The 56,391-nt window shown below is 67.9% G+C and carries 48 protein-coding genes, 1 tRNA gene, 1 rRNA gene and 2 riboswitches (1 of these 52 only partly in view); of the genes, 25 read left to right on the top strand and 25 right to left on the bottom strand.

What is annotated here, in order from left to right:
• Positions 1-166: the 3' end of a MarR family winged helix-turn-helix transcriptional regulator gene (locus AC1DBD_RS00250; protein WP_476981153.1), read on the top strand. Its footprint begins 308 nt before the window's first position; the window shows 166 of its 474 coding nt (coding positions 309-474); its start codon lies beyond the left edge, outside the window; the stop codon is at positions 164-166.
• Between the two features lie 60 nt (positions 167-226).
• Here AC1DBD_RS00250 and AC1DBD_RS00245 read toward each other — a convergent pair whose 3' ends face one another.
• Positions 227-1,255 carry a S1C family serine protease gene (locus tag AC1DBD_RS00245; protein ID WP_441416590.1) on the bottom strand — a complete coding sequence of 343 codons (1,029 nt, stop codon included), beginning with the start codon at positions 1,253-1,255 and terminating at the stop codon, positions 227-229.
• A 191-nt stretch (positions 1,256-1,446) separates the two neighbouring features.
• Between AC1DBD_RS00245 and AC1DBD_RS00240 the strand changes: the two genes are divergently transcribed.
• Together AC1DBD_RS00240 and pabB are read left to right on the top strand one after the other, a co-directional pair.
• Positions 1,447-2,034 carry a low molecular weight protein-tyrosine-phosphatase gene (locus AC1DBD_RS00240; protein WP_476981152.1) on the top strand — a complete coding sequence of 196 codons (588 nt, stop codon included), beginning with the start codon at positions 1,447-1,449 and terminating at the stop codon, positions 2,032-2,034.
• Positions 2,031-4,118, top strand: coding sequence for an aminodeoxychorismate synthase component I (gene pabB, locus AC1DBD_RS00235; protein WP_476981151.1), 2,088 nt, complete (start codon positions 2,031-2,033; stop codon positions 4,116-4,118). The genes AC1DBD_RS00240 and pabB overlap by 4 nt, the downstream gene beginning before the upstream one ends.
• A gap of 21 nt (positions 4,119-4,139) precedes the next feature.
• Here the strand turns inward: pabB and cls are convergent, their stop codons facing one another.
• Positions 4,140-5,615: a cardiolipin synthase gene (gene cls, locus AC1DBD_RS00230; protein WP_441416587.1), complete on the bottom strand. Its 1,476-nt coding sequence runs from the start codon at positions 5,613-5,615 to the stop codon at positions 4,140-4,142.
• Positions 5,616-5,708: 93 nt separating this feature from the next.
• Here cls and AC1DBD_RS00225 point away from each other — a divergent pair, with 93 nt between their 5' ends.
• The 4 genes from AC1DBD_RS00225 to AC1DBD_RS00210 all read left to right on the top strand — a co-directional run bounded on the left by AC1DBD_RS00225 (position 5,709) and on the right by AC1DBD_RS00210 (position 8,902).
• On the top strand, positions 5,709-6,686 hold the full coding sequence (locus AC1DBD_RS00225) for an aminodeoxychorismate lyase (protein WP_476891894.1): 978 nt from the start codon (positions 5,709-5,711) through the stop codon (positions 6,684-6,686).
• A gap of 121 nt (positions 6,687-6,807) precedes the next feature.
• Positions 6,808-6,922: riboswitch (SAM riboswitch) on the top strand.
• A 14-nt stretch (positions 6,923-6,936) separates the two neighbouring features.
• Positions 6,937-7,254 (top strand): DUF1737 domain-containing protein, encoded by a 318-nt coding sequence (locus AC1DBD_RS00220; RefSeq protein WP_476981150.1) that lies wholly within the window; start codon positions 6,937-6,939, stop codon positions 7,252-7,254.
• Positions 7,251-7,697 (top strand): rhodanese-like domain-containing protein, encoded by a 447-nt coding sequence (locus tag AC1DBD_RS00215; protein WP_476891893.1) that lies wholly within the window; start codon positions 7,251-7,253, stop codon positions 7,695-7,697. The genes AC1DBD_RS00220 and AC1DBD_RS00215 overlap by 4 nt, the downstream gene beginning before the upstream one ends.
• Positions 7,694-8,902, top strand: a complete 1,209-nt coding sequence (locus AC1DBD_RS00210) for an O-succinylhomoserine sulfhydrylase (protein WP_476891892.1) — start codon at positions 7,694-7,696, stop codon at positions 8,900-8,902. The genes AC1DBD_RS00215 and AC1DBD_RS00210 overlap by 4 nt, the downstream gene beginning before the upstream one ends.
• Here the strand turns inward: AC1DBD_RS00210 and AC1DBD_RS00205 are convergent.
• From AC1DBD_RS00205 to AC1DBD_RS00185, 5 genes are all read right to left on the bottom strand, one after another.
• Positions 8,899-10,107, bottom strand: a complete 1,209-nt coding sequence (locus AC1DBD_RS00205; protein ID WP_476981149.1) for a glutamate--cysteine ligase 2 — start codon at positions 10,105-10,107, stop codon at positions 8,899-8,901. The genes AC1DBD_RS00210 and AC1DBD_RS00205 overlap by 4 nt on opposite strands.
• Before the next feature lie 61 nt (positions 10,108-10,168).
• On the bottom strand, positions 10,169-11,692 hold the full coding sequence (locus tag AC1DBD_RS00200; RefSeq protein WP_441416581.1) for a UDP-N-acetylglucosamine 1-carboxyvinyltransferase: 1,524 nt from the start codon (positions 11,690-11,692) through the stop codon (positions 10,169-10,171).
• A 96-nt stretch (positions 11,693-11,788) separates the two neighbouring features.
• Positions 11,789-12,592, bottom strand: a complete 804-nt coding sequence (locus AC1DBD_RS00195) for an energy-coupling factor transporter transmembrane component T family protein (RefSeq protein WP_476981148.1) — start codon at positions 12,590-12,592, stop codon at positions 11,789-11,791.
• Positions 12,589-14,220, bottom strand: a complete 1,632-nt coding sequence (locus tag AC1DBD_RS00190; RefSeq protein ID WP_476981147.1) for an ABC transporter ATP-binding protein — start codon at positions 14,218-14,220, stop codon at positions 12,589-12,591. The genes AC1DBD_RS00195 and AC1DBD_RS00190 overlap by 4 nt, the downstream gene beginning before the upstream one ends.
• 13 nt (positions 14,221-14,233) lie before the next feature.
• Positions 14,234-14,866 (bottom strand): ECF transporter S component, encoded by a 633-nt coding sequence (locus AC1DBD_RS00185; RefSeq protein ID WP_441416578.1) that lies wholly within the window; start codon positions 14,864-14,866, stop codon positions 14,234-14,236.
• 69 nt (positions 14,867-14,935) lie between these two features.
• A riboswitch (TPP riboswitch) is annotated at positions 14,936-15,079 on the bottom strand.
• Between the two features lie 146 nt (positions 15,080-15,225).
• Here AC1DBD_RS00185 and AC1DBD_RS00180 point away from each other — a divergent pair.
• Positions 15,226-15,771: a heme-degrading domain-containing protein gene (locus AC1DBD_RS00180; RefSeq protein WP_476981146.1), complete on the top strand. Its 546-nt coding sequence runs from the start codon at positions 15,226-15,228 to the stop codon at positions 15,769-15,771.
• Between the two features lie 36 nt (positions 15,772-15,807).
• The gene (locus AC1DBD_RS00175) at positions 15,808-16,071 is read left to right on the top strand and encodes a DUF4235 domain-containing protein (RefSeq protein WP_441416576.1); all 264 of its coding nucleotides are present in this window, start codon (positions 15,808-15,810) and stop codon (positions 16,069-16,071) included.
• Between the two features lie 21 nt (positions 16,072-16,092).
• On the opposite strand, the gene mnhG is transcribed toward AC1DBD_RS00175, so the two are convergent.
• Genes mnhG through AC1DBD_RS00145 form a run of 6 tightly spaced genes read right to left on the bottom strand, consistent with a single transcriptional unit; the run spans position 16,093 to position 22,488 of the window.
• Entirely contained in the window at positions 16,093-16,491 is a 399-nt protein-coding gene (mnhG, locus tag AC1DBD_RS00170) for a monovalent cation/H(+) antiporter subunit G (protein WP_441416575.1), read from the bottom strand.
• Positions 16,481-16,759 (bottom strand): MrpF/PhaF family protein, encoded by a 279-nt coding sequence (locus tag AC1DBD_RS00165; protein WP_175322314.1) that lies wholly within the window; start codon positions 16,757-16,759, stop codon positions 16,481-16,483. The genes mnhG and AC1DBD_RS00165 overlap by 11 nt, the downstream gene beginning before the upstream one ends.
• Positions 16,756-17,301 (bottom strand): Na+/H+ antiporter subunit E, encoded by a 546-nt coding sequence (locus AC1DBD_RS00160; RefSeq protein WP_441416574.1) that lies wholly within the window; start codon positions 17,299-17,301, stop codon positions 16,756-16,758. The genes AC1DBD_RS00165 and AC1DBD_RS00160 overlap by 4 nt, the downstream gene beginning before the upstream one ends.
• A complete protein-coding gene (locus AC1DBD_RS00155) occupies positions 17,298-18,911 on the bottom strand; it encodes a Na+/H+ antiporter subunit D (RefSeq protein ID WP_476891887.1) in 1,614 nt (537 codons plus the stop codon). Before AC1DBD_RS00155 ends, AC1DBD_RS00160 begins: the two co-directional genes overlap by 4 nt.
• Entirely contained in the window at positions 18,908-19,474 is a 567-nt protein-coding gene (locus AC1DBD_RS00150; RefSeq protein ID WP_476909211.1) for a Na(+)/H(+) antiporter subunit C, read from the bottom strand. The genes AC1DBD_RS00155 and AC1DBD_RS00150 overlap by 4 nt, the downstream gene beginning before the upstream one ends.
• A complete protein-coding gene (locus tag AC1DBD_RS00145; RefSeq protein ID WP_476981145.1) occupies positions 19,471-22,488 on the bottom strand; it encodes a Na+/H+ antiporter subunit A in 3,018 nt (1,005 codons plus the stop codon). The genes AC1DBD_RS00150 and AC1DBD_RS00145 overlap by 4 nt, the downstream gene beginning before the upstream one ends.
• A gap of 231 nt (positions 22,489-22,719) precedes the next feature.
• Between AC1DBD_RS00145 and AC1DBD_RS00140 the strand changes: the two genes are divergently transcribed.
• From AC1DBD_RS00140 to AC1DBD_RS00130, 3 genes are read left to right on the top strand one after another with little or no spacing between them, the layout of a single operon-like run.
• A complete protein-coding gene (locus AC1DBD_RS00140) occupies positions 22,720-24,120 on the top strand; it encodes an MFS transporter (protein WP_441416570.1) in 1,401 nt (466 codons plus the stop codon).
• Positions 24,121-24,159: 39 nt separating this feature from the next.
• The gene (locus AC1DBD_RS00135; protein WP_441416569.1) at positions 24,160-24,642 is read left to right on the top strand and encodes a cation:proton antiporter regulatory subunit; all 483 of its coding nucleotides are present in this window, start codon (positions 24,160-24,162) and stop codon (positions 24,640-24,642) included.
• Positions 24,643-24,647: 5 nt separating this feature from the next.
• Positions 24,648-25,844 (top strand): cation:proton antiporter, encoded by a 1,197-nt coding sequence (locus AC1DBD_RS00130; RefSeq protein WP_476909208.1) that lies wholly within the window; start codon positions 24,648-24,650, stop codon positions 25,842-25,844.
• A gap of 16 nt (positions 25,845-25,860) precedes the next feature.
• On the opposite strand, the gene dcd is transcribed toward AC1DBD_RS00130, so the two are convergent.
• From dcd to AC1DBD_RS00115, 3 genes are all read right to left on the bottom strand, one after another.
• The gene (dcd, locus tag AC1DBD_RS00125) at positions 25,861-26,436 is read right to left on the bottom strand and encodes a dCTP deaminase (protein ID WP_441416567.1); all 576 of its coding nucleotides are present in this window, start codon (positions 26,434-26,436) and stop codon (positions 25,861-25,863) included.
• Positions 26,437-26,502: 66 nt separating this feature from the next.
• Complete coding sequence (locus tag AC1DBD_RS00120; RefSeq protein ID WP_441416566.1) at positions 26,503-26,946, bottom strand: SRPBCC family protein; 444 nt, start codon at positions 26,944-26,946, stop codon at positions 26,503-26,505.
• A gap of 203 nt (positions 26,947-27,149) precedes the next feature.
• Positions 27,150-28,727, bottom strand: coding sequence for a sugar transferase (locus AC1DBD_RS00115; protein ID WP_476909207.1), 1,578 nt, complete (start codon positions 28,725-28,727; stop codon positions 27,150-27,152).
• A gap of 498 nt (positions 28,728-29,225) precedes the next feature.
• Between AC1DBD_RS00115 and AC1DBD_RS00110 the strand changes: the two genes are divergently transcribed.
• The 3 genes from AC1DBD_RS00110 (at position 29,226) to AC1DBD_RS00100 (ending at position 30,711) form a co-directional block, all read left to right on the top strand.
• Positions 29,226-29,299 (top strand) — tRNA-Gly (locus tag AC1DBD_RS00110).
• A 105-nt stretch (positions 29,300-29,404) separates the two neighbouring features.
• The gene (locus tag AC1DBD_RS00105) at positions 29,405-29,554 is read left to right on the top strand and encodes a hypothetical protein (protein WP_441416564.1); all 150 of its coding nucleotides are present in this window, start codon (positions 29,405-29,407) and stop codon (positions 29,552-29,554) included.
• A complete protein-coding gene (locus AC1DBD_RS00100) occupies positions 29,551-30,711 on the top strand; it encodes a N(5)-(carboxyethyl)ornithine synthase (RefSeq protein ID WP_476981144.1) in 1,161 nt (386 codons plus the stop codon). The genes AC1DBD_RS00105 and AC1DBD_RS00100 overlap by 4 nt, the downstream gene beginning before the upstream one ends.
• A 110-nt stretch (positions 30,712-30,821) precedes the next feature.
• Here AC1DBD_RS00100 and AC1DBD_RS00095 read toward each other — a convergent pair whose 3' ends face one another.
• Positions 30,822-32,186: an MFS transporter gene (locus AC1DBD_RS00095; RefSeq protein WP_441416562.1), complete on the bottom strand. Its 1,365-nt coding sequence runs from the start codon at positions 32,184-32,186 to the stop codon at positions 30,822-30,824.
• 160 nt (positions 32,187-32,346) lie between these two features.
• Here AC1DBD_RS00095 and AC1DBD_RS00090 point away from each other — a divergent pair, with 160 nt between their 5' ends.
• Both AC1DBD_RS00090 and AC1DBD_RS00085 read left to right on the top strand, forming a co-directional pair.
• Positions 32,347-33,201: a LysR substrate-binding domain-containing protein gene (locus tag AC1DBD_RS00090; RefSeq protein WP_441416561.1), complete on the top strand. Its 855-nt coding sequence runs from the start codon at positions 32,347-32,349 to the stop codon at positions 33,199-33,201.
• A 218-nt stretch (positions 33,202-33,419) separates the two neighbouring features.
• Positions 33,420-33,776 carry a hypothetical protein gene (locus tag AC1DBD_RS00085; RefSeq protein WP_441416560.1) on the top strand — a complete coding sequence of 119 codons (357 nt, stop codon included), beginning with the start codon at positions 33,420-33,422 and terminating at the stop codon, positions 33,774-33,776.
• Between the two features lie 157 nt (positions 33,777-33,933).
• On the opposite strand, the gene AC1DBD_RS00080 is transcribed toward AC1DBD_RS00085, so the two are convergent.
• Entirely contained in the window at positions 33,934-37,494 is a 3,561-nt protein-coding gene (locus AC1DBD_RS00080; RefSeq protein WP_476981143.1) for a bifunctional proline dehydrogenase/L-glutamate gamma-semialdehyde dehydrogenase, read from the bottom strand.
• Between the two features lie 250 nt (positions 37,495-37,744).
• Positions 37,745-39,208 (bottom strand): amino acid permease, encoded by a 1,464-nt coding sequence (locus tag AC1DBD_RS00075; RefSeq protein WP_441417821.1) that lies wholly within the window; start codon positions 39,206-39,208, stop codon positions 37,745-37,747.
• 142 nt (positions 39,209-39,350) lie between these two features.
• On the opposite strand from AC1DBD_RS00075, the gene AC1DBD_RS00070 reads away from it, so the two are divergent.
• From AC1DBD_RS00070 to AC1DBD_RS00060, 3 genes are all read left to right on the top strand, one after another.
• Complete coding sequence (locus tag AC1DBD_RS00070; protein ID WP_441416558.1) at positions 39,351-40,259, top strand: LysR substrate-binding domain-containing protein; 909 nt, start codon at positions 39,351-39,353, stop codon at positions 40,257-40,259.
• Positions 40,260-40,329: 70 nt separating this feature from the next.
• Positions 40,330-40,758, top strand: coding sequence for an aspartate 1-decarboxylase (gene panD / locus AC1DBD_RS00065; protein WP_476916903.1), 429 nt, complete (start codon positions 40,330-40,332; stop codon positions 40,756-40,758).
• 160 nt (positions 40,759-40,918) lie between these two features.
• Positions 40,919-41,845, top strand: coding sequence for an AEC family transporter (locus AC1DBD_RS00060; protein ID WP_476925534.1), 927 nt, complete (start codon positions 40,919-40,921; stop codon positions 41,843-41,845).
• 48 nt (positions 41,846-41,893) lie between these two features.
• Here the strand turns inward: AC1DBD_RS00060 and AC1DBD_RS00055 are convergent, their stop codons facing one another.
• Positions 41,894-44,050, bottom strand: coding sequence for a discoidin domain-containing protein (locus AC1DBD_RS00055; RefSeq protein WP_476925535.1), 2,157 nt, complete (start codon positions 44,048-44,050; stop codon positions 41,894-41,896).
• Between the two features lie 374 nt (positions 44,051-44,424).
• On the opposite strand from AC1DBD_RS00055, the gene AC1DBD_RS00050 reads away from it, so the two are divergent.
• A complete protein-coding gene (locus AC1DBD_RS00050; RefSeq protein ID WP_476981142.1) occupies positions 44,425-45,525 on the top strand; it encodes a GmrSD restriction endonuclease domain-containing protein in 1,101 nt (366 codons plus the stop codon).
• Positions 45,526-45,597: 72 nt separating this feature from the next.
• Here AC1DBD_RS00050 and AC1DBD_RS00045 read toward each other — a convergent pair whose 3' ends face one another.
• The gene (locus tag AC1DBD_RS00045) at positions 45,598-46,587 is read right to left on the bottom strand and encodes an LLM class flavin-dependent oxidoreductase (RefSeq protein ID WP_476925537.1); all 990 of its coding nucleotides are present in this window, start codon (positions 46,585-46,587) and stop codon (positions 45,598-45,600) included.
• Between the two features lie 178 nt (positions 46,588-46,765).
• Between AC1DBD_RS00045 and AC1DBD_RS00040 the strand changes: the two genes are divergently transcribed.
• From AC1DBD_RS00040 to AC1DBD_RS00025, 4 genes are all read left to right on the top strand, one after another.
• On the top strand, positions 46,766-47,635 hold the full coding sequence (locus AC1DBD_RS00040) for an aldo/keto reductase (RefSeq protein WP_476891884.1): 870 nt from the start codon (positions 46,766-46,768) through the stop codon (positions 47,633-47,635).
• A 60-nt stretch (positions 47,636-47,695) separates the two neighbouring features.
• Positions 47,696-48,397, top strand: a complete 702-nt coding sequence (locus AC1DBD_RS00035; RefSeq protein ID WP_441416551.1) for a type 1 glutamine amidotransferase domain-containing protein — start codon at positions 47,696-47,698, stop codon at positions 48,395-48,397.
• Between the two features lie 75 nt (positions 48,398-48,472).
• A complete protein-coding gene (locus AC1DBD_RS00030; RefSeq protein WP_476981141.1) occupies positions 48,473-50,173 on the top strand; it encodes a helicase HerA-like domain-containing protein in 1,701 nt (566 codons plus the stop codon).
• 120 nt (positions 50,174-50,293) lie between these two features.
• Positions 50,294-51,286: a hypothetical protein gene (locus AC1DBD_RS00025; protein WP_441416549.1), complete on the top strand. Its 993-nt coding sequence runs from the start codon at positions 50,294-50,296 to the stop codon at positions 51,284-51,286.
• A gap of 123 nt (positions 51,287-51,409) precedes the next feature.
• Here the strand turns inward: AC1DBD_RS00025 and AC1DBD_RS00020 are convergent, their stop codons facing one another.
• The 4 genes from AC1DBD_RS00020 to rrf form a co-directional block, all read right to left on the bottom strand.
• Positions 51,410-53,374: an NHL domain-containing thioredoxin family protein gene (locus AC1DBD_RS00020; RefSeq protein ID WP_476891882.1), complete on the bottom strand. Its 1,965-nt coding sequence runs from the start codon at positions 53,372-53,374 to the stop codon at positions 51,410-51,412.
• On the bottom strand, positions 53,374-55,527 hold the full coding sequence (locus AC1DBD_RS00015; RefSeq protein WP_476981140.1) for a bifunctional copper resistance protein CopD/cytochrome c oxidase assembly protein: 2,154 nt from the start codon (positions 55,525-55,527) through the stop codon (positions 53,374-53,376). Before AC1DBD_RS00015 ends, AC1DBD_RS00020 begins: the two co-directional genes overlap by 1 nt.
• 110 nt (positions 55,528-55,637) lie before the next feature.
• Complete coding sequence (locus AC1DBD_RS00010; protein ID WP_011776355.1) at positions 55,638-55,925, bottom strand: HU family DNA-binding protein; 288 nt, start codon at positions 55,923-55,925, stop codon at positions 55,638-55,640.
• A 318-nt stretch (positions 55,926-56,243) separates the two neighbouring features.
• Positions 56,244-56,360, bottom strand: a 5S ribosomal RNA gene (gene rrf, locus AC1DBD_RS00005).
• Positions 56,361-56,391: the final 31 nt, after the last annotated feature.

Here is a 56,391-nt window from a genome sequence, read left to right as displayed (position 1 = left end):
GGACCGCCGGGCCAAAATTGTTTCCGCCACGGCGGAGGGATCCGCCGTCTTCCGGCAGGCCGAGGCAGCCGCACGGGCGGCCGAATTCGAGGCCCTCGCCGGTCTCAGCCACGCCGAGGTCGTCGAGCTGAAGGGCCTGCTCCGGAAGGCGCTCTGGAACGAATAACTCTGAGTCCGCGCCCCACCCGCCCGCAGGGGCGAGCCGCCCCGGTACCCGCGGGCGGGATCAGCCGCCCGCGCGAAGGCCCGGCAGCAGCGCCCTGACCGTGTCCGCCGCGATCGCGAAGCTGATCCCGTTCGCAGCGGTCCGCGAGGTCGACGTGGCCACCATGGTGTTGATGCCGACCACGCGGCCCCCGGCGTCAAGCAAGGGGCCGCCGGAGTCGCCCGAGCTGATCGACGCATCCGTCTGCAGCAGATTCACCAGCCGGGACTTCCTGCCGAAGCCGGCCTCGGCCGCGGTGGTCCGCCCGGTGGCCGAGATGATGCCGGTGGTGACGCTGGGTCCCCCGTCCAACCCCAAGGCGTAGCCGATGGCAACGACGGCGTCCCCGGGCGCCGCAGACCCCGAGTCACCCAGCTCCAGCACCGGCAGGTTCTTCACGCCCTCAACCCTCAACAGCGCCAGGTCGTGATCGCTGTCCGCGGCAACGATGCGGGCGGCGCGCGTGCTCGAGTCGTGGAAGGTCACGGTCACGCCTGAGGCTCCGCCGGCCACGCCCCTGACCACATGGGCGTTGGTCAGGATTTCCCCCGAGCTGCCGATTACTATCCCCGTCCCCTCGGCCGTCGCCCGGCCGCCTTGATCCAGGAACGGGTTGGACTGCGTGGTGGTGGCCTTCACGGCGACCACCGCGGGCAGGGCGGCCGCGAGCAGTGCCTTGATATCGGCGGGATGGTCGGACACCCCGCCGCCGGTGACGTACTGCTTGACCACGGTTTCGGCTCCCCAGCCACTGGCGCGGGCAACAAGCAGGGCCGAACCGGCTCCGGCGAGCGCGGCGACCAGGAGGATGCCCAGCAACTGCAACAGGCCCAGCGAGAACCGGTTGGCCCGGCCGCCGGATGCTTTTGTCCCTGTCCGCGCGGCGGCCGCCTCTGCAGATGGCGCAGGCCTGGCTGGCCCGGCCGTACCGCCCGTCCCGTCCGACCCGTCCCTCCCGTCCGAGGCGGCCTCCGGCGCAGCCCCGTACGGCGCGTCCCCGTCCGCGGCTCCGAACCCAGGCGTTTGGACCGGGGAATCCTGATCCGTCATGGGACACAGTCTGGGAGCGGCACCGACGGCGGTCCAGAGCATTAAGGCCCGCCGGGACCGCCAAGGGCGGCGGCCCCGCCAACAGCGGCGGCCCGGCACACTTGACGCGAACGGAAAGCCGTATGACAGGACTTGTAATATTGCTCGGGTTCCGGCTAGCCAAGAGGCCTCGGCATCCGCCATGCTTAGTCATGACCTCAATGTTGAGCCAGTACCGGATCATCACGGTCTGCACCGGAAACATCTGCCGGTCCCCGATGGCCGAACTGATGCTGGCGGAGGCCGCGGCCGCTGCCGGGCTTACCGGCGTCGACGTCGATTCTGCCGGCATCACCTCCTACGAGGCGGGCCGCCCGATCGATCCCCGGGCCGCCCGCAAACTGGCAGCCCACAACATCCCTTCCGAGCTGCATGTCGCGCGCGAGTGGCGCAGCGAGTGGTTCCACTCGCGCGAGCTGATCCTGGCCCTTGATGTGGACCATTACGGCTGGCTGCGCCAGGCCGCGCCGGATCAGGCCTCGCTGGCGAAGATCCGAATGTTGCGCAGCTTCGACCCCGCGGTCGCCGACAGGGATCCGCTGGATCAAGGCATCGAAGACCCCTGGTTTGGCGGGCACACCGACTTCGACAACACCTGGGAGCTGATCCACGCCGCCGTCCCCGGCATCCTCAAGCACGTCCGCGCCGCCCAGCTGCAGGCCCGGGCAGGGCAGCCGAAGCAGCAAGAAGACCAGCCGCACCGGGACGACGCGGGGCACCGGGTACGCTCTAGTTCATGAGCCGCGCACCCGTCATCATCGCCATCGACGGGCGCTCCGGCGCAGGAAAGACCACCCTCGCGATCGAACTCGCGGCCCGGCTCCGGGAGCACCATAAGGTCTCGCTCTTCCACTTGGAGGACATCTACCCGGGCTGGAACGGCCTGGCCGCCGGCATCGAACGCTATGCCGCCACCGTGCTTGCCCCGCTGCGCCGCGGCGAACCGGCCCGTTGGGTCAGCTGGGACTGGGAACAGCACTACGACGGCGCGACCCGCCTCACCCAGCCGGCCGAAATCGTCCTGGTCGAGGGTGTGGGCGCTGCCGCCGCGGCCGCCATGCCGTTCCTCGACGCCGTCGTCTGGGCCGATTCCCCCGAGCAGGAGCGCCGCACCCGGGCCCTTGGCCGCGACGGCGCGAGCTATGAACCCTACTGGGAGCAATGGGCCGGGCAGGAAGACGAATGGCTGGCCGCCGACGATGTGCCCTCCCGCGCCGACGTGCGGGTGCTCAACCGCGCCGACGGTGCTGCGCCGAGCGAGGTGCTGCAGGCCCTCCAGTACCTCCCAGCCCTGGCCCCGGTGCTGCTTCCCGAGCTGTCGGCCCGCCGCGGACTCCAGCTGACCGCCGAGCGGATCGATGCCGCGCCGGACCCCGCCCGGCTCTTCGAAACGCTCTACGGCCGTTCGCCGAATGCGGTCTGGCTCGACTCCTCCCTGCCCCCGGACGGCCGGGACGGCGAGGACGGCCCGGACGGCCGGGCCTGGGCCCGGGAGGCCGCCGAACGCAGCCGCTTCAGCATCCTGGCGGACGACGGGGGCAGCTACGGCCAGTCGGTCCGGCACCGCTCCGGCCGGACCCGGGTGCGTGTCGGCAACGCCACCGTGCAGACCGAGGGAGGGTTCTTCCGCTGGCTCGACGGGGTCTGGGGGCGCCGGGCCCTGCGCGCTCCGGAGGGCTACCCGTGCGAGTTCACCCTCGGCTGGCTCGGCTACCTCGGTTATGAACTCAAGCGTGAGACGGGCGGCAGCGACGTCGAAGCCGACACCCCGGATGCCAGCCTGATCTTCGCCGGCCGCGCCGTGGTGCTGGACCACCGGGAACGCACGGTGTGGCTGCTCGCCCTCGACGCCCCGGACGCCGGCGATTGGTTGGCCGCGGCACGCGCGGCCATCGCGGCGGCGGCCACGGACCTGGAGCCTCCCGGCGGCACGCCCGGCGGCGCCGCCGGGAACACCCCGGCCGCGGAGTTCAGCGCCCGGGACACCGAAGCCGCGTACAAGGCCAAGATCGCCGCGGCACAGCACGAAATTACCGAGGGCAACAGCTACGAGGTCTGCCTGACGACGGCGCTGACGGCCACCGCGGCCGCCGGGGAGCTCGATCCGTGGCAGGCATACCTGGCGCTGCGCCGTCGCAACCCGGCACCGTTCGCGAGCTACCTGCGCCTGGCCGGCCTCACCGTCGCCAGCACCTCCCCGGAGCGCTTCCTGCGGATCGCCGCCGACGGCGCGATGCGCGCCGAGCCGATCAAGGGCACCCGGCGCCGGGCTTCCGACGCCGCCCGCGACGAGTTGCTGCGCCGCGAGCTGGAAACTTCACCCAAGGACCGGGCCGAGAACATCATGATCGTGGACCTGCTCCGCAACGACCTGAGCCACTTCGCGGTGCCCGGTTCCGTATCGGTCAGCAGGCTGTGCGCGATCGAAAGCTACGCCACCGTCCACCAGATGGTCAGCACCATCGATGCGCGTCTCCGGCCGGGCATGCCGCGGGCCGAGGCCGTGGCGGCCTGCTTCCCGGCCGGCTCCATGACCGGTGCCCCCAAGGTCAGCACCATGGCCATCCTGGACCGGCTTGAGGCGGCACCGCGGGGCGTCTATTCCGGGGCGATCGGCTACTTCTCGCTCAGCGGGGCCACCGACCTCGCGGTGGCGATCCGGACCCTGGTGGTGGCTGCGGGCGCGGACCGGGGAACCACACTCAGCCTCGGCGTCGGCGGCGCTATCACCGCGGATTCCTCACCCCAGGAGGAGTACGAGGAGATCCGGACCAAGGCCTTCGGCGTGCTCTCGGCGCTCGGCGCGGAGTTCCCGGCGGGCTAGTCCACGCGTGAGCCGGCCTGGCTACTGCAGGGTCGACGTGAGCCGGGCGACGTTGTCCACGTATTTGACCCCCATGGGCCGCTTCATCCAGTCCTCGAGCGTCAACTCCCGCGATATGCCGCGGTACGTGTCCTCGACGGCGCTGATCCGCTGCACGATGTCCTCGCCCAGGAGCATCACCGAGACCTCGAGGTTCAGCGAGAAGGAGCGCATGTCCATGTTGCTCGAACCCAGCACGGCAACCTCGTTGTCGATCGTGAAGTGCTTGGCGTGCAGCACGAACGGGGCCTTGTAGAGGTAAATCCGCACCCCGGCCTCCAGCAGCGCCTCGTAGTAGGACTGCTGGGCGTGGTGGACCAGGAACTGGTCGCCCTTTTCCGAGACGAAGAGTTCGACGTCGACGCCGCGCTGCGCCGCCGTCGTCACCGCGTAGAGCAGCGAGTCGTCCGGGACGAAGTACGGGCTGCAAATGGAGATCGTGCGCTGCGCCGAGTAGATCAGCGTGTTGAACAGGCGCAGGTTGTTTTCGGTGATGAAGCCGGGACCGCTGGGCACCACCTGGGCGGTGATGTTGCCGGCGTGCAGTTCGGGCCGGTGGGCGAGCTGGTGCTCCAGGGATTCGTCGGTCTCACTGAGCCAGTCGGTGGCGAAGACCACGTTGAGGGTGGTGACGATCGGCCCGCGCAGGCAGGCCATCAGCTCGACCCATTCCCGGCCGATCTTGCGGTGCCGCGGGTTGTTGTAGGACGGTTCGATCAGGTTCTGCGACCCGGTGAAGGCGACCTCGCCGTCGATCACCATGATCTTGCGGTGGTTGCGCAGGTCCGGGCGGCGCCACTGGCCGTGCACGGGCCGCAGCGGCAGCATGGGCCGCCAGCGGATCTTGCTGGCCTTGAGCCGGGCGATGAGCTTGCTGTACCCCTTGATCCGCAGGGTGCCCAAGTGGTCGAACAGGAGGCGGACTTCGACGCCGCGCTCGGCGGCCTCTTCCATCGCCGTCAGCAGGTCATCCGTGATGTGGTCCGAGCTGAGGATGTAGAACTCGGCGTTGATAAAGGACTCGGCTTCGCGCACGGCCGCCGCCATCGCCTTGATCGAATCCGGGTAGCCGGGCAGGAGCTCCACGTGGTTGCCGTCCACCATGGGCAGGGAACCGAGCGTCTTGTTCAGCTCCGCTGCGGAGGACACCCATTCCGGGCCCTCGTACTTGCTTTCCACCATGGCCAGTTCCGACGTGCCGGCCCGCACCCGGGTGTTCACCGCGTCCTGCTGCGCCCGGCGCTTGCGGGAGAGCCGGAAGTTGCCGAAGAGCAGGAAGAGGACCACGCCCACGGCCGGAACGAAAAAGATGATCAGGAGCCAAGCCATGGCCGTGGTGGGGCGGCGGTTGCCCGGGATGATGCCGAGGGCAACGACCCGGATACCGAGGTCGATGACGGTCAGGATCAGGATCACCCAGGACGGAAGTGACCCCGCCAGCGAAAATGGCCACAGCACAGGCAAACCCCTCAAGCTCCAGACCCGCGGAACAGTTCCGGAACGGGCAACCCGCACAGCTTATCCCGACCCGGGCCGCACTAAGCTGAAGGCATGACTACCCCCGCCTCTGTTCCGGCCCGCGCGACAGTGCTGGTGTTCCTCGATCCCGCGTTTGAGAAGGGCCGCGTCGCCGACTCGTCCAAGCCGCAGCTGATGGCCACCGACCAGGGTGCCACCCGCGGCGACGGCGTTTTCGAGTCGCTGCTGGTGGTGGGGGGACGCCCGCGCAAGCTGCAGGCCCACCTGACCCGGCTGGCCGGCTCGGCGCGCGCGCTGGAGTTGGACATCCCGGCGGAGGACGCCTGGCGGCGCGCGATCGAGACCGCGGTCAGCGAATACCGCGGCCGGGCCGCCACGGCGGTCGGAGCCGCCGGCGACGGGGCCGGCGGAGCGGACGAGGTCGTGGTGAAGCTGCTCGCCAGCCGCGGCGTGGAGGGCGCGGCCACGCCGACGTGCTGGGTGCAGGCCTCGCCGCCGCCGGAAGCCGGCCGCCGGCAGCGCGAGACCGGCATCGACGTCATCCTGCTGGACCGCGGCTACGACAGCGAGGTGGGCGAACGCGCCCCGTGGCTGCTGCTGGGCGCCAAGACCCTGTCCTACGCGGTCAACATGGCGGCGCTCCGGTACGCCCACCACCAGGGCGCGGACGACGTCATCTTCACCTCCGCCGACGGCCGGGTCCTGGAGGGCCCGACGTCGACCGTGCTGCTGGCGCACCTGGAGACCAGCGACGACGGCGCGGGCGGCGTCCGCACCGTGCGCCGGCTGATCACCCCGCAGCTGGACAGCGGAATCCTCCCGGGCACCTCGCAGGGCGCCCTGTTCACCGCGGCCAAGGCCGCCGGGTGGGAGCTCGGCTACGGCCCGCTGGTACCTGCCGATCTGTACGACGCCGACGCCGTCTGGCTCATCTCAAGCATCCGGCTCCTCGCCCCGGTGAACCACATCGACGGCAAGGAGATCGGCACCCCCGAACTGCGGCGGCAGCTCACGGCCGAGCTCAACGAACTGTTCGCCACGATCGAGTAGGATCCGGCCGGTCCCGGGTGATGCTGCTCCGCCCCCGGAAAGGTGCCATGCCAGCGTCCGCGTGACTTAACATGACGACGCCGCCGGTGCCGCCGGCGTCGTAAGTGCTACGTTTTTGGGGAGTAATGAGACCCGGCGCCAAGCCCTGACTGGCCGGTCGGCAACCCTCCCTTTCGCGGCGGGGTGCCTCAGGTGAATACTCGGCATATCGACCATTCGAGCTGCAAGCGTGAAAGTAAGGAGATCCGTCGTGCCCGACGCATCCGCACCCGCTGTGCCCGCCACAGCCCCAGCCCAATCCCCCGCCGCACCCGGACCCGCCGAGGAAAGACTGGCGTACCGGCTGTTCACCGGGCCCGATGACCGCAGCTTCTGCGAGCGCGTTTCGGCCGCCCTGGCCGAGTGCTACGTCCTGCACGGCAGCCCCTCCGCCACCTTCAACGGCAGCACCGTGATCGTGGCCCAGGCCGTCGTGCTGCCGGCCGCGATCGCGAGCGCCGACGCCGCCGTCGCCAACGCGGTGGATGAGCTCGACGGCGCCGAGTTCACCGGCGAGGGCCACGCATGAGTTACGCCGGAGACCTGAGCCCGCAGGAAGCCTGGGCCAAGGTCGGGGCGGGCGCCATCCTGGTGGACGTCCGCACCGAGGCGGAATGGTCGCAGATCGGCGTCCCGGTCACCGGGGCCGGCACCGAAGACCGGCAGGATCCGCTGTTCGTCCAGTGGACCCTGGCCGGCGGAGCCCCCAACCCGCACTTCCTGGAGCAACTGCAGCGGCAACTCCAGCGGCAACTGCGGCAGCACGCGCCTGGCGCCACGGCGGCCGAGCTCATCTTCCTGTGCCGTTCCGGCGCCCGCTCGGTCGCCGCCGCGAACGCCGCCACGGCGGCCGGCTTCACCGCCTACAACGTCCTCGAGGGCTTCGAAGGCGAACCGGGCCCGACCGGCGCCCGGACCGTGAACGGCTGGAAGAACCACGGCCTGCCGACCAACCTGGAAAGCACTAAGTGAGCTTCAATCCCGATGCCCAGGGCTGGAGCCCGGACACCCAGGCCGTCCGCGGCGGACTCGACCGCACCGGGTTCCAGGAAACCACCGAACCGATCTTCCTGAACTCGGGCTTCGTCTACGAATCCGCCGCCGCGGCTGAGCGCGCCTTCACCGGCGAGGACGAACGGTTTGTCTATTCCCGCTACGGCAACCCCTCGGTGGCCACCTTCCAGGAACGCCTCCGGCTGTTGGAGGGAACCGAGGCGTGCTTTGCGACGGCGTCGGGCATGTCTGCGGTGTTCACCGCTCTCGGGGCATTGCTAGGGGCCGGCGACCGCGTGGTCGCCGCCCGCTCGCTCTTCGGATCCTGCTTCGTCATCCTCAATGAGATCCTGCCGCGCTGGGGCGTGGAGACAGTCTTCGTGGACGGCCCGGACCTCGAGCAGTGGCGGTCGGCGCTGGCCGTGCCGACGACGGCCGTGTTCTTCGAATCTCCCTCGAACCCCATGCAGGAAATTGTGGACATCGCCGCCGTGAGCGAACTGGCGCACGCCGCCGGTGCGACCGTGGTGGTGGACAACGTCTTCGCCACTCCCCTGCTGCAGCGGTGCGGGGAGCTGGGCGCGGACGTGGTCGTGTACTCCGGCACCAAGCACATCGATGGCCAGGGCCGGGTGCTCGGCGGCGCGATCCTGGGCACCCGGGAATTCATCGAGGGCCCGGTCAAGCAGCTCATGCGCCACACCGGCCCGGCATTGTCCGCCTTCAACGCCTGGGTGCTGAGCAAGGGACTGGAGACGATGGCCCTGCGGGTGAACCACTCGTCCGCCTCGGCGCTTCGGCTGGCCGAATGGCTGGAGGCCCAGCCCGCGGTCAGCTGGGTTAAGTACCCGCTGCTGCCGTCCCACCCGCAGTACGAGCTGGCCGCCAGGCAGATGAAAGCCGGCGGCACGGTGTTGACGCTGGAGCTTTCGCCCTCGCCCGGCCGCTCCGCCAAGGAAGCCGCGTTCGCGCTGCTGGACGCGTTGCGGATCATCGATATTTCCAACAACCTCGGTGATTCAAAGTCCCTGATCACGCATCCGGCCACCACCACGCACCGCGCCATGGGCCCGGAGGGGCGCGCGGCTATCGGGCTGAGCGACGGCGTCGTGCGGCTCTCGGTGGGGCTGGAAGACGTCGAGGACCTGATCCGCGACCTCGGGCAGGCGCTCAAGCAGGTCTAGCCCCGGCGCACCCGCGAAAGCACGGGGGCCGGTTCTGACATTCCCTCGGCGTCCGCACCGTGCATCGTGACCCGCACGGCATGGGCGACGACGGCGGCCAGGCCGGCGTCGTCGGAGGGGGTGTCCAGCCCCGGAGCGCAGAGCGCCTGGCGCTGCAACTGCGAGCCCGTGCCGTGCGCCAGGACGCGGTCCACGCCGCGGCGCACCAGGTCCAGCTCCCCTTGCTCCGCCAGGACGGGGGCCACGAAGTCGACCAGGGCGTGCGCCACCTCGCCGGCGGGAGCGGGACGGAAGCTGCCGAAGTCCAGCAGCTCGCCGCGCAGCCCGCAGTTGCTGGCCTGCCACGCGGCCATTTTTAGCAGGACCGTCGGCACCGGGGCCGGATCCACGCCGTCGCGCCACTCCCGGCTGGCGGACTCCACGAGGGCGCGCACCAGCACCGCGATCAGCGCCGCGTCCTCCGCCCGCAGGCAGACATCCGCGACCCGGACCTCCACAGTGGGGTGGTGGCGGGCCAGCCGGGCATCGAAGTAGATCATCCCTTCGTCGAACAGCACCCCGCTTTCCAGCAGCCTCGTGACCACCCGCCGGTAGACCGGAAGGCTCCCGAAGATCATGGAGGGCCCCGCCGCCGGCCAGCGGTTCCAGGCCTGGGTGCGGTAGCTTTCGAAGCCGGTCTCCGTCCCGTTCCAAAAGGGTGAGTTGGCGCTGAGCGCGATCAGCACCGCCAGTTTGTCCCGGATCCGGTCGAGGACGGCGACGCCCTCCTCGGGGGACTCGATGAAGGTATGGACGTGGAAGCCGCACGTCAGCTGCTCCTGCACCGTAAGGCCGAAGCGCTTCTGCATGGTGGCGTACCGCGGGTTGGGCGTCGTGTGGGTGGCAGCTGCCAGCGGCGATGTGGCCAGCGCTGCCACCCGGGCTCCGTGCATCCGGGCTACGCGGCCCGCGAAAGCCCGGGACTGCCTGATTTGCTGGAGCAGCGCGCCGTGGTCAAGGCAGGGCACGGTCTGGGTCTCGATCTGCTCCAGCTTGAGCTCGAAACTGAAGCCCGAGTCATCGTGGTTCGGATCCGCGGCAGACGCCGCGGCCGCTGCCGCGGTGGCGGGTTTCAGTCCGCGCAACAGTGCGTCGGCCAGTGCCAGCGGGACCCCGGTAACGGGATCCACGATCAGCAGTTCCTCCTCTACGCCAAAGGTGCGCATGCAACCATTGTGCGTCAGCACCCGCCCCGGCGCGCTACCCCAAAATCGCCGCTCAGACGATTCAGTCCTGGAAATACTCGATCTTGGCGCCGATGGTGTTAAGCCGCTCGGCCAGGTCCTCGTAGCCGCGTTCGATCACGTAAATGTTGCGCAGCTCTGACACGCCCCGCGCGGCGAGCATGGCCAGCAGCAGGCAGGCAGCCGGGCGCAGGGCCGGCGGGCAGCCGACTTCCGCGGCCCGCCACTTGGTGGGCCCGTTGACGTAGATCCGGTGCGGATCCAGCAGCTGGACCTGGGCGCCCAGCTTGTTCAGCTCGGTCAGGTAGATGGCCCGGTTCTCGTAGACCCAGTCATGGATCATCGTCTGGCCGTGGGCGTTGGCGGCGATGACGGCGAAGAACGGCAGGTTGTCGATGTTCAGGCCGGGGAACGGCATCGGGTGGATCTTGTCCGTTGGCGCCCGCAGCTCGGAGGGTTTGGTGGTGACGTCCACCAGCCGGGTGCGGCCGTTGCGGGCAAGATACTCCGCGGATACCTCCAGCCGCTGGCCCATCTGCTCGAGGGTCGCCAGTTCGATCTCCATGAACTCGATCGGGACGCGGCGGATCGTGACTTCGGAGTTGGTCACGATGCCGGCGGTGATCAGGCTCATCGCCTCGATCGGGTCCTCGGACGGGAAATACTCGATGTCGGCGTCGATCGACGGGCGGCCGACGATCTTCAGCGTCGTGGTTCCCACGCCGTCGATCTCCACGCCCAGCATCTGCAGGTAGAAGCAGAGGTCCTGGACCATGTAGTTTGGGCTGGCGTTGCGAATGATGGTGGTGCCGCGGCGGTGGGCGGCGGCCATGATGGCGTTTTCGGTCACGGTGTCGCCGCGCTCGCTCAGGACGAAGGAACGGTCGTGGCCGTCTGCGGGCGGTGCCTGCACGCTGTAGAAGCCGGACTTCGCCTCGACGCTGAGGCCGAACTGGCGCAGGGCCTGCATGTGCGGCTCCACGGTGCGGGTGCCAAGGTCGCAGCCACCGGCGTAGGGCAGCCGGTATTCGCTGGACTCATCGAGCAACGGGCCGAGGAGCATGATGACGCTGCGGGTGCGGCGGGCGGCCTCGACGTCCATCGAGTCGAGGTCCAGCACGGCCGGTCGGCGGATCTGCAGGTCGTTCGCGTCGAGCCAGGTGCACTCGACGCCGATGCTGGTCAGGACCTCCACGATCCGGTTGACCTCTTCGATCCGGGCCAGCCGCCGCAGGACGGTGGTGCCGCGGTTGATGAGACTCGCGCACAGCAGCGCGACGCCGGCGTTCTTGCTGCTGTTGACGTCCACGGCGCCGGAGAGCGTGCGGCCGCCCTCCACCCGCAGGTGGGTCATCTGCGGCCGGCCGACCTTGACGATGGCGCGGCCGAAAATGGATTCGAGCCGCTCAATCATTTTCAGGCTCAGGTTCTGCTTGCCCTGCTCCATCCGGGCGATGGCGCTCTGGCTGGTTCCCAGCTCGGCCGCGAGCTGTCCCTGGGTCCAGCCCTTCTCGCCGCGGGCGTCCCGGAGTACGGCGCCGACATATTCAGCAGTCTGTTGAGTCATATGCAATAAATATCACGGATGAGCTATTTTGACGGGCCAAATCCCCAGAACTGCAATAAAGCTCACAGAATATCCATCTCGTGCGATATGTAGCGGTTACTGCTGGCCGAGGAACACCATGTTCCACGTCCCGGCAGCGACGGCTGCGGCCACGGCGGCACCTGAGATCAGCAGGCCCCCGAGAACCACCCACGCGTCCAGCCGGCTGAACGTCGCCTTCCGCGCCCAGGTCCGCTGCGCGCCGCCAAAGCCCCGCGCTTCCATGGTCACCGCGAGCCGGGAGGCACGGCGGACGGCCTGGACCATCAGCCCGAAGCTCTGCCCCAGCGTGGCCTTGAGCCGCTGCGCCGGGTTTCCGTGTGAGCCGACACCGCGGGCTCGCCGGGCCATGCCGATGGTCTGCCATTCCTCGGCCATGAGCCCCACCAGCCGCATCGCGGCCAGGGTGCCCAGCACGAAGCGGTGCGGCAGCTTCGCCTGCTGCGCCAGGGCGTCGGCCAGGTCCGTCGGGTCCGTGCAGCTCATCAGCAGCACCGCCGGCAGCGCGATCGCGAGGCCGCGCAGCAGGAAGCCCAGCCCGAGCTGCAGCGAGCCCTCGCTGATGGACCACATGCCGACGTCGAGCAGTATCCTGCCGTGGTCCGGGGCCAGGATCGCGGTGCTCCAGCCGCCCACGGCGGCCGCGAGGATCAGCGGCCAGCCGCGCTGCCAGAGCAGGGCCAGAGTCAGGCCCGCCAGCGGGAACAGCAGCAGTTCGAAGCCGAGCGCCACGGACGCGGACACCCAGTCGATGGACAGCGCCAGCACGACCGTGATGAGCACGACGCCGGAGAACTTTGCCAGCGGGTTGGCGCGGGTCAGCAGTGCGTGGTTTCCGCGCAGGGTCAGGGTGTCCCTCATGGCGCCGCCACCCCCGGATTCGTCCTGCCGGGCAGTCCCGGCGCGCCCGGCTGCGGTGCGCCGAGCTTCAGCTCGGTGCCGCCGAGGACCTCGCTGAACTCCGCGTCGTGGGTCACCGAGACCACCGCGGTCCCGGCGTCGAGAAGCTCGGAGAGGAAGGAGGCCAGTTCCGCCCAGGTGTTGGCGTCCTGGCCGAAGGTGGGTTCGTCCAGCACCAGCACCTGCGGGTGGGCAGCCAGCACGGTGGCCACGGAGAGCCGCCGTTTCTCGCCGCCGGAGAGCGTGTAGGGGTTGGCGTCCACGAGCTCGCGGAGCCGGAGCCGTTCCAGCAGCTCCTCGACCCGTTCTTCGCCGCGGCCCAGCTGGCGGGGACCGAACATCAGTTCGTCCAGCACCCTGCCGGTGACGAACTGGTGCTCGGGTTCCTGGAACACCGTGCCGATCCTGGCGATCAACTGCTGGGCCCTCCATTTGTACGGATCGATGCCTGCGCCGGCGCTCAGCTCGGTGGTGGCGGACACCGCGCCGGAGACCGGGGAGAGCAGGCCTGCCAGGGTCAGGGCGAAGGTCGACTTCCCGGAACCGTTGGGGCCGGTGACGGTCAACGCCTGGCCGGACCGGACCCGGGCCGTGATGCCGGACTGCACCGGGACGGGTGTTACCGTGCTGAAGCCCCGCAGCAAACCGGTGCGGCGGGGCCGTTCGCGGGACACGGCCAGTTCCTCTGCGGCCAGCAGCAGCTGGCCGGCCCCGGCGTCCCCTTCCGGTCCTGTTCGGCCGCGGCGGGCCCGGGTGGCGGGCACATGGCCCGGCACCCAGACGCCGGCGGAGATGAGCATGTCCCGCGCCTGCTCCAGGACCAGGTCCGGGGGCCCGTCCAGCAGCACGGCGGAGTCCGTGGCGGATCCGGGCTGCAGCACGACGATCCGGTCCACAAGGTCTTTCCAGACAGCAACCCGGTGCTCCACCACCACCAGGGTGGCCCCGGTCTTGTCCAGGCACCGTCCCACGGCGTCGCGGACCTCCAGGACACCGGCCGGGTCAAGGTTGGCGGTGGGCTCATCGAGGAGCAGCAGCCCGGGCCGCATCGCGAGGATCCCGGCGAGCGCCAGCCGCTGCTTCTGGCCGCCGGAGAGCGACGACGTCGGGTGTTGCAGCGGCAGGCCGCCCAGCCCGACGTCGTCGAGCGCCTCCCCCACCCGCCGCCAAATGTCCACCGGGGGGACCGAGAGGTTTTCGGCCCCGAAGGCCACGTCGTCGCCGAGCCGCGACAGCACCACCTGGGTCTCCGGGTCCTGCTGCATCAGCCCGGCCCGCCCGCGCCGGGCCCTGGGCGGGGCTCCGTCGATCAGCAGGCTGCCGGTCTCATCGGAGTCCTCGGCATCAGCGGAAGCATCAGCGGAAGCAGCAGCGGACGCGGCTGCCGCAGTGCTGTCCCCCAGCACACCGGCCAGGGCGTGCAACAGCGTGGACTTGCCGGCGCCGGACGGGCCCAGCAACAGCACGCGCTCGCCCGGACGGATGTCCAGGTCCAGGCCGCTCACGGCGGGCCGGGCCCGGCCGGCGTGCCGCCAGCCCCAGCCGCGGGCGCTGACCGCGGCCGGGCGTACGTCGTCGACAGACCTCATGCGTGTGCGGGCATCAGGAGAAGACGGGTTCCGATGCCGCCTTGCGGGACCCGAACGAGGCCAGCACCCCGGTCTTGGCCAGGCCGCGGGTGGCGAGCCAGGACAGTCCCCCGGCAATCACCGCTCCGGAGATGGCGCAGAAGACGATGTAGGCGAGCTTGTCACCGGTTTCGTACGCGATGTTCCAGCCCCAGGGCAGGAAGGAGTCGTTCAGGCCGCAGAACAGGCCCGCGCCGGCACCGGCCAGCAGGGACACCGGAAGGTTGAACTTCTTGTACAGGAACGCGGCAAAGATGAGTTCGGCGCCCAGGCCCTGCAGGATGCCGGAGATCAGCACGGTGGTGCCGTACTGCGAGCCCATGATCAGCTCGCCGGTGGCGGCCACCGCTTCGCAGAACAGCGCCGCCCCGGGCTTGCGGATAACGAGCATGCCCAGCACCGCCGGGATCATCCAGCCGCCGGCGTAGAGCCCGGTCAGCGGCGGGTAGACCGCGTTGAGCGGGACGGAAACAAGGTTGGAACCCTGGGACCAGGCCCAGAAAATCACACCGCCGGCAACAGCGATCAACGCGGCCACCACAATGTCGACCACGCGCCAGCTGTATTTGCCGGTGGTCAGTGTCTGCTTCGCAGAAATGTCAGTCATATCGTCCTCCTGAGGAACAGGAGGGGAGGGTGCTCCGGCGGCACCGCGGCCTTCGCCACGGGTGCCGGGCACCCTGAGAACTCGACTCCCTTGCGCCGGTACTAACCGGATCAGGTTCGAGGGTCTGCGGCTGTCCGCACTCTCAGCGCCCACCTACGGTTACCTTGGATTTCTCCAGTGATGCCCGACGGCGGCGCTCCCCTGTCGTATCTAAATCGCCCTTGTGGGCTGGCTCAGTTTACACCCGGCGGCACTCCCAAGTGACTCGCAGTCGTTGTCTTTTTGAGGGCTCATAGCGGCAACAACTGCGAGTCAGTTGGGCTTGCGCAGCGGCGGCCACCTAACGGAAGCTGAGTCCCATGAGCGACGCACCAGTGCCTTCCCCCGAGTACGACCCGGACTCCGCGGAACCACAGCCGCCGGGATCCCTGGCCGCGCTCATCGGCCGCATCCTGGCCGAAATCGACGAACTGCAGTTCCGGTCCTTCAGCAAGGACGACGCGCTGGACCTGGGCCTCCTCCTGGTCCAACTCGGCCGCCAGCGCTCCTACCCGATCGCCATCGACATCAGCAAGGGCGATCAGGTCCTCTTCCACGCCGCACTGGAGGGCGCCACCCCGGACAATGAGCGCTGGATCAAGGCCAAACAGCGCACCGCGGTGCGGTATGAAGTCCCGTCGCTGCTGGTGGGCCTGCGGGCGCGTGCTGCCGGTCAGAGGATCGAGGACAACGCCTGGTTCGACCAGCGGGAGTTTGCAGCCCACGGCGGCTCGTTCCCCATCTACCTGCGCGGAACCGGGGTGGTAGGCACCGTCACGGTGTCGGGGCTGCCGCAGAAGGACGACCACGAGCTGGTGGTCGAGGCACTGACCGAAATCCTCGGCCGCCCGGGGACGCTAGGCTAGGGGAAGCCCTGTTTCCTCCCGCAAGGAGTACGAAGTATGAACATCTTCATCAAACTGCTTGGCACCGGCGTCAGCCTCCTCGCCGGCTTCGTCGGCACCAAGGTAGTCGACACCGTCTGGGAAAAGACCACCGGCAACAAACCGCCCAAGGGCCACGACGACGACGTCCCCACCACCCTGCGCCAGGCCCTGACCTTCGCCCTCATTTCGGCCTCGGTCAGCGCCATCATCCAGGTCCTCGCCAACCGCGGCACGCAGCGGGCGATCACCCGCTTCGCCAAGACCCAGGACCTGGTCTAAGCCATATCGCCGCCGGCGGCGTTACTCGTCGTCGTCGTCCGTGAATCCGCGCTTGCCGGCCGCCTGCTGCACCACGGCTTCCAGCTCGTCGGCGCTCAGCAGCTCGGGGTGCAGGTGCTTGGTGCGGTAGCCGGCGCGGCCAACCATGTGGGCGGAGACCGGCACTGTGAGCAGCTGGAAGATCCACGCGACCACCAGCACCGGCCACACCCACCAGGTGCGCAGCTGCAGCCCCACGGCGCAGAGCAGCAGGAAAAGCCCCAGCACCTGCGGCTTGGTCGCGGCGTGCATCCGGCTCATGAGGTCGGGGAACCGCAGCAGGCCGATGGCCGCGCCGAGGGACATCAGCGCCCCGACCACCATGAACACAGCCGAGACGGTGTCGATTACGGCGTCGGCGGAAATCGTGTCAGGACTCATTGGGCTGCTTCCTCCGGTCGGCCACGAATCGGGCCACCGTCACCGAACCGACAAAGCCGATGATCGAGATGGACACCAGCAGCATCAGGTTGTTCAGGTGCCGGTTCACGGCCATGTCGATGCACAGCGCCGCGCCTAGGATGGCCAGCAGCACGTCGGCGGCCAGCACCCGGTCCAGCAGCGAGGGCCCCCGCGCGATGCGGATGATCGCGCCGGCCGCGGCGAGCGACAGCACGACCGCGGTAATGGTCAAAACCAGCGGCATCATGCCCCGGCCTCCTGCTTCAGTGCGGACAGTTCGGCCCTGGTGCCCATGATCCGGATCAGCCCGGCCTCGGTGTCGCGGACCTCCTTGCGGAGCTTGGCCGCGTCCTCGGCGTCTCGGACATTGATGCCGTGGATGTAGAGCGTGGACGTGGACCTGTCCACCTCCACCACCACGGACCCCGGGATCAGGGAGATGACGTGTCCCGTGGCGGTCACCAGCAGGTCTGAATGGCTGCGGAGCGGGACGGCTATGACGGCGCTGATCACCCGCGGACCACGGACCACGGCCAGGTACAGGACCTGGAAGCTGGCCGCCACGACCTTGGCCAGGAAGACCAGCGCGAACGGCACGGCGCGCAGCACGTTGAAGCGGCCCCCCAGTTCCACCGGCGGCAGGTAGAACAGCCGGGCCACCACCACCGCGATCAGGGCGCCGAAGAGCAGGTTTCCGGCGCTGAAGTCCTGCCACAGGGCGCCCCAGACAATAACGAGCCAGACCAGCAGCGGCAGCTCCTGGCGCAGCGAGACCCTCTTCCGTGTCATTTGCCGCCCTCCTGCCGCATCGGCTGGGCGATTACCGGAACCGGCGCCTCGTCCCCAAGCACGGCCTGGATATAGGCGGACCGGTTCAGCATCTCCCCGGCGGACTGGTCCGCCACCCGGAAGAGCGGCCCGGCAAACACCGTCAGCGCCACCCCGAACAGCACCAGGCCCAGAGTGGAGCCCACCATGGTCCGCGGCAGCAGGGTCACGTTCTGCTGGCCCGCGCGGTGGCCGGTGGCCGCGTCGGCGGGGGCGGCGAGCAGCACGGGGTCGGGGTGTTCGGCGTCCTCGGGCTTGCGCCAGAAGGCGCGGTTCCAGACCCGGGCGATGGCCAGCAGGGTCAGCAGGCTGGTCAGCACGCCGCCGGCCACGAGTGCGTAGGCCAGCGGGGTGCCGAGGGCGACGCCGGCCTGCAGGAGGCCCAGTTTGCCGAGGAACCCGGAGAACGGCGGGATCCCGGCCAGGTTCATGGCCGGCACGAAGAACAGCACCGCCAGCAGCGGCGAGAGCTTGGCCAGCCCGGCGATCCGGTCCACCGAGGAACTCCCGGCGCGGCGCTCGATCAGGCCGGTCACGAGGAACAGGCTGGTCTGGATGGTGATGTGGTGCGCCACGTAGAACACCGCGGCCCCCAGCCCCGCCACGGACGACATCGCCAGGCCGAACACCATGTAACCGATGTGGCTGACCAGGGTGAAGGAGAGCAGTCGCTTGATGTCGCTCTGCGCCAGGGCGCCCAGGATCCCCACCACCATGGTCAGCAGGGCAGCGACCATCAGCGGGGTGTTGAACGTGTCCCCCGGGAAGAGCAGGGTCTCGGTCCGGACCATGGCGTACACCCCCACCTTGGTGAGCAGGCCGGCAAACACGGCGGTGACCGGGGCGGGGGCCGTCGGATACGAGTCCGGGAGCCAGAAACTCAGCGGGAACACGGCGGCCTTGATGCCGAACGCCACGAGCAGCAGCACGTGCAGCAGGTTCCGGGTGCCCTGGTCCAGATCCATCAGCTTGATGGCAAGGTCCGCCATGTTGATGGTTCCGGTGGCGCCGTAGATCATGGCGATCGCGATCAGGAACAGCACCGAGGAGACCACCGAGACCACCACGTACGTCACACCCGCGCGGATCCGCGGACCCGTCCCGCCCAGGGTCATCAGCACGTAGCTGGCGGTCAGCAGGATCTCGAAGCCCACGTAGAGGTTGAAGAGATCACCGGAGAGGAACGCGTTGGACACGCCCGCCACCAGGATCAGGTAGGTGGGGTGGAAGATCGAGACGGGCGCGTCGCGGTCGCCGTCGGCCATGCCCTGCCCGGTGGCGTAGACCAGCACGGCAAGGCTGACGGTCGAGGACACCACCAGCATGAGCGAGGAGAACTGGTCCACCACCATCACGATGCCCCAGGGCGGCAGCCAGCCGCCGATGTTGACCGCCGCCGTGCCGCCCTGCCAGACGGAGGCCAGCAGCAGGCATTCGAGCAGTAGCGTCAGCGAGAGGAGGGCAATGCTGACGGTCCGTTGCGCCCGTGGTTGCCGGATCAGCAGGAAGGTCAGGGCGGCCCCAAGGATGGGGAGGACGACGGCGAGCGGGGCAAAGCTTGCGATGTTCACTTGGTCCCTCCTTCCGGGCCGGGCGTGATGTTGCGGGATCCGGGTTGTTCCTCGGCGGCGGCGTCCATGGCCGGCATCCGGCGGGCGCCCGCCTGCACGGTCTCCGTCGGGTCGGGTCCCCCCGCAGCGTCCGTCGGATCGGCCGCCACGAGAGGGAACTCGGAGGTCTCCGCCGGGATGACGGCGTCGTCCTCGGCGTCGAAGCTGGGGGTCTCGGCCACCCGGCGGTCCTCGGCGTCGTCCTGGATTTCGTCCTGCCGGGCCAGCACCCAGGTGCGGTAGATGATGCCCAGCATGAAGGCCGTGACGGCGAAGGAGATCACGATCGAGGTCAGGATCAGCGCCTGCGGGAGCGGGTCGCTGTAGTCGCCGGCGGCCGTGTCTTTGTTGAACAGCGGTGCGAGGCCCGCATAGCCGCCAGTGGCCAGGATCAGCAGGTTGGTGGCGTTGGCCAGCAGCATCAGGCCCAGCAGGACCCGGGTGAGGCTGCGTTCCAGGATCAAATAGATGCCGCAGGCGTAGAGGGCTCCCATGACCGTCAGCAGGGTCAGATTGACGCTCATGCGCTCCCCTTGGCGGTGGTTTCGGCCGGGACGCCGTCGGCTTCCCGGTCGTCGGACGGCTCCGCGGGTTCTTCCGCGGGCTGTTCCTCGAAATGTTCGTCGATTTCCGCGCCGAGGCTGCGGAGCACGTCCAGCGCCAGGCCGACAACGACGATGTAGACGCCGATGTCGAAGATGGTGGAGGTGACGAACTTGATGTCGCCGAAGACGGGCAGCCAGAGTTCGATCACGGCACTTTGGAAGACCTGGCCGCCAAGCAGCAGCGGCGCGACGCCGGACGCCGCGGCCGTCGCGAGCCCGATCCCCAGCAGGGCGCCGGCGCTGACCGGGGTGGCCTCGCGCAGCTCGAAGCGGCCCCCGGCGAGGTAGCGGATGGTGAGGGCGAGCCCGGCCGTGAGCCCGCCGGCGAAACCGCCGCCGGGAAGGTTGTGTCCGGCGAGCAGCAGGTAGATGGAGAAGACGATCATCGAATGGAAGATCAGCCGGGTGACGACTTCAAAAATGATCGACCGCCGCTCCGGGGCCATGGTCCGTCCCGCCACTAGCCACGCGTCGCGAGTCGACGCGGCAAACCGCCGGCTCAAGGCCAGCGCCGCGTTGTCCCTGGTGTGGGCGGGCTGATGCGTCCGGCGGCCGACGGTTCCTTCCGCCACGGACGACGAGGGCCCGATGCGGTCGCCGCGGCCGCGGACGAAGATCAGGCTGGCGACGCCGGTGGCGGCGAGCGCCAGCACGGAGATCTCGCCAAAGGTGTCCCAGGCCCGGATGTCCACGAGGGTGACGTTGACGACGTTCAGTCCCCCGCCGCCCTCGTAGGCCAGGCGCGGGAACTCAAGCGAGACCGGAGTGGCGACCCGGGAGCTCAGGGCATAGATCGCTACGAAGACCATGGTGAGGCCGAACGCCGCGCCGATGATCACCCGGGTCACCCGGTACTTACCGCCGGTGCGGTCCCGCAGCTCCGCCGGCAGGCTCCGCATGGCGAGGACGAAGGCCACCAGGATGATGGTTTCCACCAGCATCTGGGTTAGGGCCAGGTCCGGGGCGCCCTGGAGCGCGAACATCAAGGCGATGCCGTAGCCGGTGACCGACACCATCAGCACGGCCAGGAAGCGCTTGTTGGCCCGCACCGCGGCGAGTGCGCCGATCACGATGCCGGCGCCCGCGACGAGCTGCAGCGGCGAACCGGGGTCGATGAAGTACAGGCCGCCGGGTAGCGGCTTGTTGGCCAGCAGCATCGCCGTGAGCGGCAGGACGAAGGCCACCGTCAGGATGACGGCCAGGTAGAAGAAGAGCGAGCCTCGCTGGGTGCGGCCGGTGACCCAGACGGCGACGTCGTCGAGGGCGCCGATGGTGCGCTGGTAGCTGCGGTCGCCGTCGATCCAGCCGGGCACCAGCGCCTGCGCGCGGGAAACGGCGTTGCGTCCGTAGAACATCGCCAGTCCAAGGGCGAACGTGATCGCGGTCAGGCCCAGCGCCGGGGTGAACCCGTGCCACAGCGCGAGGTGCCCGGCGGCGTCGGGATCCACACCACCGGCTTCGGCGTGGCCGGCGAAGAGCGCCGCGTACGGCTGGATCCAGGCGTCCACCGGCGCAGGCCACACGCCGTAGAGGAGGGTCAGCAGGCTCAGCACGGCGGGGGCGGCAAGGAATGCCGGCTTGACGGCCTTGAAACGGGTGGCCGGCACGCCGGATTTGACCGCGAAGGCGCCCCACATGAAACGTGCGCTGTAGGCGAAGGTCAGGATGGAGCCCAGCACCAGGCCGACCAGGATAACCAAACCCCACGGCCCGGTCCCGGCGTGATGCACGAAGGCCTCGAAGACGGATTCTTTCGCCACGAAACCTGCCAGCGGCGGCACTCCGGCCATCGACGCGGCACCGATCGCAGCCACCACGGCCAGGGCGCGGGAGGACCGGTAAACCCCGGAGAGCTTGCGGATGTCGCGGGTCCCCGCCTGGTGGTCGATGATGCCGACCACGAGGAACAGCGTGGCCTTGAAGAGGCCGTGGGCCAGCAGCAGGGCGAGGCCGGCGAGCGCCGCATCGGGCTTGCCGAGCCCCACCACCATGGTCAGGAAGCCGAGCTGGCTGACCGTGCCGTAGGCGAGGATGAGCTTGATGTCCGTCTGGCGCAGGGCCCGGTAGCCGCCCACCAGCATGGTGGCCAGGCCGAGGCCCAGCACCAGCGGGAGCCAGTACGCCGTCTCGGCGAACCCGGGGGCAAGCCGCGCCACGAGGTAGATGCCCGCCTTCACCATGGCGGCGGCGTGCAGGTACGCGCTCACCGGCGTCGGCGCGGCCATCGCCCCGGGGAGCCAGAAGTGGAACGGGACCAGCGCGGACTTGGTGATCGCGCCCACCAGGACCAGCACGACGGCGGCCGCCACGGCGGCCGCGGCCGGTCCCGTCGCCAGCTCGGGCGCCATCTGCAGGATGGTCGAGATCCGGTAGGTACCCGCGGTTGAGCCCAGCATGATCAGGCCCACCAGCATGGCCAGGCCGCCTGCAGTGGTCACCACCAACGCCTGCAGCGCCGAGCGACGGGCCGACAACCTCGTGCGGGCGTAGCCGATCAGCAGGTAGGACAGGACCGTGGTGAGTTCCCAGAAAATAAACATCAGGAGCAGGTCGTCGGCGGTGACCAGGCCGAACATAGCCCCGGCAAACGCCAGCAGTTGGGCTCCGAAGCCGCCGAGATGGCTGTCCTTGTCCTTGAAGTACCGGGCACAGTAGACCAGGACCAGCGCACCGACACCCAGGACCAGCAGGGACATGACCCAGGCCAGGGCATCCATCCGGAACGCCAGCTCCAGCCGGAGGTCCGGAATCCACGGGAGGGTCACCGCGGTGGACCCGGCGTATGAATACACCGCGCCGTGCTGGAGGAGCAGCCAGACGAACGAGCCTGCGGGCACCGCGGCCAGCGCGAAGAACGCGTTCCTGCCCAGCCTGCGGAAGAGGAACGGCGCCACAGCAGCCACCGCGAAGTGCACGGCAAGGACTGTGATCACTGGTATCTCCGCAACGTCAGGAATTCGATTGTCAAAAAGTTGGAGCAGGCGGGGCAATTGGTTAGGTTCGGTGCGGCTAGTTTACCAAGCGTGCACAAATTGTTTTTACGGTGACGTGCGCGGAGACGCCAGCCATTGGAGCCGCGGTTCCACCGGCCCGGCAACGAAGACCCGGCGTTGCCTAGCCGTTTCTCCGCCGGCGGTCCGCCGCGGACGGCTAACATTCAGGCTATGAACTCCGCCACTGCCCCCGAGGCCATGCGTCCGGCCTCGGAACTCGAGTCCGGCAGCCATGCCACCGGCAAGGGCCGGGTCGTGGCCTGGGCCGCCTGGGACTGGGGCTCCGCGGCCTTCAATGCGGTCATGACCACCTTCGTCTTCACCGTCTACCTCACCTCCAAGGCCTTCGGCGGCGAAGACGAAGCTTCGGCGGTCCTCGGCTCCGCCCTGGCCATCGCCGGGGCGGCCATCGCCCTGCTGGCCCCGGTCACCGGCCAGCGTTCGGACAGCGGAGGCCGCCGCAAGCTGTGGCTGGGGGTCAACACGGCCGCCGTCGCGCTGCTGACGGGGCTCTGCTTCTTTGTCTTCCCGCGTCCCGAATTCCTGCTCCTCGGGGTGACCCTGATCGCGCTTGGCAACGTGTTCTTCGAATTCGCCGGCGTCAATTACAACGCCATGCTCGCCCAGATCTCCACGCCCGCGAACATCGGCAAGATCAGCGGCTTCGGCTGGGCCTCTGGCTACCTCGGCGGCATTGTCGCGTTGCTGATCGTGCTCCAGCTCTTCGTCCAGCCCAGCTTCGAGTGGTTCGGGGCATCCACCGAGGAGAGCCTGAACATCCGTCTTGTGGCGGTGTTCTCCGCGCTCTGGTTCCTGGTCTTCGCGATTCCGGTGATGCTCGCAGTCCCGGAAGTGCCCAAGGCCCGGCAGTCCGGTCTGGGGTTCTTCGCCTCCTACAGCCTGCTCGTGCGCCGCATCCGCGCCATCTACCGGACAAGCCCGCACACCATTTACTTCCTGCTGGCCAGCGCCATCTTCCGCGACGGGCTGGCCGCGGTGTTCACCTTTGGCGGGATCATCGCCGCCGGCACCTTCGGCTTCGAACTCAAGCAGGTCATCTTCTTCGCCATCTTCGGCAACGTTGTGGCCGCGGTTGGCGCGCTGCTGGGCGGTTTGCTGGACGACCGGGTAGGGCCCAAGGCGGTCATCATCGGTTCGCTGATCGGCCTGCTGATCGCGGGCAGCGTGCTCCTGGCGCTGGGGAACGGGAACTATTCCTTCTTCGGCATGGACTGGGCCGGAAGCACGACGTTCTGGGTGTTCGGCCTGTTCCTGTGCCTCTTCGTGGGTCCGGCCCAGTCCTCGTCCCGCGCCTACCTGGCCCGGCTCGCGCCGCACGGTGAATCGGGCGAGCTCTTCGGCCTCTACGCCACCACCGGCCGCGCCGTCAGCTTCCTGGCGCCGGCACTCTTCACCCTGTGCATCGCGGTCGCGACGCCCCTGGTTGCGCCCGGCGAAGCGCAGCGCTGGGGCATCCTCGGCATCATGGTCGTCCTGCTGGCCGGGCTGCTGGTGATGCTGCCCGTCAAGCCGCCGGGCAGGACGGAAATCGCCGTCGTGCCGGGGGCCTGAACCCGCCCCAAAACTCCGCCGGGACACTAGGCTGGAGGCATGAACGTGGATGAGACAGACCTTCCCGGCCTGGGCCGGCGCAAGGACTTCATGACCGCCTCGGGACGCCGGATCGGCGTCGTCGAGTACCGCGAAGGCCAGACCGAGCTGATCGTCTCGACCTGGGACGACCCGGACACCTGCCAGGCCTCCATCCCGCTGACCGCCGACGAGGCCGCCGCCCTAGGCAACCTTCTGGGCGGACAGCGCATTGCCATGCAGCTGTCCGAAGCGCACCGGGAGATCCCCGGGATCGTCACCCGGCAGTTCTCCATCGCCGCGGATTCCCCCTTCCAGAACCAGCCCATGGGCAAAGCCTGCATCCGGACCCGCAGCGGCGCCTCGATCGTGGCCATCATGCGCGAGGGCGAAGTCCTCCCCTCGCCGGGCCCCGACGTCGTCCTGCACCCCGGCGACCTCCTCGTCGCCGTCGGCACGCAAGAAGGCCTGGACACGGCAGCCAGCATCCTGCGCAACGGATAAGCGGCATGGATCCGCTCGCCCTGACCCTCATCGAACTGGGGGCCGTCGTGTTCTGTCTTGGCCTGCTGGCCAGACTGGCCGGGCGGATCGGCATGTCCCCCATTCCGCTTTACCTCGTCGGCGGCCTGTTCTTCGGGGCCGGCGGTCTGGTCAAGCTGGAAGGGATGCACGAGTTCGCCCATCTCTCCAGTGAGATCGGCGTCATCCTCCTTCTGCTTATGCTCGGGTTGGAATATACGGCGGCCGAGCTGGTGACAGGCCTGCGGCGGTCCTGGCAGGCCGGCGTCCTGGACCTGGTGCTGAACTTCCTGCCGGGGGCGGGCCTGGCACTGCTCCTCGGCTGGGGGCTGGTGGGGGCGATGGTGATGGGCGGTGTCACTTACATTTCCTCGTCCGGGATCGCCGCGAAAGTCATCACGGACCTCGGCCGGATCGGTAACCGCGAGACACCCGTTATCCTGTCCATCCTGGTCTTCGAGGACCTGGCCATGGCCGTCTACCTGCCAATCCTGACGGCCACTCTCGCCGGAGTCAGTTTCCTGGTGGGGCTGCAGACGGTGGGGATCTCACTCGCCGTCGTCACCCTGGTGCTGGTGGTCGCCTTGCGGCACGGCCACCACGTGTCCAAGGCCGTCCACAGCGAAAACTCCGAGGTGTTCCTGCTCAACCTGCTAGGGGCCGCGCTGTTGGTCGCGGGACTGGCCGCCGCCATGCAGGTCTCCGCCGCCGTCGGCGCCTTCATGCTCGGGATCGCGATCTCCGGAGCCACCGCGCACAGCGCCACACGGATCCTTGAACCCCTGCGTGACCTTTTCGCCGCGATCTTCTTCGTGGTCTTTGGCCTCAACACGGACCCGACGTCCATCCCGCCCGTGCTTGGCTGGGCCCTGGTCCTGGCCGTCCTGACGGCGGCCACCAAGATGATCACCGGAATCTGGGCAGCCAAGCGGGCCGGCATCGCCCTGCCGGGCCGCTTCCGTGCCGGGGCGGCCCTGATCGCCCGCGGAGAATTCTCCATTGTGATCGCCGGGCTCGCGGTGGCTTCCGGCGTGGTGCCCAGGGAGCTCGCTGCCCTGGCCACCGCCTATGTGTTGATCATGGCCGTGATGGGTCCGCTGGCTGCCCGCTTCGTGGAGCCGATCGTGCGGACGCTGCGCCGCCCGGCCAGGCGCACTGCCCTCCCGGTCCGGCCCGCAGGCTAGGACCCTTCCGGCCCGCCTAGATCTCGGTGCGGTGGAAGTTCAGGTGGCTGCGGCTTGCCGTCGGGCCGCGCTGGCCCTGATAGCGGTTTCCATACTCGCCGGAACCATACGGGTGTTCGGCGGCCGAGGACAGCCGGAAGAAGCAGAGCTGCCCGATTTTCATGCCCGGCCAGAGCTTGATCGGCAGGGTGGCCATGTTGGAGAGCTCCAGTGTGACGTGTCCGGAAAATCCGGGGTCGATGAACCCCGCCGTCGAATGCGTCAGCAGGCCAAGGCGGCCCAGCGAGGACTTACCCTCGAGCCGCGCCGCAATATCGTCCGGCAGCGTGACGGTCTCGTAGGTGGAGCCCAGCACGAACTCGCCCGGGTGCAGGATGAACGGCTCGCCCGCGTCAACCTCCACCAGGCGGGTCAGCTCGGGCTGGTCCTCGGCAGGGTCAATATGCGCGTACTTGTGGTTATCGAAAAGCCGGAAAAAGCGGTCAATCCGCACGTCCACCGACGACGGTTGAACCATGTCAGGGTCGAACGGCTCCAGCACAATCCGCTGGGAGTCGATTTCGGTACGAATGTCGCGGTCAGAGATCAGCACAGGATCAAAAATACCCCAGTAATTGCCGGCTGGTCCGCGTGGGGCAAGTGTTACTCCCGTGAGGCCCTATGCGGCGGCCCGCTGGTGCTCCAGCACGGCCTTGAGCCGCTCGAGCTGCGCGACCTGCGCCTTCATGGCCCGGCGCACCCTTGGATACATCAGTACCCCGGCGCCGGGCGGCCGGTACCGGAGGGCGAAGCGGACGCGGGTGCTGCCGCCCTCTGTGCTCAGGTAGTAGCCGCCGTGCGGACGCGCCGGTCCGGCAATGACCTGGAACTGGATCTCGGCTCCGGGCCGGGTCGCGGTGAGTTCGAAGTCGGCAACCGCCGGCCGCCCCGTGCCGGCAAAGACCGGGCGGTAGACCGCCCCCATCGATCCCGCTGCGCCGGAAATGAGTTCAACACCGCTGATCCCGTCCCGCCAGGACGCCAGGTTCCGGGGATCCAGCAGGAAGTTGTAAACGCTCATCGCGTCGCGTTGGATCACGACTTCGTACTCGGCAAAGGCCACGGAAATCCTCGTTCGGCGGACGGCTAATGGACGTAGCCCGTTCCCCGGAGACTGCAGCTAACCCCTTCAGGGTACCCAGCAGGGCCCGGCACACCACCCCTGCGCGGCAGGCCTTTACCGAAGAGTTACCGACGGAGTTGGTGTCCGGGCATCACGGTGGGGCCGGTCCCGGCTGCGTAGCCGATGCGAGAAGTCATCGCCCCTCAGTACGCGCCGACGGGGCTGCGCATGGCCCTGAAAGTCCTCCACATGATGATGAGGTCTCCGGTGAGGGACCAGTTCTCCACGTAGTAGAGATCCAACCGGACGCTCTCCTCCCACGGAAGAGTGGAACGGCCATTAACCTGCCACAGTCCGGTGATTCCAGGCTTGATGAGCAGCCGGCGGTTGGTGAACTTCTCATACCGTTCAACTTCCGATGGCAGCGGCGGCCGAGGGCCGACCAAGCTCATCTCACCGGTCAGTACGTTCCAGAACTGCGGGAGCTCATCCAAGGAGTACTTGCGCATCCAGCGTCCGCATCTGGTGACCCGCGGATCGTTCCGGATTTTGAACAGCAGTCCGGATCCTTCGTTGAGTTCCCGCACGGACTCTAGGTCCTTTTCGGCGGTTTGGACCATCGATCGGAACTTCAGCATGTAGAAAGGCTCGCCGTTTCTGCCTGCCCTCAACTGGCGGAAGAAGATGGGGCCGGCGCTGTCCCGCTTGACGATGATGGCGAGAACCAGCATGAGCGGCGACAGCACCAGCAATGCCAGCGACGCGACGGCGATGTCGATGACGCGCTTGAGAACGTGCTTGCCGCCCGCATATTGGGGAAGCTCGACGTGCACGAGCGGCAATCCATCAACCGGACGCCAGTGGATTCGCGGACCGGCAACGTTGGTGAGGGTGGAAGCCAGGACGAGTTCCGTCGCCGTCGCCTCCAGCTTCCATCCCAGCTCCCGGATGTACTTGCTGCCACCGGGTACCCGTCCCGCGACGATGACCGCGTCCGCGCCCGCGACTTCTACCATCCTCGACACGTCCGCCAGGGTGGACACCACCGGGATCCGGTACCAAGGCGACCGGAGCTCGGTGGACTTCTCCAGGGTCGGCAACCCCACGCCGGAAATTTCGTAGCCGGCGGTAGGGTTCTTTTCGATCTGGTTGATGACGTACTCGACGTCGCTCCGGTCTCCGATCACTATCACCCGCGACAGGTACTTGCCTTCCGCCCTCTTGCGGTTCAACCACCGGCGCCAGAGCCAGCGGTTGCCGGTAAGCAGCAGGAGCCCCAGGGGCAACGCCACAGCGAAGTAGCCGCGAACCACTTCAAAGCGGAAGAAAACCATCGCAATGGCCAGGGCGCCGAACAGCTTGAGGGTGGCCTGTGCAACTCTCTTGTATTCGGCTCCGCCGACGCCAAACGTCCGGCAATCGCGGGTGTGGTAAATCTCGAGGGAAGCGATCCAGGCAACAAGGAGCAGTGTGGAGACCACCAGATATTTCGCTTCAAATTCCGCCCCGGCCGAGGTTGTTGCCTCGGAGCCAAACCTGAACACGTAGGCCGACGCCACCGCGACGGCAATGGCTGCCCCGTCGGTGATTCGAAGGCGGTTGGCGAAGTTCCTCCACCGAAGTGAGACCGCCCTCCTGGAGGCCGCCATGTCAATCCGGGATTCGTCGTCCCACACCGAGTGCTGCGGCCTCGCCGAAGCCAACTTGCGCTGCGGGATGCTCGCTGGGGCGGCCAACCGGGCCGCTGCGTGCAAAGGCCGGCGGTGTTTGAGTTCGCTCATGACCGCCGCCGCGCGGAGCCGGAAGCCTCTTCAGCCCTTTGAGCGGGGGGCTGGACATTGTCAAAGCCAGAGCCCCGCCATTTGCCTATATCCAATAGTCGGACAACAGGAACAGGGATAAGCGCTCCACGAACCATGATGAGACCTTCTAGCGACTAGGGGTTGGCTGCGATCTCCCCTAGTCAAGTGGATGGTCTTTGGGGGCACACGAGTGTGGGCTACCTCTTTTTGCCTTCTGACCACGCGACAGTGGAGGCAGGTATACGCGCATCTGAGATGGGTCTACCCGTTGAAATTCGAGTCCGTCCTGAATTGGCAAAGCGAGGTGTCCGCCGGACGCGAAGGGGAGGCCGGAGATCCGGTCTTCCAGGGGTAGAGGCCCTGGGCTCCTCGCAGAATGGCCCCGGTGTGGCTGTTCCAAGTGGGCTTCAGACTGCGGTAGTGTAAATCTCGTTGTTTTCGCCGGGATTATTGGTCAGATTATTGGCCAGTCCCACTGCGGCTGTAGCTCAATGGTAGAGCGCTAGCTTCCCAAGCTTGATACGCGGGTTCGATTCCCGTCAGCCGCTCCAGTTCGTCCACCGCTCCGCGCCCGCACCACTGCACCGGAGTCGGTTAGGTAGCGACCTGTATCGTCAGGAGTCAGGAACCTCTTCGGTTCCGCTACAGGAGCAATCATGGCTGACAAGTCCCCCCGTCAAGCAGCATCCAAGAAGTCCGGCAAGTCCATCAAGGAAAAGCGCGCTGACAAGAGGGCCGCCGCGGCGCCGCCCAGCTCCCTCGACAAAGTGACCGCCGCCAAGACGGCGAGCCCCAAAAAGAAGTGACCGGTTCCCCGAACCACCTCACCCTCGGTGTCCTGGCCACCACACGCAAGCCGGACGAACGCCGCCTTCCCATCCATCCCCGGCACTTTGAACGCATTGCCCCGGAGCTCAGGCAGCAACTGATCCTAGAAGAAGGCTACGGCGAGCGCTTTGGCGTTTCGGACGCCCACTTGGCCGGTCTCGTGGGCGGCATCGTGCCGCGGGCGCAGCTGTTGGCCGAGGCCGACGTCGTACTGCTGCCCAAGCCGCAGCCGGAGGACCTCGCTGAATTGCGCGACGGGCAGGTCCTCTGGGGCTGGCCGCACTGCGTCCAGGATGCGGCGATCACCCAGCTGGCGATCGACAAGAAGCTCACGCTCATCGCGTTTGAGGCGATGAACCACTGGGCCAGCGACGGCGGCTTCGGCCTGCACGTCTTCCATAAGAACAACGAGTTGGCTGGCTACTGTTCGGTGCTGCATGCCCTGGCCCTGAGCGGCACCACGGGGGACTACGGCCGCCGGCTGAGCGCCGTCGTAATCGGTTTCGGCGCCACCGCCCGCGGCGCCGTGACGGCCCTCAACGCCCACGGCGTCCACGACGTGCAGGTGCTGACCAACCGCGGAGTCGCCGCGGTGGGTTCACCCATCCACTCGGTGCGGATCGCGCAGTTCGACCACGACAATGAGGCGCCGTTCCTGAGCGAAGTCATCACCGAACGGGGCCGGGTGCCGCTGGCGCCCTTCCTCGCGGAGAGCGACATCGTGGTCAACTGCACCCTGCAGGACCCGAACGCTCCGCTGACCTACCTGCGCACCGAAGACCTGGACGCTTTCCGGCCGGGCAGCCTGATCGTGGACGTGTCCTGCGACGAAGGCATGGGCTTCAGTTGGGCGAAAACCACCACCTTCACCGAGCCCATGTTTACGGTAGGCGACCACATCGACTACTACGCGGTGGACCACAGCCCGTCCTACCTCTGGAACTCGGCCAGTTCCGAGATCAGCGAGGCGCTGCTGCCGTTCCTGGAGACTGTGCTCGCCGGGCCCGCAGCCTGGGACAGCAACGAAACCATCCGCCGCGCGATTGAAATCCGCGACGGCGTGGTGCTCAACCCGGATGTGCTGGAGTTCCAGCAGCGGCAGTCGGGGTACCCGCACCTGCCCGTGGCCGGCTAGCAGCTTCGCGCCGCACCCGGTTTTCTGCTCCGTTTCCGGACAGCCGCTACGCCGATCCGCGTAGCGGCTGTCCGTTTTCGGCGCGAAAAGTCGTAGCCGGCGCGGAAAGCTTAGGCCGGGACGATCCGGAGCAGGCGCCGCCGGTCCTTCAGGTCCACCTTGAGCGTCAGCTCGCCACGCCGGGCCAGCACGACGGCGACCACCGCGGCCGCCAGCGCGGGCACGCCGCCGGAAACCAGGATCGCCGTGCGGGGATCCAGGTGCTCTGCCAGCCATCCCATCAGCGGGCCGCCGATCGCCTGCCCGCCGATCAGCACCATGATGTACAGGCTCATGACCCGGCCGCGGATTCCCATGTTGGCGCTGACCTGGACGAGCTGGTTGGCCGCGGTGAGGAACATCAGGCACCAGAAGCCGGCCAGCACCATGGCCGCACCGAACCACTCCCTCGAAGGTGCCGCGGCGGCCAGGCAGAGCATCAGCCCGTACATTCCTGCCCCCAGCATGACCGAGCGCAGCCGGAGCTGCCGGCGCCGGGCGGATGTGATGGCCCCGGCCAGTGCCCCGAGTGCCACCAAAGAGTTGAGCAGCCCGTAGCCGCCCGCACCGGCGTGGTACACGTGGTCGGCGAAGGCCGCCAGCAGCACCGGCAGGCTCATCGCGAACACCGCGACGAAGCCCGCCATCAGCCAGGGCCAGTAGATCGTGGGCTTGGCCAGGGCGTAGCGCAGCCCCTCTTTGAGCATGCCCTTCCGTTTGGCGGCCGGCAGCGTGAGGTGCAGCTCGTCCCTGCGCAGGACCAGGAGCATCGTCAGCGTGGAACAGCATGCCACCGCATTGGCGGCGAACGCCCAGCCCGCCCCCACCGCGCTGAGCAGGACCCCCGCAACGGCCGGGCCGATCAAGCCGCCGAGCTGGAAGATGGTGGAGTTCACGCTGATGGCGTTCCGCAGATACGCCGGGCCCACGAGTTCGTTGACGAAGACCTGCCGCGCCGGCTGGTCCAGCACCGTGACCAGACCCAGGACCAGCGCGATCGTGTAGACGTGCCAGACCTCGATCCGCTGCGTCAGGGCCAGGCTTGCGAGGGTTGCCGCCAGGACCGCGGCCGCGCACTGGCACAGCACCAGGATTTTCCGCTTGGCGAAGCGGTCGGCCATCATGCCGCCCCAGGGGCCCAGAAGAAGCGAGGGCAGGAACTGCAGGGCCACGGTGACGCCGACGGCGGTGACGGAACCGGAGAGCTGGAGCACCAGCCAGTCCTGGGCGATCCGTTGCATCCACAGGGCGACCACCGCGATGAAGTGCCCGACCGCGAAAATCCGGAAGTTGCGGACCTTGAGTGAAATGAAGGTGTGCCGCCACGGCAGCCGCTCACTGACGACGCCGACCGGCTGGGTGACAGGTGGCAGCGAGAGCTGCGCGGGGTGGTCATGCTGGGAATCGGCGGCCTGGAGAGGCGGAGGGGGTGGCACGGAAGATCCTCAGGGGAACGGGGCCTACGGGAGTTGGCTTAACGCTAAGCTAGCCGCAATCGATAATGGAAGGCTATTCCGCGCATAACTAGCATCACGAAACGCAATGGACTGGGGGCGATGGTGGACCGAGCAAGAGACGCACTGACCGGGAGGCCGCATGTTTGAACCCGCCCAGCTCCGCTCCTTCCTGGCGGTGGCCGAGACGCTGAGCTTCACGAGGGCGGCAGAACGCCTCGGGCTGGCGCAGCCGACCGTCAGCCAGCACGTCAGGAAACTGGAGGCCGCGGCCAGGCGCACCCTGATAGCCCGCGATACCCGCGATGTGCGCCTGACGGACAACGGCGACGCCATGGCCGGCTTCGCGCGCAGCATCCTTGCCGCCCACGATTCCGCCGCCCGCTACTTCTCCGGATCGGCCATGCGCGGCCGGCTGCGCTTCGGCACAGCGGACGACCTGGCGATCACCGGGCTCCCCCGGATCCTGCGCGAGTTCCGCCAGATCTACCCACAGATCAACCTCGAACTCACGGTGGGCCAAAGCGACCAGCTCTACAAACGGCTCAATGCCGGCCAGCTGGACCTCGTCTTCGTCAAGTGGGTGGCCGGGGCCAAGGACGGCACCGTGGTGCAGCAGGACTCCTTCTCCTGGGTGGGGCTGGAGCAAACTGTCCTGGACCCGGGCAATCCGGTGCCGCTGATCGCCTACCCCGCGCCCAGCCTGAGCAGGAAGCTGGCCATCGACGCCCTCGAAGCCACCGGCCGGACCTGGCGCATCACCTGCACCACCCGGCAGATCAGCGGCGTGCTCGCCGCCGTCCGGGCAGGCATCGGCGTCGCCGTGATGCCGTCCTCTCTGGTTCCGGAGGACCTGAAAATCATCACCCGGCGTTTCGACCTGCCGCCCGTCGGCGACGTCGACTTCACCCTGATTCGCAACCCGCTGGCCAACACGGAGGTCATTGAAGCGCTCACCCAGACCATTGTTGGCCGGGCCCTCAACCGCTCCACCTAGCTCGCCTACCCGGGTACCTACTCAGCCGGGACCCGGTACCTACTCCCAAATTACTCGGCCCGACGGGTCGGTACGCACCCATTGAACACAGGTGGTACTTGCCCTATCCTGACCTTGTTGAAGGTCAAGCAGAGGCCCGCCACCACTATTCGAAAAACGAACGCTCTCCCCTGTCGCTCCGAGCGGCAACGGCGGAAAGCGCTCGGGATAGGCCAGCAATGACGCCAGCCATAAACCACCCCCACCCCACAGTGCGGTCCAGCCGCCCGCTGAATGCCGCCCGGCCCCTGGCGGCAACGGCACGCCTCGAGAGCGTGCCGCACCCCGGCCTCGGCCGGCTCGACCCGCACGCCCCCCTCGCCCGGAGCGACGACGACTTCGTCGGGATCCCCTATTGCGAGCGGTGCGGGACCGATGAGTTTGTGTACCTCGAGACGTTCGTCCCCGCCAAGCACCGCCGGGATGGCTCCGTCAGCAGACTGGGCGAGGTCACCTACTTCTGCTCGGGATGCGAGGACTTCTCAGCGCACGCCGTCCCGGCGTCCTGGGTGCCGCCAGGCTGGTACCTAGGCTGAGAACTGCACCCGGGCTGCTGGAACCGCACGCCCCTTAAACGGCCATCGCCGCCGCTCCCGCACCTTGGTGCGGTTGCGGCGGCGATGCTGTCTGCCGGGAAACTCTACCTGCCCCGGCGGCGCCACGGCCCGGGAGAACTAGGCCGGGCCCGGAGAGTCAGACCAGCCCGTCCGAGAGGTGGTTGGCGGTGCCGAAGCGGTGCGCCGTGATGCTGACGGCCTGCTCGTGCAGGAACGGCAGCAGCTCCACCCGCCCGGCCTCCGTCACCGGGTGGGAGTAGACGGCCAGGTCGGGACGGCCGCCGGTGGCCTCTGCCAGCGCCTTCGCGTCCCCGCCGATCAGGCGGATCCGCGTCACGGACGGCTTAGCGGCCCCGGCGAGCCGGGCCACGGAGGTCAGCCAGTCGGCGTCGTTCTCCACCGTGATCGCGATGCCCAGGCCGGAGAATACGGCGCGCAACTGGGACGGCAGCTCGACGGCGCTGGTCACCGCGAGCTTTGATCCCGCCTGGACGCCGGCGGCAACGGTCCGGACGAGTTCGCCAAGCGGTTTCCCTTCGGAGAGGCGCACCGTGACCGGCAGCGGGCGGTAGCGGAACACGTTGCGTTCGGCGCTCAACCCGGAGACGTCCTTGGCGGTGCCGAACTCCCCGGCCCAGGCCACGGCATCGGAGGCCAGCGAGCGCTGCAGCGGGGCCAGTTCCTCGGCGGTCAGGAAACCCTTGGCCGCGTCCTCGATCCGGCGGACGCCGGAGTGCAGCGGAGCGGGGGCCACCGCCCCGGTCTCGGCTGCGGTGCTGGGCTTGCTGACCCATTCGCCGAGTCCGGCGAGGTAGTTGGGGCCGCCGGCCTTGGTGCCGGCACCCACTGCGGACTTCTTCCAGCCGCCGAACGGCTGGCGCTGCACGATCGCGCCGGTGATGCCGCGGTTGACGTAGAGGTTTCCGGCCTCGACGGTGTCCAGCCAGAGTGCCAGTTCGTCCGAGTTGAGCGAGTGCAGGCCGGAGGTCAGGCCGTACTCGATCTGGTTCTGGATCGCGATGGCCTCCTCCAGGGTCTCGGCGGTCATGACGCCGAGCACCGGGCCGAAGAACTCGGTGAGGTGGAAGTAGGACCCGCGCCGGACACCGTGGCGCACACCCGGGCTCCAGAGCTTGCCGGAGTCGTCCAGCTGCTTCGGCTCCACGGCCCAGGCTTCACCCTCGCCGAGGGTGGTCAGCGCATTGAGGAGCTTGCCGCTGGCGGGTTCGATAATCGGGCCCATCTGGCTGGCCGGGTCTTCCGGGTAGCCGACCTTGAGCGAGGTCACGGCGTCGATCAGCTGGTTGTGGAAGCGCTTGGACTTCGCGACGGACCCCACGAGGATCACCAGGGACGCCGCGGAGCACTTCTGGCCGGCGTGGCCGAAGGCGGAGTAGGCAACGTCCTTCGCCGCCAGGTCCAGGTCGGCGCTCGGGGTGACGATGATGGCGTTCTTGCCGCTGGTTTCGGCCAGCAGCGGCAGGTCCTTGCGGAAGGAGCGGAACAGTTCGGCTGTCTCGTAACCGCCGGTCAGGATGACGCGGTCCACGACGGGGTGGGAGATCAGCTGCCGCCCGAGCTCACGCTCGCCCAGTTGCACCATGGTGAGCACGTCGCGCGGTACGCCGGCCTCCCACAGGGCCTCGATCATCACGGCGCCGCTGCGGCGGGCCTGCTTTGCCGGCTTGATGACGACGGCGGACCCGGCGGCGAGTGCCGCGAGGGTGGAACCGGCCGGGATGGCCACCGGGAAGTTCCACGGCGGCGTCACCACCGTCAGCTTCGCCGGCACGAAGGTAGCGCCGTCGACGTCGTCGAGCTTGCGGGCCGACTCGGCGTAGTAGTGCGCGAAGTCCACGGCTTCGCTGACCTCGGGGTCGCCCTGGTCGATCGTCTTGCCGGTTTCGCTGGCCATCACCTCGAGGAGATCGGCGCGGCGGGCTTCGAGCACGTCACCGGCGCGGTGCAGGATCTCGGCCCGCTCGGCGCCGGAGAGGGCGCCCCAGGCCTTGCCCTTCTCAAGGGCGGTATCGATGACGGCGTTGAGCGTTGCCTCGTCGTTGATCGTGGCTGCTTCGACGGCGGCATTGCCCAGGGTCGACGTCGCCACGCGGCCCAGGATGGCACGGCCCCAGTCGCGGTTCGCGGGCAGCGACGGATCGGTATCCGGGGTGTTCTCGAACGAGTCGTGCGGCATCGGCGCGGCCGGAAGGGCACGGTTCTGCCGGCGGTTGGGGGCCGGGACCTCGTCGTCGAGCTTGGCGAGGGAGGCGAGGAAGCGCTGCTTCTCACGCTCGAAGAGGGATTCGTTTTCGCTGAGTTCGAAGACCGCGGACATGAAGTTGTCCTGGCTGGCGCCCTCTTCGAGGCGGCGGATCAGGTAGGCGATCGCGACGTCGAACTCGGCCGGGTGGACCACCGGCGTGTAGAGCAGGAGCGAGCCGACGTCCTGCTTGACCGCTTCGGCCTGGCCCTGGGCCATGCCGAGCAGCATCTCGAACTCGATACCCTGCTGTGCGGTATCCGCGATGCCGCGCTGCTTGGCCAGCAGCCAGGCGAAGGCGATATCGAAGAGGTTGTGGCCGGCGACGCCGATCCGGATGTTGCGGATCCGGTCCGGGCGCAGCGCGTAGTTGATGACGCGCTTGTAGTTGGTGTCCGAGTCCTGCTTGGTGCTCCAGGTGGCGAGCGGCCAGTCGTGCAGCGAGGCTTCGACCTGTTCCATCGGCAGGTTGGCGCCCTTGACCACGCGGACCTTGATGGCGGCACCGCCGTCGGCGCGCCGGGCGGCAGCCCAGTCCTGGAGGCGGATCATGGCGGCGAGGGCGTCCGGCAGGTACGCCTGGAGCACGATGCCGGCCTCGAGGTTCTTGAACTCGGGCTTGTCCAGGATCCGGGTGAAGACCGCGATGGTCATGTCCAGGTCCTTGTATTCCTCCATGTCCAGGTTGATGAACTTGGCTTTCTGCCCGTCGGTGGCAAAGGATGCGGCGCGGGTGAAGAGCGGGGCGAGCTTTTCGACCACGTGCTCCACGGCCTCGTCGAAGGCCCAGGCGGAGTGCGGGGCCACGGTGGAGGAAACCTTGATCGAGACGTAGTCCACATCGGGCCGGGCGAGCAGGGTGTGCGTGCCTTCGAGCCGGCGGGAGGCCTCGTGTTCGCCAAGCACGGCCTCGCCGAGGAGGTTGACGTTCAGCTTGATGCCGTCCTTGCGGATCTTCGCGATGGCCGGGCCCAGCTTGGCGTCGGTGGCGTCGACAATGAGGTGGCCGACCATTTCGCGGAGCACCCGGCGTGCGATCGGGATGACCACCCGGGGCAGTGCCGGGGCCATCGTTCCGCCGAGGCGGACGGCGCTGCGCATGTACCACGGCAGGAACGCCGGGACTTTGGGGGCGAGGGCGGCGAGGTTGCGGGCGGCGACCTGCAGATCCTCGGGGCGCACGACGCCGTCGACGAATCCGACGGTGAAGTCCAGGCCGTTCGGGTCCTTCAACACACCGGCGAGCTGCGCGGCGGAGGCGTCGACGGGGACCTTGGCTGCCGCCGTGAGCCAGCGGCGGACCAGCGAGATGGCCTCCTCGGCGAGGGCTGCAGCCTCAAGCACGGGCGAGCCTTCCGAAACGGCGGCGTGCGTGGCTCCCTTGCCCGCGTGCGCGCCGGCGTTCAGGCCGGATTCCGTTGAGGTGTTGGTCATGGTGGCACTCGTTCTTTCTCAATATGTGGACCGTTCTTGAATCAGTATGCGACCGGATTTTCATAAGATAAAGCGATGTTTTCCGAGCAATACTGGTTAGGAAAATCGCACGTTCCAGCGCCCCTCCCCCACCTCGGGCACACCAACGGCGAACCCTCCCCCACGAGGTGAGGGAGGGTTCGCCGGAATTGGGCCGGATCTGACGGAGCACCCGGATAAGGGCCGCAGAACGTGAGGGAGCGTAGGCGGTTTAGCCGACGTGGCGGTGCATCTCCACGGCTTCTTCATGCCGCGGGCTGTCCGGGTTCATCAGCGAGTGCTTCCGGCCGTAGCCGAAGTAGATGGCCAGCCCGACGACCAGCCAGACGCCGAACCGGACCCAGGTCTCCCAGTGCAGCTGAAGCATCAGGAACGCGGACGCGAGCATGCCGAAGAGCGGAACCACCGGCATGAAGGGCAGCCGGAAGGTGCGCGGGGCGTCCGGACGTTTGTAGCGGAAGATGATCACGGAGAGGCAGACGACGACGAACGCGGCCAGGATGCCGATGTTCGTCAGGTCGGCCACGGCCTTGATCGGGAAGACGCCGGCCAGCACGGCCGAGGCCACGCCCGCGATCCAGGTGACGCGTTGCGGGGTGCCGTGCCGGTCGGTCTTGGCGAACCAGCCCGGCAGCAGCCCGTCGCGGCTCATCGAGAACCAGACGCGGGTGACGCCGAGCAGGAAGGTCAGCATGACGGTCAGGATGGACAGCACGGCGAAGACGGAGATGATCGTGGCGATCACCGGCAGGCCGACGCCGTTGAAGGCGGACGCGAAGCCGGCCTTGGGATCGATGTCCTTGTAGTTCTGCATGCCGGTGAGGACCAGGGTCGCCGCGACGTAGAGGAGCATGGCCACGATCAGGGACAGGATGATCGCCTTCGGCATGTGCTTCTTGCCGTCCGTGGCCTCCTCCGCAGCCGTACTCATCGCGTCGTAGCCGAACACGGCAAAGAACACGGTGGCGGAGCCGGCCAGCACCGGGCCGAAGCCGCTGGGCATGAACGGGTTGTAGTTGTTGGTGTTGATGTAGAAGATGCCCAGGCCGATGATGAACAGGATCAGGACGACCTTGATGGCGACGGCCACGAGCTCGAAGCGCCCGAAGGTCTTGGTGCCGCGGGAGAGGATCCAGGTCACGAGCAGGCAGACGGCAATCGCGGGGAGGTTGACGATGCCGCCCTTGCCCTCGTCGAACGTGGAGGTCATCCAGGTCGGCATGTGGATGCCGATGCCGGAGAGAAACGCGTCGAAGTAGCCGGAGATACCAATGGCCACCACCGCCACGATGGCAATGTATTCCAGCAGCAGGTCCCAGCCGATGAACCAGCCGATCACCTCGCCCAGGGCCACGTACCCGTAGGTGTAGGCCGAACCGGCGCGGGGGATCATGCCCGCGAATTCAGCGTAGGACAGGGCGGCGGCCGCGGAGGCCAGGCCGGCGATCAGGAAGGAGAACAGCACGGCGGGGCCGACGCCGGGTTCACTCTCGCTGCCGTGGGCGACCAGGCCCGCGAGCGAGAAGATGCCGACGCCGATAATGCCGCCGACGCCGATGGCCGTCAGCTGCCAGAGGCCAAGGCTTTTGAACAGGCCGCTGTGCTTGTTCTCTTCTTCGATGTCGTCGATGGGCTTGCGCCGCATGATTGATTTGGTTAAATCTCTGGTGCTCATCAGGGTCTCCTGCTCGGAAGTGGCGCCCATCAATCCACCCTGTGATGGGGGTAACTCAGTGACAACAGTATGCAAGCCCGATTGCATTAGATAAAGTGAATTCTCCTAATCAATAACCATTAGAATTCACAAAGGAATAGCGATGCTCGACGTCCGGCGGCTGCGCCTCTTGCGCGAACTCAAGATCCGGGGCACCCTCGCCGAAGTCGCCGAAGCGTTGCAGTACAGCCCGTCCTCGGTCTCGCAGCAGCTGGCGTTGCTGGAAAAGGAAGCCGGCGTCGAGCTCCTGCGGAAGACGGGCCGCCGAGTGCAGCTCACCCCGCAGGCCGAAGTGCTGGTCGCCCATACCGCCCAGCTGCTGGAAACCCTGGAGCAGGCGGAGGCCGATCTCGCAGCCTCGCTGACCACCGTGACCGGAACGGTGCGGATCGCCGTCTTCCAATCCGCGGCCCTGGCCCTGATGCCCGATGCCCTGACCCGGATGTCCGCAAGCTATCCGGAGGTCCGGATCGAGATGATCCAGCGCGAACCCGAAACGGCCCTGCATGAAACCTGGGCGCGGGACTTCGACCTGGTCATCGCCGAGCAGTATCCGGGCCACGCGGCACCCCGCTACGCCGAACTGGACCGGATCCGCCTGACCGGCGATGCGATCCGGCTGGCGGTGCCGCCCGCTTCCCCGGAGCGTCCAGCCGTCACGTGCCTGGCCGACACCGCGGGGATGTCCTGGGTGATGGAACCCCGCGGTGCGGCGTCCCGGCACTGGGCCGAGCAGGCCTGCCGGAGCGCGGGGTTCGAGCCGGACGTGCGCTTTGAAACCGCCGACCTGCAGGCCCAGATCCGACTCATCGAGTCGGGCAATGCTGTGGCGCTGATGCCGGATCTGGTCTGGACCGGGCGAGGCACGACGGCGCAACTGATCGACCTCCCGGGGGACCCGCACCGCACCGTCTTCACCTCCGTCCGCCGCTCCAGCGCTACGCGCCCGGCCATCCTGGCGGCGCGGGAGGTCCTCGCCGAGACGGCCGCTTCCATCGCCCCCGCGGCCTGACACGGGCCTCCTCGGCGGTGTTTCCTGGCTCACAGCGCGCCGCGTGCGCCGGCGTTAGACTGGTGACGTTATGAATCGCACAATGTTCAAGTCCAAAATCCACCGCGCCACGGTCACCCACGCGGACCTTCACTATGTCGGCTCGGTCACCGTGGACCTGGACCTGCTGGAGGCCGCCGACATCCTGCCAGGCGAACTCGTGGCGATCGTTGATGTCACCAACGGTGCCCGGCTTGAGACGTACACGATCGCCGGCGAGCGCGGCTCCGGTGTCATTGGCATCAATGGCGCGGCCGCTCACCTGATGCACGAAAATGACATCGTCATCCTGATCACCTATGCCCAGATGACCACGGAAGAGGCCAAGGCCTACACCCCCAGGGTGGTCCATGTGGACAAGGACAACAAGGTGGTCCAGATCGGCAGCGACCCCGCGGAGGGCCACACCGCCGGCCTGATGCGCCCGCCGCACGCACTGAACAACGCCGCGCTGAACTAACGCGCCAGCCGCAGACCCCGCCGAAAGTTCCCGGGACGCTCCCGCGCGGACAGGTTCATGTCGCCCCGTTGCCAGCCCAGAAGGATTGGCGGGAAAAATCTGATTATTGTGGGACGGTGCCTGACACCCTTGACCCGACCACGCCGTCACGGACTGCCGCATGCTAGGCGTCCTGGCCGGCTTCTTCGTCGTCTGGTTCATCATCCTGGTCGGCATGTTCGTCGGCCGGCGCAACATTCTGGGCGATAACGCCCGCTCCGTCCTGAGCGCGCTGACGTTCTTCGTGGCGAGCCCGGCCCTGCTGTTCGAGACGCTCAGCAAAGCCAGGCTGAACGACGTCTTCGCCGCTCCGCTACTGGTGACGGCGGTGGGGGCGGTCACGACGGCGGCCATCTACTTCGGCGTCGTGCGCCTTCTGCTGAAGCGCTCCCTGCCCGAAGCCCTGGTCTCCTCCATGAGCGCGTCCCTGGCCAACTCCGCCAACCTTGGCATTCCGATCGCCGTATATGTCCTGGGTGACGCCAGCTATGTGGCGCCCTTGTTGATCTTCCAGCTGGCCTTCTTTACGCCTCTGTTCCTCATGCTCCTGGATGCCACCACTAGCGCCCACCGGACAACGCCGCTGAGTTTTGCCCTGATGATCCTGCGGAATCCCATGATCGTTGGCTCCGGGCTCGGGCTGCTGGTGGCCGGGACGGGCTGGGAGGTTCCGCAACTCATCTTGCAGCCCATCCACCTGATCGGAGGCGCCGCGATCCCGGCCATGTTGTTGTCCTTCGGCATGAGCCTGAACGGCTCCCGGCCGCTGCAGGCCTCGGCGGAACGCCGGACCGACACCCTGCTGGCCAGCGGTTTCAAACTCATCGTCCACCCGCTGCTGGCTTTCCTCTTCGCCCGGTTCGCCCTTGGCCTGCAGGACCAGGCACTCTTCGCCGTGGTGGTGACCTCCGCGTTGCCCACGGCGCAGAACGTCTTTGTGGTGGCCAACCGGTACAGAACCGGGCTCACCGTCGCCAAAGACACCGTGCTGATCACCACCGTGGTGGCCGTCCCCGCGATGATCGGGGTGGCCCTGCTCCTCGCCTGAGAAGCACCCGGCGCGGGCGGACGACGGCGCCCAGCACCTGCATGCTCCTTAGCCCGGGGCAGTAGCCACTGAGATGCTGTAGGGCGGCAGCGTTATGGTGGCGTGCCTGTCCGTGCCTACGCTGGTGCTCACCGGCGGGTCATTCGGGTCCGGATACCCTCCGTTGCCCCTGCCGTGTGACGGGTTCCACTTGTACTGCTCGGCCGAGTACTGGTCGAGCTCCAGGCCGCCCTTAACAACCTGGGAGTTGCCGTCTTTTTCCTGCATCAGCCGGACGGTGATGGCCCGTTTGGGATCCTTGTTGAACAGGAGCACGCTGAGCTTGCCGTCGGGGCGTCGCACCGTATAGGCAGTGACCAGCTCCTGGCCCTTCGCGTTGCGCACGTCACTGGTGGTCTGGAACATGGTGTGGCTGCCGGTGCCGGCCTCCAGCCAACTGTGGTTCACCAGCCTGGCAGCTTGGTAGGCGGCCACGGGCCGGATTTCCCACTCATCGTAGAACTGGAACAGCATCAGGTTGCCCCGCGTATCGCATTTCTCGCCGACTTCGTCCTGGAACACCCAGTTCGGCTCAATGCCGTAGAAGTAGCTGCTCTCCCCGCCCATCGCCAGGAACATGGCGGACGTTTCCGCGTTGACTATGGCGCCGGGCAGCTCCAGTTCGACCTGTCCGACAAACGAGGAATAGCCGTACTCCGTGATGACCTTGGGAACTTCGGCGGGCAGGCCGGCATCCTCCTCGCGTTTGAGCAGCCGCCTCAGCAACTCCGGGTTCTGCGGCAGAGTCCCGGCGGGGTCGGCACACACATTATCGAAGGGGTACCACTCGAAGGAAAAGAAGTCGAAGTCCGACATTGCGTCGCGGTGCCGCAGGTAGGAAACAAAGCGACCGGTCCAGGACCGGACCCCCTTGTCGTCCGGCCAGTGCACCCAGTCGGGCAGTGTGGTCTGGTAGCCCGGGCCGCCGAACTCCAGGGACGGGTTCACAGCCCGCATGGCCGCGGCCATCTGGACGTACAGCGCCCCGTAGTGCTCCGGCTGGGCGAGCTGACCGTCCGGTTCCTCACCGATCTCAATCCGTTTGATCGGATAGCCGCGCTTACCGAGGTAGCGGGCCAGGGCCGCCGCGTCGTCGGGCGTTCCGTACAGGGCCGGAACCGGGACCATCATGGGCTCGTCCTTGGTAATCCCGCTGGCAAAAAGCCGCTCGAAGCTGGCGTGCTCATAATCCTTGTCGATGTCGTCCTTGCTGTGCCACGGGTCCGTCGAGGAGGTCCACATGACCGTTTGCCGTTGGGACGTCCGGTGCCGAACGTGGTCGAGGAACGCACCGCCTTGCTGCTGCCCGATATAGATTTCTCGCACGGCCACCCCCAGCCGGTCGCGGATGTCGCGGGACCCAGCAGGGGCGGTGTTCGAGTCCGCAGTGAACAGGATGCGCACGTATTGGGCGTTTATCGGCGTGGAAGCGATCCGTACCGTCTGGGTCCCCCCGGTTCCCTGCTGCACGGCCTGCGGGAAGTCACGCCAGGTGCCCTTGTCAACGGGGAAGCGCGCGTCGCGGCCGGTCCAGTACTGCACCTTGAACCGGGTGGCGTACGGGGTACCCCAATCGAAGCGGACGGTGTCCATCGGCAGGGCCTGCGGGAACTCAACCATGATCCACTGCGGATTGAGGCTGTCAGGTTCTCCGGTGAAGTGGGCGTCCAGGTAGGGGTTGCTCTTCCAGAAGGTGTCAACGTCGCCGTCGTTCAAGCGGGAGTGGCCGCTGTTCTTTCCTTGATCGATGGTGTTGCCGCGCCGGGGAAGGCGGTAGCCGTACGAGACCCCATAATCTTCCGCGGGCTCGGACGAGGACGTCCAGTACCCCTGCTCCTTGTCCGGCTGGCTCCACGTCCCGTGCGGGTTCCAGTGCCACGCCTTGACGCCCAGTTCGGTGCGCAGCCGGTAACTCACCGGGCCGAATCCGGCTGACTTCATGGCTTGGACATTCGGTGGCGACCACACCCGGTCGATCTCGTTTTCTTCGAGGCCGTCGACGCCGACCCCCATGGCGCGGTGGCCATCGAACTTGTTCACCGGATTGTCCATCTCGATGCTAATGATGCCGTCGGCGTGCGGAAGCGGCTCTGGCCCCGCGCCCCGCATTGCGACGGTCGAACCAAGCCAGAGACCCACCGCAGCGAGGGCCGCCACGGAGATCATGGTTGCACGCCGAGATGGTCGAAGAGTCCGCTTCTTACGCTCGGGGTCAGGCGCCATGGCATCCTCGGGTCCGGTGTTGTCCGTTCAAGGCTCGGGGGAACTTGTTGGGGCAGCCCCGGCCTCATGCCGCGCGCCACCCGCCCCCAAAGGGCATCGCTGTACTGGTTGTTGACGATCAAATCCCAGTGTGCACGGCCGTGCGGGAAATAGCTACGGACTTCTTGCCCTTCCCCGCTGCATGATCGAGCGGTCCCTCGCCCGCCGGGACCCCGGCGTGGCACCGGCCCGACGTCGGGGACTCCGCCGGTAGGCTGTGAAAGGCCGGACACCGGCCCGCCGACGGGCAAGCAGCGGGGCAAGTAGTAGGGGAAGAATTGCGCAGGATTAATGCACGCGGAGCTGGTAACGGGCGGGTTCCATCCGACACCGGCCGCCGCAGGGGCGCCGTCGACTGGATCGCCTGCGGCGTCGCCGGGCTGCTGCTGGTCTCGTCCACCGCCTGCGCCGGAACCGCAGCTGTCCCCGGTAATTCCGTCGTCGAGAGTGCATCACCTGGTGTGGCGACCCCCGGGTCCGCCACGTCCCGTTCCGCTCCGACGCCGGTGGCCGCGCCCACGGCCGCTTTGACCGGGGCGTCGGCCCCGCATAAGCAGCCGGCCTACGCCAGCAAGGCGCTTGAGGTGCTGGCCACGCTGCCGGTCAAGGGGAGGGCGCCCAAGACCGGGTACTCCCGTGACCAGTTCGGACAGGCCTGGGCCGACGTTGACCGGAACGGCTGCGACACCCGCAACGACACGCTGCGCCGCGACCTCACAGCGGAGGCGCTCAAGCCCGGAACCCGGGGCTGCGTGGTGCTTTCCGGGATTCTGAAGGACCCCTACACCGCGATGCTCATCAACTTCCGCCGCGGAGCCGACACCAGCAGCGCGGTCCAGATCGACCACGTCGTAGCCCTCAGTGACGCCTGGCAAAAAGGCGCACAGCGGCTGAGCCCCGCCCAGCGGCTCGCCTTCGCCAACGATCCGCTCAACCTCCTGGCCGTGGACGGCCCGGCGAACATGCAGAAGAGCGACGGCGACGCCGCCACCTGGCTGCCGCCGAACAAGTCCTACCGCTGCGCTTACGTGGCGCGCCAGATCTCGGTCAAGGCCAGCTACGCATTGTGGGTCACCCGGGCCGAGCACGACGCGATGGCGCGGATCCTGGCGGACTGCCCGGGCGCCCTGGCCCCCACCAGCCGGCAGCCGACGACTCCCGCGCCGGCCGCTCCGCCGGCGCGGAAAGCCCCGGCCACAGTGCCCGCCCCGGTGGCACCCGCCCCGCCTGCGCCCGTTCCGGCAGCGCCCGTTCCGGCAGCGGTGTACTACGCAAACTGCACTGCCGTCAGGGCCGCGGGCGCCGCACCCATCCGGCTGGGGCAGCCCGGTTACAGCAGCAAATTGGACCGCGACGGCGACGGCGTCGGCTGCGAGTAGCCCACGCCTGAAAGGCTGATCGAGGCGCCCTTCAGGGCACCGGCGGGCGCGTCTGGCGGGCGCTATCCCGGCTCAGACCCGGGCGAGCCCGGCGACCTCCGCGAGGAGCTCCACGGAACGCAGCCTGTCCTCCACTCCGGCGCTCTGGTGCGCGACGATCAGTTCGTCGGCGTCGGCGTGCGCCGTGAACTCGTCCAGGTATTCCAGCACTGCGCCCGGGGTCCCCACGGCGGAGTACTTCATCATCTGCGCCATGTGCTGGCCCTGCGGGGAGTCCAGGATCATATCCGCCTCGTCGTCGCTGAAAACGCGGCCGTTGCCGAAGAAGAGCGAGACCCGGGCCCGTTTGGTGGCCTGGAACATTGCCTGCGCGTCGGCGGCGGAATCCGCGGCGATCACGTTGACGCCGGCGATCACGTGCGGGGCCTCCAGCTGCGCGGACGGCCGGAATTCACGGCGGTAGAGCGCTACGGCGTCCTGCAGGGCGTTGGGGGCGAAGTGCGAGGCGAAGGCGTAGGGCAGGCCCAGCTGCGCCGCCAGCTTCGCCCCGAACAGCGAGGAGCCGAGAATGTAGAGCGGCACGTTGGTGCCCTTGCCGGGGGTGGCCTCCACACCGGGGATGCGGGTAGGACCGGTCAGGTAGCCCTGCAGTTCCAGGACATCCTGCGGGAAGCTGTCAGCGCTCATCGGGTCGCGGCGCAGGGCGCGCATGGTGTTCTGGTCACTGCCGGGGGCCCGGCCCAGGCCGAGGTCGATCCGGCCCGGGTGCAGGGTCTCGAGCGTGCCGAACTGCTCGGCGATGGTCAGCGGCGCGTGGTTGGGCAGCATTACACCGCCGGATCCGAGCCGGATGGTCTTGGTATGCGCGGCGATGTGGGCGATCAGCACGCTCGTCGCGGAGGAGGCGATGGACGACATGTTGTGGTGCTCGGCGTACCAGATCCGGCGGTAGCCCAGTTCCTCGGCGCGCTGCGCCATGGCCACGCTGCCGGCGAAGCTTTCCGCCGCCGTCTGGCCCTTGCCGATAATTGCCAGGTCAAGGATGGAAAGCGGAACAGTCACGGAAAAGCCGGCCTTTCGTAGCGGAGCAGGGTGTCTGGAAAATCTGGCGCAAGCCGGATTCCGGCAGGCGCATACTGGTGCCAACGACGGCGGGGCCGGGCTTATTTCTGCGCGGCCGGAATCACCGGCAGGAGTGCGCGGAAGGAATACTCAGCACCCTTAGTGGGTTGCCGCCCTTATGAGCCACGACAACCCACAGCATCCGGAATCATCCGCAACGATCGAGTTGAAGGACCTGGGCACGGTGCACCGCCTGGGCTTCGGCGCGATGCGCATCGTCGGCGACGGTGTCTGGGGCGAACCCGCTGACCGGGGCACGGCCATCGCCGTCGTCCGCCGGGCCGTCGAGCTCGGCGTCGACTTCATCGACACGGCCGACTCCTACGGGCCCAATATCAGCGAGGAGATCCTTGCGGAGGCCCTGCATCCCTACAAGCACGGCCTCAAAATCGCGACCAAGGTCGGATTCACGCGCACCGGTCCGAATGAATGGGTGCCGCTGGGCCGGGCCGAGTACCTGCGCCAGCAGACCGAGCTGAGCCTGCGCAAGCTCAAGGTGGACGCGCTGGATCTGCTGCAGCTGCACCGGATTGATCCCAAAGTCGATCCGGAAGAGCAGTTCAGTGTCCTCCGCGACCTGCAGAAAGAAGGCAAGGTCAAGGCCTTGGGCCTGTCCCAGGTCAGCGTGGCCGAGCTGGAGCAGGCCAGCCAGTACTTCACCGTCTCCACCGTCCAGAACCGCTACAACCTGACGGATCGCAGCTCGGAGGATGTCCTCGACTACGCGGAAGAGCACGGCATCGGCTTCATCCCGTGGGCCCCGATCTCGGCCGGCGAACTCTCCCGTCCGGGCGGCCCCCTGGATGAGGCCGCCACGCGGCTGGGCGCCACCACCTCCCAGGTGGCCCTCGCCTGGCTGCTTCGCCGCTCACCCGTCATGATGCCGATCCCGGGCACCGGCTCGGTCAAGCACCTCGAAGAGAACCTGGCCGCCGCCGGCGTCGTCCTCGATGACGCGACGTTCGCCGAACTCGAAGCCGCACGCTAAGAACCCACCCCCATCCCCACCTTTGACCGGCTCCTTGGCCGGCAGAACAGGAGCAAGAACATGGCTAACATCCTGATGGTCGTATCCGCAGCAGATTCCCTCACCATGCGCGACGGCAGCAAGCACCCCACCGGTTACTGGGCCGAGGAACTCGTGGTCTCCCACCAGACCCTGCTGGGCGCCGGACACACCGTCCGCATCGCCACTCCGGCCGGCGCCAAGCCCACCGTGGACGAGGTCAGCCTGGCCGCAGAATCCGCCGGCGGCCAGGACCGCGCCGACGGCTTCCGCAAGTACCTGGCCGAGATCGACGCCGAGCTCTCCGCCCCGCTGGTGCTGGCCGACGTCGACCTTTCCGGGTACGACGCGATCGTGATGCCCGGCGGCCACGGCCCCATGGCCGACCTGTTTGAGGATGCGGACCTCGGCCGGCTGCTGATCGAGGCGAACAAGGCCGGCAAGGTCATCGCGCCTTTCTGCCACGGTCCCGCCGGCCTGCTGAGCGCCGTCGACGACGCCGGGAACTTCGCCTTCGCGGGGCGCCGTCTCACCGTGTTCACCAATGAAGAGGAACTGGGTGGCGGCACCGGGGAGAACACGCCGTGGTTCGTCGAGGACGAGCTGAAGGAAAAGGGCTCAGTCGTGGAAAACGGGGCCGCCTGGAGTTCACACGTGGTCCGCGACGGCAACCTCATCTCCGGACAGAACCCGCAGTCCAGCGAGGACGTGGCGAAGGAAGTCCTCAAGGCCCTCGCCGAATAACGACGGCGGCGAAGCAGAAAAATAAACATCGGCCGTGGCCGGGTCCGGTCTTCCGGACCCGGCTAAGCTAACGGCATGGCCATCAAATCCACTGCAGATAAAGTCGCCACCATCCAGAAGGGGTACACCCTGGAGGGGCCCACGATTGAGCTGGGGGCCGCGATCGTCGACGGCGAGCTCCACAAGGAAGCCCCTGTCCGGTTGCCGCTGGCCATGATGAACCGCCATGGCCTGGTGGCGGGTGCGACCGGGACCGGCAAAACCGTCACCCTGCACATGATGGCTGAGCAGCTCTCCACCGCCGGTGTCCCGGTGTTCCTCGCGGACATCAAGGGCGACCTCTCCGGCCTCGCCACGGCCGCCGCCGGTTCAGAGAAACTCAAGGCGCGCACCGACAGCATCGGGCAGGCCTGGTCCGGCAAGACTTTCCCGGTGGAATTCCTGGCCCTCGGCGGCGACGGCGCCGGCATACCGGTCCGGTCCACCATCACTTCCTTCGGCCCCATCCTGCTGTCCCGCGTGATGGAGCTCAACGAAACCCAGGAGTCCAGCCTGCAGCTGGTCTTCCACTTCGCGGACAAGAACAACCTCGAACTGATCGACCTGAAAGACCTGCGCGCGGTCATCCAGTTCCTGACCTCGGACGAGGGCAAGGACGAACTGGAGAACCTCGGCGGCCTCTCGAAGTCCACCGCCGGCGTCATCCTGCGCGAACTCATCACGCTTGAGGCGCAGGGGATGGAGAAGTTCTTCGGCGAGCCCGAGTTCGACACCGCTGAACTGCTGCGGACCGCCCCCGACGGCCGCGGCGTCGTGACCTGCCTGGAGCTGCCGACCCTGCAGACGAAGCCCATGCTGTTCTCCACCTTCCTGATGTGGCTGCTGGCGGACCTGTTCGAGGACCTGCCCGAGGCGGGCGACCTGGACAAACCGAAACTCGTGTTCTTCCTGGACGAGGCGCACCTGCTGTTCAACGGCGCCTCCAAGGCTTTCCTTGACGCGATCACCACGACGGTCCGGCTGATCCGGTCCAAGGGCGTGGGCATCTTCTTCGTGACCCAGACACCGAAGGATGTCCCCGCGGACGTCCTGGGCCAGCTGGCGAACCGGGTGCAACATGCCCTGCGCGCCTTCACCCCCGAGGACGCCAAGGCACTCAAGGCAACGGTTTCCACGTTCCCGATCAGTGACTACGACCTTGAGGAGACGCTGACCTCGGCCGGAATCGGCGAGGCCGTGATCACGGTCATGAATGAGAAGGGCGCGCCCACCCCGGTGGCCCTGACCCGGCTGCGGGCGCCGGAGTCCGTGATGGGACCGAGCGATGATGCGCTAATAGCCAGCACTGTGGCCGGGTCCGCCCTGCTCGCCAAATACGGCACCGCCGTGGACAACGTCTCCGCCTATGAGAAGCTCGCGAGCCAGTCGGCAGCGTCCACCGGCCCCGCCGCCGGGTCCGACGCCGGTTCGGGTTCCGGCACCGGCCTGGACCCCAACGCCGTCGATGCCGACGCCCGGCGGATCGAGGAAGAAATCCTCGGCCGACCCAGCAGCCGCTCCACACAGTCGCCGACGCCCGATCGGGAACGCACCCCGCAGCGTCGCGCCCCGCAGCCGCAGGAATCCGGCGGCGGAATGGCCGGCGACCTCGCCGGCGCGCTGGGCGGCGCCCTCGGCGGTGGGCTCAAGAGCATGGCACGTTCGCTGGGCACGCAAATCGGCCGGGAGTTGCTCCGGGGCGTCTTCGGCACCTCATCCAGGCGGCGCAGGCGCTAGGCGGTCTTCCGCGACCGGGCCGCCGCGGCCGGGACCGCCCGGCGGGCATGGTGCACGTCACAACGGGTGCCCGTGACACCTGCGTTCAGCGGGCGTGCAGGTAACGTAAGGTACGTGCAGATGAGTCAGGCGTTGGTCAGGATTGCAGCCGTGTGGCTGTTGGGCCTGATGCTCGCCATAGCCGGCGCGGTCGTCGCGATCAATCTGGTGAACAATTCCATTGCCAGCCCCCAGCAGCCGGTCCGCGAGTATCTGGACGCGCTGCAGAAGGGCGAAGGCGAGAAGGCGCTCGGCCTTCTTCACGCCTCCGTGCCGCAAAGCAACCCGGCGATGCTGGACGGAGAGGCGCTGAAGACCGCCGCCGCGAGGATATCCGACGTGAAGATCGGCAACGCGCAGGACCAGGGCGGCAACCAGGTCATGGTTCCGATCGATTACACCATCGACGGCAGCCAGCTGCGCACCGAGTTCCTGCTGCAACGGTCCGGCACCCAGTGGCTCTTCTTCCATGACTGGTCCTTCGTCCCGGCCGCGCTGCCGGTGATCGACGTCACCGTCGTGAATTCGAACCAGGCCCTGCTCAACGGGGTCCCGGTCAACATGCCCAACGGTCGCAACTCCTTTGCCGTGTTCTACCCCGGCGAGTACGAGGCGGCCCTGAACGGCCAGTTCTTCGCCGCCCCCGCGACCCGGACAACCGTGACCAGTCGGGATATGCCCTCGGCGCCGTTGAACCTGCTCACCCAGGCCACGGACGGGCTCAAGGACGCCGTCACCGCGAAGGTCAAGGAGTTCCTGGACAGCTGCGCGGAGCAGGCGGACAAGCAGCAGCGGCTTCAGCCGGACTGCCCGTTCTACCACGCCACCAACAACCGGGTCGTGGACGGCACGATCGACTGGAGCATCGCCGACTATCCGGCCGTCAGCATCGAGCCCTTCGGCGGCCGCTGGGTCGTCGCGCCGCTGGACGGCAAGGCACGGATCAAGGCACGTCAGGTGGACCTGTTCACCGGCGCGGTTACGGAGCTCAACGCAGTCCACGATTTCAGCTTCACCACGCGCCTGGACATCGACGGCGACACGGTCAAGCTCACCCCGCAGCTAAGCAACTAAGCCTGCTGTGCGGCGGCCGCGGCCGCCGGCTCCCCCGGACACGCAAAAGGCTGCCGTCCGTGACACCCAAGCCACGGACGGCAGCCTCACAGCGCCAAGTACCTCAGGACTCCAGCCGGGCGCTTAGTCCATGCCGCGCAGGTCCAGGACCAGCTCGGTGTCCCCGTCGGCCTGCAGCAGCACCGGGATGCCCCAGTCCTGCTGGTACAGGTGGCACGCCGCGTGATCCGGGATCTCCCCGTCCTCGGTCTCCGGACCGTCGCAAGCCGCGGCCCGTGCGGTTATGTGCAGCACGCCCTCGGGGACGTCGGAGGCGAGCTCCAGGGTGCGGAGCAGGCCCACGGAGGTCCCGCCGCCGGCCACCAGCAGCTCCGGCGGGGTGGAGGAAATCTTCAGCTGCGTCGGGTCACCCCAACGGTCATCCAGCTTCTGCCCGGTCGGGGCCGTGAACCGCACGGTCAAGGACAGCAGACCTGGGGCCACCGGGCTCTTGGGCCGGTGGGTCTGCGCCGCCCCTTCGTCCACCTGCTGCGCTTCCTTGGGGATGGGCACATAGACCAGCTGGTGCTTGTTCGCCTCGACCACCACCAGCAGCGGCTCGGTGCCGGCCACCTGGGTGTGGTCCACGATGACGTCGGAGGGCTCGGACAGCCCCCGCGCGAGCGTTGACACCGTGCCGGTAGCGGGGTCGTAGCGCCGGACGGCACCGTTGTAGGTGTCCGCGATCGCCACCGAACCGTCGGGCAGGACTGTCACACCCAGCGGGTGCTGGAGCCGGGCCTCGGCCGCCGGTCCGTCGCGGAAGCCGAAATCGAACAATCCCTTGCCGACGGCGGACTCGACCGTGATGGCGCCGTCGTCGGCGATCACGAGTTTGCGCAGTGCCGAGGTCTCCGAGTCGGCGACCCAGATGTTGCCGTCGGCGTCTTCGGCGAGGCCGGAGGACTGGGCGAACCAGGCCTCCGCGGCCGGGCCGTCGAGCAAACCTTCGAGGCCGTTGCCGGCGATGATGGACACAGCACCGGTAACCGGGTCGAAGCTGAAGATCTGGTGCACGCCGGCCATCGCCACCACGACGGCGTTGAGCTTGCTGGACCAGACGACGTCCCAGGGCGAGCTCAGCGAGACCTGCAGCGGATCCGCTTCAAGCCGGCCACCGTAGGCGGCGCCCTCTTCGTCCACGCGCGCCGGACCGGTCTCGAGCAGCCGCTGTACCCCGTTGCCGGCAAGGGTGGTGGCGCTGCCGTCCGCGAGGAAAAGCCCGCGGAGCCGGTGGTTGACCGTGTCGGCAATCACGACGTCGTAGCCGGCCTTCGCGGCCACGTCCTCCGGAAGCAGGACCAGGCCCTGCGGTTCGTTGAAGCGGGCCTCGGCGGCACCGCCGTCGGCGTGGCCTTTCTCGCCCGAACCATAGGTGCCCAGCACCGTCTCAAAGTCGGTGGACAGCTCGACCAGGCGGTGGTGGCCGGTGTCGGTCACCAGCCAGGAACCGGCGTCGGCCGCTGCGGCCGAGTCGCCGCGGCCGGCCGGAAGGTAAAGGGCCTTGCCCGGGAACCGCAGCGTGCCCGACGTCGGCTCCGGGGCCACGTACGGGCCGTCGCCGCGGTGCAGGGTGCCCTTCGCTTCGTGCTCGGCGATCAGTTCGGGGATGAGCACGGCCAGGCCGTCCGCATGGCCCTCACCGGAAAGGTGCGCCACGATGTAGCCCTCGGGGTCGATGACCACCAGGGTGGGCCATGCACGGGCGGTGTACGCCTTCCACGTGTCCAGCTCCGGGTCGTCCAGGACCGGGTGGCGGATCTCGTAGCGCTCCACGGCGGCCGCCAGGGCCACCGGATCTGCTTCGTGCTCGAACTTGGGCGAGTGCACGCCGACGGTCACGAGGACGTCCGAGTACTGCTGCTCGAGCGGCCGGAGCTCGTCCAGGACATGGAGGCAGTTGATGCAGCAGAAGGTCCAGAAGTCGAGCAGCACGATCTTGCCGCGCAGGGATTCGAGGTCCAGGGATTTGCCACCGGTGTTCAACCAGCCTCGGCCTACGAGTTCGGAGGCCCGGACCCGGAGGTGGGTGCGTACGGTTTCGCTCATCAGCGTCCTTCCAGCTTTGAATTGCGTTCTGCCAGCTTCGCGTCGCGTTCGACGAGCTGGGCAAACATATCGTTGTAAGCGGTGAGATCGGCGTCGTTATTCCTGTCCGCGGCACGGTCGGTCCGTTTGGACTCCCGTGCGTCGGAGCGGGACCACATGACGGCGACGCCGATCGCCACCAGCAGGGTGGGCACTTCGCCGATCCCCCAGGCCACCGCGCCGCCCATCTGCTGGTCCAGCAGGGCCGAGGGGCCCCAGCTGCGGCCCAGGTTGCCGAAGTAGTCGGCGGCCAGCAGCCCGGTGCCGCCCATGATGGCGACGCCGAAGAAGGCGTGGAAGCCCATGGTGGCCAGCAGGAGGAGCAGCCGCATCGGGTACGCCGCCCGGCGGGGCAACGGGTCTGTGCCGATCATGGTCAGCACGAAGATGTAACCGGTCAGGGCGAAGTGCAGGTTCATCAGTTCGTGGCCCACGTGGTCGCGCATGGCGTAGCCGAAGGCATCCGAGTAGTAGAACAGCACAATCGACCCGGCAAAGTTCGCCGCGGCGAAGAGCGGGTGAGTGACGAGCTGCGAGAACCTCGAGTGCACGAAGATCAACAGCCATTCCCTCGGCCCGCGGGAGCTGTCCCGCCGCGCGGCCAGTGCCCGCAGCGCCAGCGTGACGGGGGCACCGAGGACCAGGAAGATGGGGGCCACCATGGTCAGCGCCATGTGGTCGACCATGTGCGCCGAGAACAGGACCCGGCCGTAGACCGAGGGCGGGCCGGAGGTCACGTAGGTGAGGACCACCAGGCCGATGACCCAGTTGACGGTCCGGAACCAGGACCAGGCGTCGCCGCGCTGGCGGACTTTGCGGATGCCCAGGAAGTAGGACACCAGGCCAAAGACGGCGACGGCGACCCAAAGCCAGTCGAGCCGCCACTCCGTGAGCCAGCGTTGCGGGGTCAGCTCGGGAGGCAGTTCGTAGCCGGAGAGGATGAAGGCCGGCGACGCGTCCGCGGCGAAGGTGCTGGGCTGCGGCGGGGCCGAGCGGCCGAGCGCGACGGCGATTCCCGACGTCGCACCCATGATCAGCAGCTCCACGAGCACCAGCTGCCAGAGCACACGGCGGGCGGTCAGGCCGGCCCCCTTGACGCCCAACTGAGGGATGACCCATTGGCGGTGCATGAATCCCACGCCGCCCAGGACGAGCGCGGCCACCGTCTTGGCCAGGATCAGCTGTCCGTACGCCGACCCGAACAGGTCTGCCCAGCTGGAGATCCTGATGCTGGCGTTGACCACGCCGGAGGCGAAGACCAGTGCGAAGGCGAAGCCGGCCAGGGCCGAGAAGCGGCGGAGGGTCGGCTCCGTGATGTCGGCCCGGCCCGGGGCTCCGGCGGCCGTAGCGGCACCAAGAACGCCGGAGAGGAGGGCCAGCACAATGATGCCGCCCACCCAGGCCGAGACTCCCAAGAGGTGAAGGCCCAGGGAGTTGATCGCTCCTTCGTGGTCGCTTGAGCTGGACGAGTGGCCGATCAGCGCCGCCGGCACCAGCCCTATGACGGCAAGGATCAGCGTGAACGCCAGTGCACCCCTCGAACGGACGCCGAACAGCGCAGTGGTGGTCACAGCAGCGATGATGACGACGGCCAGCCAGGCCCTGCCGGTTTCGATGTCGGTCATGAAGTAGACGAGGGACTTGGTGAATTCCGGGTCCCCTGAGATCGCCTGGCCCGCGATGTCCGAGTAGCTCAGGACAAGCACTGCAACCGCTGAGAGGGTCCAGGCGATGCCTGCGACGGCGGCGACGGCCAGGGCGCGTGTGAAGGCGGGATGCTCGGGGGCGGCTTTGTCCTTGGACTGGCGGCCGGAGAGATCCTTGGGCAGGATGCCGACGGCGAAGATGAGGCCGCCGATTACCGTGGCGAGGGAGACGTTGTGGATGGCCTTGCTGATGGGCAGCCCCCAGCGGACCAGCGCGCCGGGATCCGAAACTTCGCGGGCTCCGGCCGCCCCGGAGAAGAGCAGTGCCGCCACCAGGCCCAGGAACAGCGCGGCCAGGCCGGCGAGCTGCCAGGGCCCGGAGATTCCCGGCGCTCCGGCACCTCGGCCACGCGCTCCGCCCGTCGGGGTGGGCGCTGGTGAAGTCTGGGGTTTCGCTGCGGAAGGCACAACTCCATTGTCCGCTACCCCTGCCCGCGCGCCGAATCCTCTCGGCGGCGGTTAACGCAAAGGAGCGGCAACCCGAGGGGTTGCCGCTCCTTTCAAGCGTTTGAAGAAGACTACTTCTTCTTGGCGACTGCAGCCTTCAGCTTGGAACCGGCGGTCAGCTTGACGCTGTGGCCGGCGGCGATCTGGATGGTCTCGCCGGTCTGCGGGTTGCGGCCGGTGCGGGCTGCACGGTCGGTGCGCTCGACGGCGAGCCAGCCCGGGATGGTGATCTTTTCGCCCGCGGCGACAGAGGTCTCGAAAACCTCGAACAGTGCATCGAGCACGGAGTTGACGGCTGCCTGGCTGGTGCCGGCCTTGCCAGCTACCTCTGCAACAAGTTCACTACGGTTCTTAGCCATTTATGTCCTCCTGGACGGTTCTAATTTCTGAAGCCTGCACGCGGCATGCGTGCAAGCCACTCTTCGAAAACTTACCAGCTTGCCGCCGCCGAGGTGGCAAATTCCGCGTGTTTTCGCCCTTTTTTGGGAAAAATTCCGGATTTCGAGGGCCCTGGAGTACCTTTTCAGCCGTCAGCGGACGCTACCCGGGCCGGTGCCGGCCGACGACGCAGCGGCGGCGGTGCACGACGGCGGTGGGCGGGTGCCGTCGTGGGTGGTTTTGGGGTTAAAGGGGGAGAGCCTCCAACCTGGTGGTTGGAGGCTCTCGACCTAATGTATGTCCGGCGGTGACCTACTCTCCCACACCCTCCCGGGTGCAGTACCATCGGCGCTGTGGGTCTTAGCTTCCGGGTTCGGGATGGGACCGGGCGTTTCCCCCACGCTATGACCGCCGTAACCCTGTGTCCGCGCCCCCGGGGCCCTGGTG

It is taken from the genome of Arthrobacter sp. 10T419 (genome assembly GCF_056394105.1).
The sequence above is the reverse complement of the archived record's forward strand: the minus strand, read 5'-3'. Positions and strand labels throughout refer to the sequence as shown.

Coding starts and splice junctions, on each gene's coding strand:
- AC1DBD_RS00245 (WP_441416590.1), bottom strand. CDS start 1,255: ATGACGGATCAGGATTCCCCGGTCCAAACGCCTGGGTTCGGAGCCGCG.
- AC1DBD_RS00240 (WP_476981152.1), top strand. CDS start 1,447: ATGACCTCAATGTTGAGCCAGTACCGGATCATCACGGTCTGCACCGGA.
- pabB (WP_476981151.1), top strand. CDS start 2,031: ATGAGCCGCGCACCCGTCATCATCGCCATCGACGGGCGCTCCGGCGCA.
- AC1DBD_RS00225 (WP_476891894.1), top strand. CDS start 5,709: ATGACTACCCCCGCCTCTGTTCCGGCCCGCGCGACAGTGCTGGTGTTC.
- AC1DBD_RS00215 (WP_476891893.1), top strand. CDS start 7,251: ATGAGTTACGCCGGAGACCTGAGCCCGCAGGAAGCCTGGGCCAAGGTC.
- AC1DBD_RS00205 (WP_476981149.1), bottom strand. CDS start 10,107: ATGCGCACCTTTGGCGTAGAGGAGGAACTGCTGATCGTGGATCCCGTT.
- AC1DBD_RS00200 (WP_441416581.1), bottom strand. CDS start 11,692: ATGACTCAACAGACTGCTGAATATGTCGGCGCCGTACTCCGGGACGCC.
- AC1DBD_RS00195 (WP_476981148.1), bottom strand. CDS start 12,592: ATGAGGGACACCCTGACCCTGCGCGGAAACCACGCACTGCTGACCCGC.
- AC1DBD_RS00190 (WP_476981147.1), bottom strand. CDS start 14,220: ATGAGGTCTGTCGACGACGTACGCCCGGCCGCGGTCAGCGCCCGCGGC.
- AC1DBD_RS00185 (WP_441416578.1), bottom strand. CDS start 14,866: ATGACTGACATTTCTGCGAAGCAGACACTGACCACCGGCAAATACAGC.
- AC1DBD_RS00180 (WP_476981146.1), top strand. CDS start 15,226: ATGAGCGACGCACCAGTGCCTTCCCCCGAGTACGACCCGGACTCCGCG.
- AC1DBD_RS00175 (WP_441416576.1), top strand. CDS start 15,808: ATGAACATCTTCATCAAACTGCTTGGCACCGGCGTCAGCCTCCTCGCC.
- mnhG (WP_441416575.1), bottom strand. CDS start 16,491: ATGAGTCCTGACACGATTTCCGCCGACGCCGTAATCGACACCGTCTCG.
- AC1DBD_RS00165 (WP_175322314.1), bottom strand. CDS start 16,759: ATGATGCCGCTGGTTTTGACCATTACCGCGGTCGTGCTGTCGCTCGCC.
- AC1DBD_RS00160 (WP_441416574.1), bottom strand. CDS start 17,301: ATGACACGGAAGAGGGTCTCGCTGCGCCAGGAGCTGCCGCTGCTGGTC.
- AC1DBD_RS00150 (WP_476909211.1), bottom strand. CDS start 19,474: ATGAGCGTCAATCTGACCCTGCTGACGGTCATGGGAGCCCTCTACGCC.
- AC1DBD_RS00140 (WP_441416570.1), top strand. CDS start 22,720: ATGAACTCCGCCACTGCCCCCGAGGCCATGCGTCCGGCCTCGGAACTC.
- AC1DBD_RS00135 (WP_441416569.1), top strand. CDS start 24,160: ATGAACGTGGATGAGACAGACCTTCCCGGCCTGGGCCGGCGCAAGGAC.
- AC1DBD_RS00130 (WP_476909208.1), top strand. CDS start 24,648: ATGGATCCGCTCGCCCTGACCCTCATCGAACTGGGGGCCGTCGTGTTC.
- AC1DBD_RS00115 (WP_476909207.1), bottom strand. CDS start 28,727: ATGAGCGAACTCAAACACCGCCGGCCTTTGCACGCAGCGGCCCGGTTG.
- AC1DBD_RS00105 (WP_441416564.1), top strand. CDS start 29,405: ATGGCTGACAAGTCCCCCCGTCAAGCAGCATCCAAGAAGTCCGGCAAG.
- AC1DBD_RS00090 (WP_441416561.1), top strand. CDS start 32,347: ATGTTTGAACCCGCCCAGCTCCGCTCCTTCCTGGCGGTGGCCGAGACG.
- AC1DBD_RS00085 (WP_441416560.1), top strand. CDS start 33,420: ATGACGCCAGCCATAAACCACCCCCACCCCACAGTGCGGTCCAGCCGC.
- AC1DBD_RS00080 (WP_476981143.1), bottom strand. CDS start 37,494: ATGACCAACACCTCAACGGAATCCGGCCTGAACGCCGGCGCGCACGCG.
- AC1DBD_RS00075 (WP_441417821.1), bottom strand. CDS start 39,208: ATGAGCACCAGAGATTTAACCAAATCAATCATGCGGCGCAAGCCCATC.
- AC1DBD_RS00070 (WP_441416558.1), top strand. CDS start 39,351: ATGCTCGACGTCCGGCGGCTGCGCCTCTTGCGCGAACTCAAGATCCGG.
- panD (WP_476916903.1), top strand. CDS start 40,330: ATGAATCGCACAATGTTCAAGTCCAAAATCCACCGCGCCACGGTCACC.
- AC1DBD_RS00060 (WP_476925534.1), top strand. CDS start 40,919: ATGCTAGGCGTCCTGGCCGGCTTCTTCGTCGTCTGGTTCATCATCCTG.
- AC1DBD_RS00055 (WP_476925535.1), bottom strand. CDS start 44,050: ATGATCTCCGTGGCGGCCCTCGCTGCGGTGGGTCTCTGGCTTGGTTCG.
- AC1DBD_RS00040 (WP_476891884.1), top strand. CDS start 46,766: ATGAGCCACGACAACCCACAGCATCCGGAATCATCCGCAACGATCGAG.
- AC1DBD_RS00035 (WP_441416551.1), top strand. CDS start 47,696: ATGGCTAACATCCTGATGGTCGTATCCGCAGCAGATTCCCTCACCATG.
- AC1DBD_RS00030 (WP_476981141.1), top strand. CDS start 48,473: ATGGCCATCAAATCCACTGCAGATAAAGTCGCCACCATCCAGAAGGGG.
- AC1DBD_RS00025 (WP_441416549.1), top strand. CDS start 50,294: ATGAGTCAGGCGTTGGTCAGGATTGCAGCCGTGTGGCTGTTGGGCCTG.
- AC1DBD_RS00020 (WP_476891882.1), bottom strand. CDS start 53,374: ATGAGCGAAACCGTACGCACCCACCTCCGGGTCCGGGCCTCCGAACTC.
- AC1DBD_RS00010 (WP_011776355.1), bottom strand. CDS start 55,925: ATGGCTAAGAACCGTAGTGAACTTGTTGCAGAGGTAGCTGGCAAGGCC.